Annotated in this window: 48 protein-coding genes (1 of these 48 only partly in view); 27 read left to right on the forward strand and 21 right to left on the reverse strand. The window is 75.4% G+C overall.

Translation table 11 applies throughout. The features are described 5' to 3' along the window. Positions 1–28: 28 nt before the first annotated feature. A complete protein-coding gene (locus D459_RS37330) occupies positions 29–2,182 on the reverse strand; it encodes a transglycosylase domain-containing protein (RefSeq protein ID WP_017592143.1) in 2,154 nt (717 codons plus the stop codon). Positions 2,183–2,332: 150 nt separating this feature from the next. Here D459_RS37330 and D459_RS0106270 point away from each other — a divergent pair, with 150 nt between their 5' ends. The 6 genes from D459_RS0106270 (at position 2,333) to D459_RS0106295 (ending at position 8,709) form a co-directional block, all read left to right on the forward strand. Beyond that, a complete protein-coding gene (locus tag D459_RS0106270) occupies positions 2,333–2,791 on the forward strand; it encodes a flavodoxin family protein (protein ID WP_017592144.1) in 459 nt (152 codons plus the stop codon). A gap of 225 nt (positions 2,792–3,016) precedes the next feature. Beyond that, positions 3,017–3,952: a CPBP family intramembrane glutamic endopeptidase gene (locus D459_RS0106275; RefSeq protein WP_020380071.1), complete on the forward strand. Its 936-nt coding sequence runs from the start codon at positions 3,017–3,019 to the stop codon at positions 3,950–3,952. A gap of 130 nt (positions 3,953–4,082) precedes the next feature. Further along, positions 4,083–5,024 (forward strand): CPBP family glutamic-type intramembrane protease, encoded by a 942-nt coding sequence (locus tag D459_RS0106280; RefSeq protein WP_017592146.1) that lies wholly within the window; start codon positions 4,083–4,085, stop codon positions 5,022–5,024. Between the two features lie 107 nt (positions 5,025–5,131). Then, positions 5,132–7,198, forward strand: coding sequence for an RNA degradosome polyphosphate kinase (locus D459_RS0106285; protein WP_017592147.1), 2,067 nt, complete (start codon positions 5,132–5,134; stop codon positions 7,196–7,198). Further along, the gene (locus tag D459_RS0106290; RefSeq protein WP_017592148.1) at positions 7,191–8,174 is read left to right on the forward strand and encodes an NUDIX hydrolase; all 984 of its coding nucleotides are present in this window, start codon (positions 7,191–7,193) and stop codon (positions 8,172–8,174) included. Before D459_RS0106285 ends, D459_RS0106290 begins: the two co-directional genes overlap by 8 nt. 79 nt (positions 8,175–8,253) lie before the next feature. Next, the gene (locus tag D459_RS0106295; RefSeq protein WP_026120105.1) at positions 8,254–8,709 is read left to right on the forward strand and encodes an SRPBCC family protein; all 456 of its coding nucleotides are present in this window, start codon (positions 8,254–8,256) and stop codon (positions 8,707–8,709) included. A gap of 150 nt (positions 8,710–8,859) precedes the next feature. Here D459_RS0106295 and D459_RS36105 read toward each other — a convergent pair whose 3' ends face one another. From D459_RS36105 to D459_RS0106320, 5 genes are all read right to left on the reverse strand, one after another. Next, positions 8,860–9,144 carry a hypothetical protein gene (locus D459_RS36105; RefSeq protein ID WP_017592150.1) on the reverse strand — a complete coding sequence of 95 codons (285 nt, stop codon included), beginning with the start codon at positions 9,142–9,144 and terminating at the stop codon, positions 8,860–8,862. Positions 9,145–9,323: 179 nt separating this feature from the next. Then, complete coding sequence (locus D459_RS0106305) at positions 9,324–10,448, reverse strand: ABC transporter ATP-binding protein (protein WP_017592151.1); 1,125 nt, start codon at positions 10,446–10,448, stop codon at positions 9,324–9,326. Beyond that, a complete protein-coding gene (locus D459_RS0106310) occupies positions 10,445–11,269 on the reverse strand; it encodes an ABC transporter permease (protein ID WP_017592152.1) in 825 nt (274 codons plus the stop codon). Before D459_RS0106310 ends, D459_RS0106305 begins: the two co-directional genes overlap by 4 nt. Beyond that, positions 11,269–12,051 (reverse strand): molybdate ABC transporter substrate-binding protein, encoded by a 783-nt coding sequence (gene modA, locus D459_RS0106315; protein WP_017592153.1) that lies wholly within the window; start codon positions 12,049–12,051, stop codon positions 11,269–11,271. The genes D459_RS0106310 and modA overlap by 1 nt, the downstream gene beginning before the upstream one ends. Next, the gene (locus tag D459_RS0106320) at positions 12,044–12,451 is read right to left on the reverse strand and encodes a TOBE domain-containing protein (RefSeq protein ID WP_017592154.1); all 408 of its coding nucleotides are present in this window, start codon (positions 12,449–12,451) and stop codon (positions 12,044–12,046) included. The genes modA and D459_RS0106320 overlap by 8 nt, the downstream gene beginning before the upstream one ends. A 322-nt stretch (positions 12,452–12,773) precedes the next feature. Here D459_RS0106320 and D459_RS0106325 point away from each other — a divergent pair, with 322 nt between their 5' ends. The 4 genes from D459_RS0106325 (at position 12,774) to D459_RS0106340 (ending at position 16,802) form a co-directional block, all read left to right on the forward strand. Next, on the forward strand, positions 12,774–14,147 hold the full coding sequence (locus D459_RS0106325; protein WP_026120107.1) for a sensor histidine kinase: 1,374 nt from the start codon (positions 12,774–12,776) through the stop codon (positions 14,145–14,147). 3 nt (positions 14,148–14,150) lie between these two features. Continuing rightward, positions 14,151–14,810, forward strand: a complete 660-nt coding sequence (locus D459_RS0106330; RefSeq protein ID WP_017592156.1) for a response regulator transcription factor — start codon at positions 14,151–14,153, stop codon at positions 14,808–14,810. Between the two features lie 82 nt (positions 14,811–14,892). Next, complete coding sequence (locus D459_RS0106335) at positions 14,893–15,816, forward strand: DUF4097 family beta strand repeat-containing protein (RefSeq protein ID WP_017592157.1); 924 nt, start codon at positions 14,893–14,895, stop codon at positions 15,814–15,816. Positions 15,817–16,073: 257 nt separating this feature from the next. After that, positions 16,074–16,802, forward strand: coding sequence for a M50 family metallopeptidase (locus tag D459_RS0106340; protein ID WP_017592158.1), 729 nt, complete (start codon positions 16,074–16,076; stop codon positions 16,800–16,802). Positions 16,803–16,901: 99 nt separating this feature from the next. On the opposite strand, the gene D459_RS0106345 is transcribed toward D459_RS0106340, so the two are convergent. Continuing rightward, positions 16,902–17,261, reverse strand: coding sequence for an STAS domain-containing protein (locus D459_RS0106345; protein WP_017592159.1), 360 nt, complete (start codon positions 17,259–17,261; stop codon positions 16,902–16,904). A 457-nt stretch (positions 17,262–17,718) separates the two neighbouring features. Here D459_RS0106345 and D459_RS0106350 point away from each other — a divergent pair, with 457 nt between their 5' ends. After that, a complete protein-coding gene (locus tag D459_RS0106350) occupies positions 17,719–18,558 on the forward strand; it encodes a TauD/TfdA dioxygenase family protein (protein ID WP_017592160.1) in 840 nt (279 codons plus the stop codon). A 21-nt stretch (positions 18,559–18,579) separates the two neighbouring features. On the opposite strand, the gene D459_RS0106355 is transcribed toward D459_RS0106350, so the two are convergent. The 3 genes from D459_RS0106355 to D459_RS0106365 all read right to left on the reverse strand — a co-directional run bounded on the left by D459_RS0106355 (position 18,580) and on the right by D459_RS0106365 (position 23,382). Next, positions 18,580–20,928 carry a hypothetical protein gene (locus D459_RS0106355; protein ID WP_017592161.1) on the reverse strand — a complete coding sequence of 783 codons (2,349 nt, stop codon included), beginning with the start codon at positions 20,926–20,928 and terminating at the stop codon, positions 18,580–18,582. A 342-nt stretch (positions 20,929–21,270) separates the two neighbouring features. Beyond that, a complete protein-coding gene (locus D459_RS0106360; RefSeq protein ID WP_017592162.1) occupies positions 21,271–21,909 on the reverse strand; it encodes a TetR/AcrR family transcriptional regulator in 639 nt (212 codons plus the stop codon). An 87-nt stretch (positions 21,910–21,996) separates the two neighbouring features. Next, positions 21,997–23,382 carry a phenylacetate--CoA ligase family protein gene (locus tag D459_RS0106365; RefSeq protein ID WP_017592163.1) on the reverse strand — a complete coding sequence of 462 codons (1,386 nt, stop codon included), beginning with the start codon at positions 23,380–23,382 and terminating at the stop codon, positions 21,997–21,999. Between the two features lie 226 nt (positions 23,383–23,608). Here D459_RS0106365 and paaN point away from each other — a divergent pair, with 226 nt between their 5' ends. From paaN to D459_RS0106400, 7 genes are all read left to right on the forward strand, one after another. Further along, complete coding sequence (gene paaN / locus D459_RS0106370; protein ID WP_017592164.1) at positions 23,609–25,276, forward strand: phenylacetic acid degradation protein PaaN; 1,668 nt, start codon at positions 23,609–23,611, stop codon at positions 25,274–25,276. Positions 25,277–25,375: 99 nt separating this feature from the next. Continuing rightward, complete coding sequence (gene paaA, locus D459_RS0106375; RefSeq protein WP_017592165.1) at positions 25,376–26,350, forward strand: 1,2-phenylacetyl-CoA epoxidase subunit PaaA; 975 nt, start codon at positions 25,376–25,378, stop codon at positions 26,348–26,350. A gap of 14 nt (positions 26,351–26,364) precedes the next feature. Then, a complete protein-coding gene (paaB, locus tag D459_RS0106380) occupies positions 26,365–26,646 on the forward strand; it encodes a 1,2-phenylacetyl-CoA epoxidase subunit PaaB (RefSeq protein WP_017592166.1) in 282 nt (93 codons plus the stop codon). Beyond that, entirely contained in the window at positions 26,643–27,455 is an 813-nt protein-coding gene (gene paaC / locus D459_RS0106385; RefSeq protein WP_017592167.1) for a 1,2-phenylacetyl-CoA epoxidase subunit PaaC, read from the forward strand. The genes paaB and paaC overlap by 4 nt, the downstream gene beginning before the upstream one ends. A gap of 302 nt (positions 27,456–27,757) precedes the next feature. Beyond that, on the forward strand, positions 27,758–28,234 hold the full coding sequence (gene paaD, locus D459_RS36755; protein WP_026120108.1) for a 1,2-phenylacetyl-CoA epoxidase subunit PaaD: 477 nt from the start codon (positions 27,758–27,760) through the stop codon (positions 28,232–28,234). 15 nt (positions 28,235–28,249) lie between these two features. Continuing rightward, positions 28,250–29,359 (forward strand): 1,2-phenylacetyl-CoA epoxidase subunit PaaE, encoded by a 1,110-nt coding sequence (paaE, locus tag D459_RS0106395; protein WP_017592169.1) that lies wholly within the window; start codon positions 28,250–28,252, stop codon positions 29,357–29,359. Positions 29,360–29,416: 57 nt separating this feature from the next. Continuing rightward, entirely contained in the window at positions 29,417–29,644 is a 228-nt protein-coding gene (locus tag D459_RS0106400) for a hypothetical protein (protein WP_017592170.1), read from the forward strand. 162 nt (positions 29,645–29,806) lie between these two features. Here D459_RS0106400 and D459_RS0106405 read toward each other — a convergent pair whose 3' ends face one another. Beyond that, a complete protein-coding gene (locus D459_RS0106405; RefSeq protein WP_017592171.1) occupies positions 29,807–30,583 on the reverse strand; it encodes an alanyl-tRNA editing protein in 777 nt (258 codons plus the stop codon). A 227-nt stretch (positions 30,584–30,810) separates the two neighbouring features. Here D459_RS0106405 and D459_RS0106410 point away from each other — a divergent pair, with 227 nt between their 5' ends. Then, entirely contained in the window at positions 30,811–32,046 is a 1,236-nt protein-coding gene (locus D459_RS0106410; protein WP_017592172.1) for an AGE family epimerase/isomerase, read from the forward strand. A gap of 225 nt (positions 32,047–32,271) precedes the next feature. Here the strand turns inward: D459_RS0106410 and D459_RS0106415 are convergent, their stop codons facing one another. After that, the gene (locus tag D459_RS0106415) at positions 32,272–32,922 is read right to left on the reverse strand and encodes a TetR/AcrR family transcriptional regulator (protein WP_017592173.1); all 651 of its coding nucleotides are present in this window, start codon (positions 32,920–32,922) and stop codon (positions 32,272–32,274) included. Positions 32,923–33,055: 133 nt separating this feature from the next. Between D459_RS0106415 and D459_RS0106420 the strand changes: the two genes are divergently transcribed. Then, positions 33,056–34,738, forward strand: coding sequence for an ABC-F family ATP-binding cassette domain-containing protein (locus D459_RS0106420; RefSeq protein ID WP_081620466.1), 1,683 nt, complete (start codon positions 33,056–33,058; stop codon positions 34,736–34,738). A 169-nt stretch (positions 34,739–34,907) separates the two neighbouring features. On the opposite strand, the gene D459_RS0106425 is transcribed toward D459_RS0106420, so the two are convergent. The 4 genes from D459_RS0106425 to D459_RS0106440 all read right to left on the reverse strand — a co-directional run bounded on the left by D459_RS0106425 (position 34,908) and on the right by D459_RS0106440 (position 40,439). Continuing rightward, entirely contained in the window at positions 34,908–35,846 is a 939-nt protein-coding gene (locus D459_RS0106425) for a beta-ketoacyl-ACP synthase III (RefSeq protein ID WP_017592175.1), read from the reverse strand. A gap of 138 nt (positions 35,847–35,984) precedes the next feature. Next, entirely contained in the window at positions 35,985–36,569 is a 585-nt protein-coding gene (locus D459_RS0106430; protein ID WP_017592176.1) for a DUF6069 family protein, read from the reverse strand. Between the two features lie 145 nt (positions 36,570–36,714). Next, the gene (locus D459_RS30930) at positions 36,715–37,341 is read right to left on the reverse strand and encodes a maleylpyruvate isomerase N-terminal domain-containing protein (protein ID WP_017592177.1); all 627 of its coding nucleotides are present in this window, start codon (positions 37,339–37,341) and stop codon (positions 36,715–36,717) included. 1,781 nt (positions 37,342–39,122) lie between these two features. Further along, positions 39,123–40,439 (reverse strand): aminotransferase class I/II-fold pyridoxal phosphate-dependent enzyme, encoded by a 1,317-nt coding sequence (locus tag D459_RS0106440; RefSeq protein WP_017592178.1) that lies wholly within the window; start codon positions 40,437–40,439, stop codon positions 39,123–39,125. A 415-nt stretch (positions 40,440–40,854) separates the two neighbouring features. On the opposite strand from D459_RS0106440, the gene D459_RS0106445 reads away from it, so the two are divergent. Beyond that, positions 40,855–42,513: a glycine/sarcosine N-methyltransferase gene (locus D459_RS0106445; protein WP_051065333.1), complete on the forward strand. Its 1,659-nt coding sequence runs from the start codon at positions 40,855–40,857 to the stop codon at positions 42,511–42,513. 241 nt (positions 42,514–42,754) lie between these two features. On the opposite strand, the gene D459_RS30935 is transcribed toward D459_RS0106445, so the two are convergent. Then, positions 42,755–43,387, reverse strand: a complete 633-nt coding sequence (locus D459_RS30935; protein ID WP_017592180.1) for a TetR/AcrR family transcriptional regulator — start codon at positions 43,385–43,387, stop codon at positions 42,755–42,757. 89 nt (positions 43,388–43,476) lie between these two features. Here D459_RS30935 and D459_RS0106455 point away from each other — a divergent pair, with 89 nt between their 5' ends. Then, on the forward strand, positions 43,477–44,115 hold the full coding sequence (locus D459_RS0106455) for an NAD(P)-dependent oxidoreductase (RefSeq protein ID WP_017592181.1): 639 nt from the start codon (positions 43,477–43,479) through the stop codon (positions 44,113–44,115). 251 nt (positions 44,116–44,366) lie between these two features. Here D459_RS0106455 and D459_RS0106460 read toward each other — a convergent pair whose 3' ends face one another. Then, positions 44,367–45,383 carry a bifunctional helix-turn-helix transcriptional regulator/GNAT family N-acetyltransferase gene (locus D459_RS0106460; RefSeq protein ID WP_017592182.1) on the reverse strand — a complete coding sequence of 339 codons (1,017 nt, stop codon included), beginning with the start codon at positions 45,381–45,383 and terminating at the stop codon, positions 44,367–44,369. Between the two features lie 187 nt (positions 45,384–45,570). Then, entirely contained in the window at positions 45,571–46,509 is a 939-nt protein-coding gene (locus tag D459_RS0106465) for an HpcH/HpaI aldolase/citrate lyase family protein (protein ID WP_017592183.1), read from the reverse strand. 276 nt (positions 46,510–46,785) lie between these two features. Between D459_RS0106465 and D459_RS0106470 the strand changes: the two genes are divergently transcribed. The 4 genes from D459_RS0106470 to D459_RS0106485 all read left to right on the forward strand — a co-directional run bounded on the left by D459_RS0106470 (position 46,786) and on the right by D459_RS0106485 (position 52,517). Further along, the gene (locus D459_RS0106470) at positions 46,786–49,146 is read left to right on the forward strand and encodes a molybdopterin-dependent oxidoreductase (protein WP_017592184.1); all 2,361 of its coding nucleotides are present in this window, start codon (positions 46,786–46,788) and stop codon (positions 49,144–49,146) included. Between the two features lie 257 nt (positions 49,147–49,403). Continuing rightward, complete coding sequence (locus D459_RS0106475) at positions 49,404–50,516, forward strand: FecCD family ABC transporter permease (protein ID WP_081620473.1); 1,113 nt, start codon at positions 49,404–49,406, stop codon at positions 50,514–50,516. After that, positions 50,513–51,604 carry a FecCD family ABC transporter permease gene (locus tag D459_RS0106480; RefSeq protein WP_017592186.1) on the forward strand — a complete coding sequence of 364 codons (1,092 nt, stop codon included), beginning with the start codon at positions 50,513–50,515 and terminating at the stop codon, positions 51,602–51,604. The genes D459_RS0106475 and D459_RS0106480 overlap by 4 nt, the downstream gene beginning before the upstream one ends. A 40-nt stretch (positions 51,605–51,644) precedes the next feature. Then, the gene (locus D459_RS0106485) at positions 51,645–52,517 is read left to right on the forward strand and encodes an ABC transporter ATP-binding protein (RefSeq protein ID WP_017592187.1); all 873 of its coding nucleotides are present in this window, start codon (positions 51,645–51,647) and stop codon (positions 52,515–52,517) included. Positions 52,518–52,619: 102 nt separating this feature from the next. On the opposite strand, the gene D459_RS0106490 is transcribed toward D459_RS0106485, so the two are convergent. Beyond that, the gene (locus D459_RS0106490) at positions 52,620–53,204 is read right to left on the reverse strand and encodes a dihydrofolate reductase family protein (protein WP_017592188.1); all 585 of its coding nucleotides are present in this window, start codon (positions 53,202–53,204) and stop codon (positions 52,620–52,622) included. A gap of 167 nt (positions 53,205–53,371) precedes the next feature. On the opposite strand from D459_RS0106490, the gene D459_RS0106495 reads away from it, so the two are divergent. After that, positions 53,372–54,190, forward strand: a complete 819-nt coding sequence (locus D459_RS0106495) for a MerR family transcriptional regulator (protein ID WP_017592189.1) — start codon at positions 53,372–53,374, stop codon at positions 54,188–54,190. Between the two features lie 116 nt (positions 54,191–54,306). On the opposite strand, the gene D459_RS0106500 is transcribed toward D459_RS0106495, so the two are convergent. Further along, positions 54,307–56,442 carry the 3' portion of a HelD family protein gene (locus D459_RS0106500; RefSeq protein WP_017592190.1) on the reverse strand. Its footprint extends 42 nt past the window's final position, so only the last 2,136 of its 2,178 coding nucleotides appear in the window; its start codon lies off the right edge, out of view; it ends in the stop codon at positions 54,307–54,309.

Raw genomic sequence — 56,442 nt, forward strand, 5'->3', positions numbered from 1 at the left:
CGGAGCAGGGGCGCACCCCGGCCCCCGGTCAGCCCGTCGCGGACGGGTCCGGCGGGAACGCTCCGGAGCCGGGCTCCTCGCGGGCCGGTGGGGCGGGGGCGCCGCCGAAGGGGCCGAAGGGCCACTCCGCGCCGGGGGCCGACGGGAACGGGGCGGGCTCCTCGCCCCGGAGGAGGTCGCCGGTGAAGGAGGTCCAGGCGTCCGCGGCGGTGGCGGCGGCCGCGGCCGAGTCCGGGGCGATCCGGCCGCCGTCGGCGCGGGCCAGGACGAAGGCGACCGAGTAGCGCGGGGTGGCGCCGACGTACCAGGCGGCGGTGCGGCCGCCGGCGTAGGTCCCCGGCATGCCGGCGACGGTGTGCCCGGCGGTCGGGTCGTCCGGGCCGACCGGCCGCTCGCGCAGGTCGGCCAGGGTCAGCGCGTGCACGGTGCCGGCGGCGGCCCCGGCGCTCACCGCGGCCGTCCCGGAGTCCGGCTCCGCGCCGTCCACCGGCTCGCGCGCCTCGCCGTGCTGGTCGGTCACCCGGGTGATCAGGTGCGCCGGCATCCGCACCCCGCCGTTGGCCAGGGTGGCGTAGCCGCGGGCCTGGTCCAGCGCGGTGACCTGGTAGGTGCCGACCGCGATGCTCGGCTCCAGCTCGGCGGTGTCGAACTGCTCCCCGGCGATCCCGGCGGCCTCCGCCAGCCCGGCCACCTCGGCGGGTCCGGCCTCCCCGGCCAGGCCGGCCAGGAGGCCGTCGTCGGCCTCCCGGTCCGGCCGGAGCAGCCCGCCGCCGGCCTCCGGCTCCCCTCCGTCCGCCGCACCGGCGGCCGCGTCGTCCGGGGCGAGCAGCCGGTCCAGGTCCCCGCCCTGCTCCAGGGCGGCGGCGAGCACGTAGGGCTTGAACGCGGTGCCGGCCTGGGCCCGCTCCACCAGGGACGGGTCGGGCTCGCGCAGGAAGTCCGCGCCGCCGGCGAAGGCGAGGACCTCCCCGGTGCGGGCGTCCATCGCGACCAGCCCGGCGCGGGCGCCCTCCGGGGCGCCGTCCAGCGCCCCGCCGGCCGCCCGCTCGGCCGACTCCATCAGGTCCTCGCGCAGCGAGGTGGCGACCCGGTAGCCGCCGCCGGCGATCTCGGCGTCGGAGAGGCCGTAGCGCTCCCGCAGCTCCCGCTCGACCGCGGCCTTCACGTAGCCCCTGTACCCCTCGAAGCGCCCTTCGGGGTCGCGCTCGGCCACCTCGGGGAAGTCCAGGGCGTCCGCCTCGGCCCGGGAGAGGCCCTGGCCGGGGTCGGCCTCGTGCATCTCCACCATGCCGTCCACCACGTAGGCCCAGCGTTCCTCCAGCAGCCGCTCGGCCTCCGGGTCGGAGCCGTACCGCTCGAAGTTGCCGGGCTGCTGGATGACGGCGCCGATGAACGCGCCCTCGGCCCGGTCCAGCTCGGAGACGTCCTTGCCGAAGTATGCCTGGGCCGCGGCCTGCACCCCGTAGGCGTTGCGGCCGAAGTAGATGGTGTTCAGGTAGGTGGTGAGGATGTCGTCGCGGGACATGGTCCGCCCGACCTTGATCGAGATCAGGATCTCCTTGAGCTTGCGGGCGTAGGTGCGCTCCTGGGAGAGCACGTCGTAGTAGTTCCGCGCCATCTGCTGGGTGATGGTGGAGCCGCCCCCGGAGGAGCCGCCGGAGAGCACCGCGCGGGCCAGGCCGGTGACCGAGACGCCGGGGTCGGTGGCGAAGGTGCGCTGCTCGGCGGCGAGCACCCCGTCCACCACGGTCCGCGGGATCTCCTCGCGCTCGACCGGGATGCGCTGCAGCTCGCCGAAGGTGACGGCCTGCTCGCCGCCGGCGTAGTCGATGCTGGTGCCCTTGAGCTCGGCGGCGGCCTGCGGCTCCAGGTCGGCGGGGTCGGGGGTGTGCCGGTAGGCGACCACCCCGGCGGCGGCCGCCGCCCCGGCGCCGAGCAGGGCGGCGACGGCGGCCGCCTTCCCGGTGAAGGCCAGGGCCCGGCGCAGCCGGGTGCGCCTCGCGGCGGGCCGCCGGCCGCGCCCGCGCCTCCGGCGCCGCCCGTTCCTCCGGTGCGAGCCGGGGGCGCGGGCGGCCGGCTCCTCCCCGGTGCCCTCCGCCCGGCCTCTCGCCTGGTCCCCGGCGCCGCCGGGGCTCCCGAGGCCCTCCGGGCCGCCGTCGCCGTGCTGCTTCCCCGCGTCCATGCGGCTGCTCTCCGTCCCCGTGGCCGCCGTGTCCGGGCAGCACCCTGTCCGGTCGATGTGAGCCGGGTGTGAGCCGGCGGTGAGGGGCGGGTATGCGGCCGGAGGGCCCGGGGCTGCGGGGCGGGGCGCGGCCCGTGCCACCCTGGGGGCATGGCACGCCTGCTGATCGTCCACCACACCCCCTCGCCCGCCACCCAGGAGCTCTTCGAGGCCGTGCGGGCCGGGGCGGCCGACGACGAGATCGAGGGGGTCGAGGTCACCGCGCGGGCGGCGCTCGCCGCGACCGCCTCCGACCTGCTCGCCGCCGACGCCGTGGTGCTGGGGACCCCGGCGAACATCGGCTACATGTCCGGGGCGCTGAAGGTCTTCTTCGACGCGGTGTACTACCCGTGCCTGAACGACACCGCGGGGCTGCCCTACGGCCTCTACGTGCACGGCAACAGCGACACCGCGGGCGCGGTGCGGGCCGTCGAGCAGATCGCGAAGGGGATGGGGTGGACGCGGGTCCGCCCGCCGGTGGAGGCGGTGGGCGCGGTGACCGGTGAGGTCCGTGAGGCCTGCTGGGAACTGGGGGCGGTCACCGCGCTGGCCGCCGCGGGGGAGGTCTGAGCCCGGGCGGCCCCCGCCGCCCGCCCGCGGGCCGGGCCGGGAGCGGCCCGCACCGCCCGCGGGGCGGCGCCCGAGGACCGCCCGGACCGGCCGTTTCCGGAGGACTCCGCCCCTAACGTGACCAGCCGCGCGCTCGCCCGGCTCGCGACATTCCGTGGTCGATACGTCGCAATCCGTTCCTCTCCGGTCAGACTGAGGAGGCGACCGGGACAGAATCGAGTGACAGTGGCGTACAGGTGGGTGCTGTGGGGAGGGGCCGCCGTCGTGGCGGTCCTCGCCGCGATCGTGGTCGTCGCGGCCCTGGCCGGCCGCCCGGAGATGCCGGCGGAGATGCACTGGCTCGGCCTCGGGGCCTTCTGGGGCGTGTGGCTCCCGGTCGCCGTCGGCCTGCTGCTGACCTGGTTCCTGGGCAGCCGGACCGGCCAGGCCGAGCTGCACCGGCGCACCGAGACCGCGCTGATGGGCCACCCGATCGGGGGCGAGCTCGTCGTGCTGCTGGCCTCGCTGGTCGGCTACATCGTCGCAGGCGTCGGGCTCTACCAGCTGTTCACGCTGGTGGCCGGGGGCGTCCCGCCGGGCATGGGGCTGCCGGTGGCGCGGGTCGTCTTCCTCTTCCTGATCCCCGTGCTCCTGGTGGACCGGGGCGGTTTCACGGTCAGCGGGCACAGCACGGCGATGCCGGGGCTGTCGATGCGGATCCGCGAGCCGTGGCGCTGGCTGGGCCTGATCACCGTGGTGGTCTGCGTCGCCCTGGCCTCGCTCGACATCGGGGAGGTCGCCGTGGCCGGGCCCCGGGCGGCGCTGTTCGGCGCGGCCGTCGCGGTGGCGGTCTGCATGATCGAGGAGATCTTCTTCCGCGGCATGGTGCAGACCCGGCTGGAGCTGCTGATGGGGCGGGTGCCCGCGGTGGTCCTGGCCGCGCTGCTGTTCGCCGGGGCGCACGCGGTCAGCGGGCACTTCAACCCGGCCAACCCGCTCAGCTACACCGGGTTCGTGGAGGGGGCGGGCGCCTCCGTGCTCACCTTCGGCCTGCTCGGCCTGCTGCTCGGCTACGTCTGGCTGCGCTACCGCAACATCTGGGTCAACGGGCTGCTCTACACCGGGCTGGTGGTCGCGGGCATGCTCCCGGCGACCTACGCCGACCAGATCCCGTTCTCCTGATCCCGGACGCCCCGGGACGCCCCCGGATCCCGGGCCGGGGTTTCCCCGCTATCGTCATGTATCAGGGCGAAACCGGTAAAATTCCTGCTCGGGTGCTGCCGGGCGCCCGTCCGGGACTCACGGGGGCCAGGTGGCATCGATCGACCTCAGCGGCGGCGGGCCGGCGACCGGTGCGGAGAGCCGGGTCGGCCGGATCATCGGGGGGACGGCGGCCGCGGTGTTCGCCGCCTGCATCCTGGCCCACCTGCTCGGGGGCGGCGCCGGCGAGGGGCGCGCCGCCGCGCTCTTCTGGGCGGGCTCCGCGGCCGGGGTGCTGCTGATCCGCCTGCTGCCGCCGCGCGCCCCCGAGGCGGGGATGCTCGCGCGGGTGCGCGCCCGGGCGGCCGGGCACCCGGTCGCGGCCGAGACCGCCGTGCTGCTCGGCTGCGCGGCCGCCTTCGCCGGCGCCTACACCGTGCTCACCCCGCTGTTCGGAGCGATCGGCCCGGCCGCGGAGCCGCTGGCCTACTACACCGCCAAGATCATCTTCCTGCTGCTCTTCCCGCTCCTGTTCGCCGGCGGATCCGGGCTGATGCGCCGGTCCAGCGGGCCCGACCTGCCCGACCTGGCCCTGCGGGTGCACGAGCCGTGGCGGTGGGCCGGGCTGCCGGTGGCGCTGCTCGCCCCGCTCACCTTCGCCGCCCCCTGGGCGCCCGACGTGGTGCTGCCCGGCGGGCTCCCCGGCGACCACGCGGTCGGCGCGGCGCTGCTGGTGAGCTACATCGGCATCACCGCGGCCGAGGTGCTGTTCTTCGCGGTGCTGCTGCAGACCCGGCTGGAGCTGCTGCTCGGCCGCCGGCCGGCGATCCTGCTCACCGCGCTGCTCTACGCGCTGCTCTCGCTGGTCGGCCGGCCGGTGGCGGGCGGCCCGGACGGCCTTGCCGACGCGGTCGCGCTGCTCGGGGTGGGGGCGGTCCTCTCCGGCTACATGTGGTCGCGGCACCGCAACGCCTGGTCGGTGCTGGCCATGCACGGGCTGCTGACCACCTTCGCCGTGCTTCCGGGCGGTGTCTTCGCGGTGACCACCGGCTGATCATCGCGCGCCGTTCCGGTATCGGTGGGCCGCGCCTCATTCTCCCGGGCCGTCCGATAAGCAAGAATGAGCGCTGTACACGCGTTATGCCCGGAAGAGCGGTGGTCATGGCGGAAGAGGCGGCGGCGCTGCCGGAAGGGCGGTTCCTGGACCGGGAGGAAGGCTGGCTCCGGTTCAACCAGCGGGTCCTCGAACTCGCCGAGGACACGGCCATGCCCCTCCTGGAGCGGGTCCGCTTCCTGGCGATCTTCGCGAGCAACCTGGACGAGTTCTTCATGGTCCGGGTCGCCGGGCTGAAGCGCCGGCTGGCCACCGGGCTGGCCGTGCCCAGCCCCAGCGGCCACCACCCCAAGGAGCTGCTGGAGCGGATCTCCAAGGTCAGCCAGGAGCTCATGCAGCGGCACGCGCGCACCTTCCACGACGCGGTCGCGCCCGCCCTGGCCGACGCGGGCATCCGCATCCTGCGCTGGGAGGAGCTGGGCGACGCCGACCGGGAGCGGATGCACCGGTTCTTCCGCCGCGCCGTCTACCCCGTGCTCACCCCCTTCGCGGTGGACCCGGCGCACCCCTTCCCCTACATCTCCGGGCGCTCGCTCAACCTCGCGGTCACCGTCCGCGACCCGCGCACCGGCCGCACCGCTTTCGCCCGGATCAAGGTGCCCTCGGCGCTGCCCCGGTTCATCCGGATGGAAGGGGACGGCTTCGTCCCGGTCGAGGACGTCATCGCCGCCCACCTGCCCCAGCTGTTCGCCGGGATGGACGTGCTGGAGCACCACGCGTTCCGGGTCACCCGCAACGCCGACCTGGAGGTCGACGAGGACGAGACCGACGACCTGGTGCAGTCGCTGGAGAACGAGCTGCTCCGGCGGAGGTTCGGCCCGCTGGTCCGGCTGGAGGTGGAGGAGACCATCACCCAGGAGGTGCTGGACATCCTCTGCAGCGAGCTGGGCGCCGAGGACGAGGAGGTCTACCGGGTCCCCGGCCCGCTCAACCTGGCCGGCCTGGACCTCATCGCCGACCTGGACCGGCCGGAGCTGAGCTTCTCCCCGATGGTGCCGGTGGAGCCGCCCGGCCTGGACCGCGGCGACCTGTTCGGTGCGATCGACGGGGGCGAGCTGCTGGTGCACCACCCCTACGAGTCGTTCGCCACCACCATCGAGCGGTTCCTCGCCCTGGCCGCCACCGACCCCAGCGTGGTGGCGGTCAAGCAGACCCTCTACCGGACCAGCGGCGACTCGCCCATCGTGCAGTCGCTGATCGAGGCCGCCCGGGCCGGCAAGGAGGTGGTCGTCCTGGTCGAGATCAAGGCCAGGTTCGACGAGCAGAACAACATCGCCTGGGCGCGCAAGCTGGAGGAGGCCGGCGCGCACGTGGTCTACGGCGTGGTCGGCCTCAAGACGCACTGCAAACTGGCGCTGGTGGTGCGGCGGGACGAGGACGGCGCGCTGCGCCGCTACTGCCACGTCGGCACCGGCAACTACAACCCCAGCACCGCCCGGATCTACGAGGACTTCGGGCTGTTCAGCACCGACCCCGAGGTCGGCGAGGACCTCAGCGACCTGTTCAACCGGCTCACCGGGTTCTCCCGCAAGGTCCACTACCGGCGGCTGATGGTCGCCCCGGACGGCCTGCGCACCGGGCTCACCGCGCGGATCGACCGGGAGGTGGCGGCCGCCGCCGAGGGCCGCCCGGCGCGGATCCGGATCAAGGTCAACTCGCTGGTCGACGAGGAGGTCATCGACTCGCTGTACCGGGCCTCCCAGGCCGGCGTCCCGGTGGACCTGTGGGTGCGCGGCAGCTGCGTGCTCCGCCCCGGTCTCCCCGGGGTGTCCGAGCGCATCCGGGTGCGCAGCATCCTCGGCCGGTTCCTGGAGCACTCCCGGGTGTTCGCCTTCGAGAACGGCGGCGACCCCGAGGTGTGGCTGGGCAGCGCCGACCTGATGCCGCGCAACCTGGACCGCCGGGTGGAGGCGCTGATCCGGGTCGCCGACCCCGGGCACCGCCGCCGCCTGGTCGAGCTGCTCGACGCGGCGATGGACGAGCGGACCTCCTCGTGGCACCTGGCCGCGGACGGGGACTGGACCAGACACACGCGCGACGCGGACGGGGCGCCCCTGCGCGACCTGCAGAGCGCCCTCCGCGGCGACCGGCACCTGAGAGCGTTCGATGGCTGACGAGTACCCCTATGACGAAGCCTCCATCACCAGCGCCTGGCCGCCCCGGGACACCGCGCCCGGCGGCTACATGGAGCCGATCCGGGCGGCCGGCGCGGTGCTGTGGCGCGAGGCCCCCGGCGGCGGCCGCGAGGTGGCCCTGGTGCACCGCCCCGACCGCCGGGACTGGACCCTGCCCAAGGGCAAGGTGAAGAACGGCGAGCACGTCCTGGACGCGGCGGTGCGCGAGACCGCCGAGGAGGCCGGCCTGCGCCCGGTCCTCGGCCGCCGCCTGCCCCCGCAGCGGTACCTGCGCGACGGCTGGCCCAAGCTGGTCGACTGGTGGGTGGCCCGCCCCTCCGGGGAGTCCTCGTTCGAGCCCAACGACGAGATCGACGCGGTGGAGTGGTGCGCCCCGGCGGAGGCCAGGGAGCGGCTCACCTACGACCACGACGTGCAGGTGCTGGACAACGTCTTCTCCGGGCCGCTGGAGACCTTCCCGCTGGTGCTGCTCCGGCACACCTCGGCCGGGGAGAAGCGCGACTGGAGCGGCAGCGACCTGCTCCGCCCGCTGGACGAGGGCGGCCGGGACGACGCCTGGGGGCTGGCCCGGGTGCTGGGCGCCTACGGCCTGATGCGGGTGCTCACCTCGGCCGCGGCGCGCTGCACCGAGACCGTGCTGCCCTACGCCGCGGAGCAGGGTGCGGAGGTGCGCACCCTGCCCGCGCTCACCGCGGGCGTGCACGGCGACGCCTCCGCGGTGGACGCCGAGGCCGCGCGCCGGGAGTTCGGCCGGCTGCTCGACGAGGGGCTGCCCACCCTGGTCTGCACGCACGGCGAGCTCGTCGCGCACCTGATGCGGGAGGCGCTGGGCCGGCTGGACGCGCCGGTCACCCAGCAGATCTCGCTGCGCAAGGGGAACTTCTGGGTGCTGCACATCCCGGTGGGCGAGCGCACCCTGGCCGCGGTCGAGCGCCACTCGGCCTCCGGCGGCTGACCCGCCCCCGCCCCTCCCGCGTCATTCCCGGGGGGAGGGGGCGGCGTCGGGGCCCCGGGGAGGTTGAGAGGATTCCGGCATGGGACAGCTCAGAGTGGCGCGCAGCGCCGTCGTCGACGCACCGGCGTCGCTGATCTTCGACATCATCGCCTCGCCCGCCCGGCACGCCGAGTTCGACGGCTCCGGCACCGTCCAGGAGGCCGCCGACGGCCCGGACCGCCTCGGCCCGGACGTCGAATTCGGCATGGGCATGCGGATGGGCGTGGAGTACCGGATGGGCAACCGGGTGGTGGAGTTCGAGGAGGGGCGGCTGATCGCCTGGCGGCACTCGGGCGCGCACCGCTGGCGCTGGCAGGTGGAGCCGCTGGACGCCGGCACCGCCAGGGTCACCGAGACCTTCGACTACTCCACGGTGCCGGCCCCGGTCGCCTTCCTCTACCAGATGCTCGGGTTCCCGTCCCGCAACGCCCGCTCCATCGAGGCCTCGCTGCTCCGGCTCAAGGCCCTCGCGGAGAAGGAGCACGCGGCCGGCTGAGCCCCGGCCCCCGGCGGACGCCGCGTCCCTGCGGACGCTGCGGCGCCGCGGCCCCCTCGGGGATCAGGGACAGGGCCGCGGCGCGGCGGCCCGCTCGGGCGGACCGCCGCCCCGTCCGCCCGGCGGCGGTCGGGGCGCGTTCGGCGGGCGCTACTCCTCGCTGGTGTAGGTGTACTCGTTGCCGTGCTCGTCGTAGCCGTGCTCGATGTTGATGCCGTGGTCGGAGTCGACGTCGAAGCCGTCCCGGTCGATCGTGACGACCCCGTTCTCCTCGACCCAGCGCCAGAGGTCCTCCCAGAAGCCGCCGGACCGGTGCTGGACGGAGTCGTGGCGGACCTCCGAGTCGCTCGCGAAGGCGGGGCCGGCGGTGGCCGCGAGAGCGGCGCCGGCGGCGGCGGTGACCGCGGCGGTGGCAAGGAAACGGTGCAGAGACACGGATCATCCCTCCATAAGGTGGTCGTTCGACCACGGACGGTGACAAGCCTAGGAAGGTTCGGGCGACACGCCGGGAAGCGGGGCGGGGCGTGTCCGGGATCTCCCGAACGCGTCGATCCCGGCGCCGCCGCCGTCCCGACGCCGGCCGAGGCGGCGACGGCGCCGGGATCGGCGCCGGGTCAGGCCGGGTAGCACTCCACCTCGGTGGCCTTCACCGACGCCCACACCTCGGCCCCGGGGGACGGGGACAGCTCGGCCAGCGCCGCCGGGGTGATGTCGGCGCTCAGCGGCAGCTCCCCGCCGAGCCGCACCCGCACCTGGTCGCCGAAGCGCTCGACGCCCTCCACCCGCAGCCGCCACACGTTGCGCGGGGTGCCCACCGGCTCCTCGCGGTAGAGCGCGACCGCGCGCGGCGGGAACGCCGCGAACACCCGGCCGCCGCCCGGCGAGGCCGCCTCGATCCGGGCGCCGCCCGCAGCGCCCCCCTCACCCGGATCCACCTCGATCGACGTGCCGTGCCGCACCCCCCGGTAGAGGTTGAGCCCGACCAGCCGGGCCACGTAGTCGGTGCGCGGGAAGCGGGCCACCTCGGCCGGCGGGCCCTCCTGGACCACGCCCCCGCCCTCCAGCACGGTGACCCGGTCGGCGAGCACCATCGCCTCCAGCGGGTCGTGCGTGACCAGCACCGCGGCGCCGCCGAAGTCGTGCAGCCGGCGGCCGAGCCCGGCGCGCACCTCCACCCTGGTGTGCGCGTCCAGGGCGGCCAGTGGCTCGTCCAGCAGGAGCAGCCGCGGGCGGACCGCGAGCGCGCGGGCCAGCGCCACCCGCTGGGCCTGCCCCCCGGACAGCCGCCGCGGCCGGGTGTGCGCGTACGCCTCCAGCCCCATGTCCGCCAGCAGCGCGGCGGCGGCCGCGCGCGCCTCGGCCCGGCCCGCGCCCCGGCAGCGCGGCCCGAACGCCACGTTCTCCAGCGCGCTCATGTGCCCGAACAGCAGGTAGTCCTGGAAGACCACGCCGATCGGGCGGCGCTCCACCGGGTCGGCGGTGATGTCCCGCCCCTCCAGCAGCACCCGCCCGGCGGAGAGCGGCTGCAGCCCGGCCAGGGCGCGCAGCGCGGTGGACTTGCCCGCGCCGTTCGGCCCGAGCAGCGCCACCACCTCGCCGGGCCCGGCGGTGATCCGGGCGTCCAGCCGGAACCGGCCCCGGTCGACGGCGATCCGGGCGTCCAGCGCCGGCTCCGCGGCCTCCGCCCCGGAGGCCCCCTCCGGCGCGCCCCGGCGGGCGCCGCCCCCCTCGGTGCTCATGGCGTCCCCACCCATCGGTCGCGCAGCGCGACGAGCACCGCCAGCGAGACCAGCAGCAGGACGAGGCTGAGCACCACCGCCTGCTCCGGGCTCTCCTGCATGGCCAGGTACACCGCGAGCGGCATGGTCTGCGTCGTGCCGGGGAAGTTCCCGGCGAAGGTGATGGTGGCGCCGAACTCGCCGAGCGCCCGCGCCCAGGCGAGCACCGCCCCGGCCACCACCCCGGGCGCCGCCATCGGCAGGGTGACCCGGCGGAACGCGGTCCACCGCGAGGCGCCCAGGGTCGCCGCGGCCTCCTCGTAGCGGCGGTCCGCGCCGCGCAGCGCCCCCTCCACGCTGATCACCAGGAACGGCATGGCCACGAACACCTGGGCGACGACGACCGCGGCGGTGGTGAACGGCAGGGAGAACCCGGTCCACTCGTACAGGTGCCGGCCGAGCAGTCCGCTGCGGCCCAGCACCAGCAGCAGCGCCACCCCGCCCACCACCGGCGGGATCACCAGCGGGACGGTGACCAGGGCGCGCACCGCCCGCCGGCCGGGGAACTCGGTGCGCGCGATCAGCCAGGCCAGCGGCACCCCGAAGAGCAGCGAGACGGCGGTGGCGGCGGTGGCGGTGCCCAGCGAGAGCCACAGCGCCCCGCGGACCTCCGCGGAGGAGAGCAGCGGCAGCAGGTCGCCCCACGGGGTGCGGATCAGCAGCCCGGCGAACGGCAGCACCAGGAAGGCCAGCCCGATCAGCGCGGGGACCAGCAGCGCCCACGGAGTGCGGCCGCGCCGGACCGCGGCGGCGGTCCGGCGGCCCGGCGCGCCGGCGGCCATCACGGCTCCGAGGCGGGGCGGAACCCGGCGTCGGTCAGGGCCCCGGCGCCCTCCTCGGAGAGGACGAAGTCGACCCACTCCCGGGCGAGCCCGGGGTCGCCGGAGGAGGCCAGCGGGACGATCGGGTAGTCGTTGGCGGCCTCCTCGGCCCCTTCGATCCCGATGCCCTCCACGTCGCCGTCGGCGGAGCGCACGTCGGTCTCGTAGACCAGGGCGGCGTCGACCTCGCCCAGCCGGACCCTGGTCAGCGCCGCCTTGACGTCCTCCTCCTGCGAGGCGGCGCCGATCCGCACCCCGGTGGCCTCCATCAGCTCCTCGGCCGCGGCGCCGCACGGCACCTCCGGCGCGCACACCGCGACGGTGACCCCGTCCCCGGCCAGGTCGGCGAAGTCCTCGACGCCGGCCGGGTTGCCCGGCGGCACGGCGATCCGCAGCACGTTGCGGGCGAAGACCTCCGGGTCGCCGTCGGCGAACCCGCCCTCGGCGACCTCGTCCATGGTGGGCGCGTCGGCGGAGGCGAACACGTCGGCCGGGGCGCCGTCGGCGATCTGCCGGGCCAGGTCGGAGCTGCCCGCGAAGGAGAACTCCACGGTGGAGCCGGTCTCCTCCTCGAACCGCTCGCCGAGGCCGGTGAAGACCTCGGTCAGCGAGGCCGCGGCGAACACGGTCAGTGAGCCGCCCCGCGCGCCGTCGCCGCCGGGGGCGCCCCCGCATCCGGCCAGAGCGGCCAGGAGCAGGGCGGACGCGGCGGCGGTACCCGCCCTCAGGCGGCCGTCAGTCATGCCGGACCCCTCTTTCGGTGTCGCTCTCCACGATGACGTTGGTGGACTTCACCACCGCGGTGACGGCGGAGCCCGGTTCGAGCCCGAGCTCGTCGGCGGCCTCCCTGCTCATCAGGGAGACCAGCCGGTGCGGGCCGGCCTGGATCTCCACCTGGGCCATCACCCCGTCCCGGAGCACCGCGGTGACCAGGCCGCCCAGCCGGTTCCGGGCGGAGGTGCGGTGCCGGGCCGGGTCGTCGCGGTCGCTGCGCAGGAACGCGGCCAGGGCGGCGCCTTCGACGAGGCGGTGCCCGTTGGCGTCGCGCTCGGCGGGCAGCCGCCCGGAGTCGACCCAGCGCCGCGCGGTATCGGGGCTCACCCCGGCGAGCGCGGCCACCTCACTGATCCGGAACGTCGGCATGCCCGGAAATCTACCGGTCGCAGATGCGAGAGGGAATAGCGGATCGGCCAGCAGATGCGATGGGAACCCCCGCTTTCCTTGGACGATCCGCCGGACGCCCCGCCCCTGTTCCGATGATCTTGACGCTGCGGCCCTATCAACGCGCATTGATAGGGCCGCAGCGTCAAGATCATCGGGGAGCGGGGAAAGGGGGTGCCTGCACTACCCCCGGCGGCGTGGTGCCGCCATGGAAACCGCGCCGCCGCGGACCGTAGTTTTGGAACCGAGAGACGGGGAGCGGGTCCTGCGGTCGGCGAGGAGGCGGAAGGCGGTGCGGGCGCGGATGGCGAGCGGTGCTGCGGCCCGGGCCGGGAGCCGGTGGCGCGCCCTGTGCGCCGTGCTCCTCGCCCGGCGCGGCTGGAGTGAGCGGACGGTCGCCCTGCTCGGCGTGCTGACCTCGTTCGTGCTCTCCTTCCTCTACCTCCTCCCCGCGGGCATGCTGGTGGTGAGCGCCAGCTCCCTGGCGGTCCCGCTGGTGCAGAACGTGATCGGGGTCCGCTACGATCCGGCCTCGCTGCCCTGGCAGCTCCTGTTCTCCGCCGTGATGCTGGTCGGCGCGCTGCTCGCGGCCCGGCTGTGCTGCAGGATCCAGCGGAGCAGGCTCGGCGACACGCACGGCGTCCGGGAGTCCGCCCTGCCCGACCCGCTCGCCCCCCGGACGCTGCCCGGCCGGGCGCTCACCCTGGTCTTCGGGGCGGAGTCCTGGCACTCCCTGCTCTACGCCTCCCTGGCCGGGGTGCAGGGCCTGCTCGCCGGCGCGTTCGCGCTGGGCATGCTCTTCTACGGCGTCGGCGGCGCGGTGGGCTCCATCATCCTCTTCGTCGCCACCCTGGTCGGCGCGACCGGGCTCTCCCCGCTGGAGGTCCTGCCGCAGCAGCTGCTCAGCCTGGTCGCGGGCACGGCGGGGCTGCTGCTCGGCCTCTGGCTGTCGCCGCTGCTGGTCGGGATGGAGGTGGCGGTGGCCCGCCGGCTGCTCTTCGACGCGCCGGAGATCCGGGTCCGCCGCCGGCTGCTCCAGGTCCAGGACAGCCGCTCCCGGATGGTGGACGCGGCCGAGGCCGAGCGCCGGCGGATCGAGCGCGACCTGCACGACGGCGCCCAGCAGCGGCTGCTCGCCGTCACCATGACGCTCAGCCGGGCGCACGCCCAGTTCGACCGGAACCCGGAGAAGGCCAGGGCGCTGCTGGAGGAGGCGCGGCGCGAGGCCAAGGAGGTCATGGGCGACCTGCGGGACGTCGCCCGCGGCCTGCACCCCAGGGTGCTCACCGACCACGGGCTGGAGGCGGCGCTGCCGGTCGCCGCGGGCCGCGCCCCGATCCCGGTCAAGGTCGAGGCGGACCTGGGCGGGCGGCCGTCGCCGCGCGCCGAGGGGGTCGCCTACTACGTGGCCAGCGAGGCGCTGACCAACATCGCCAAGCACGCCGGCGCGGAGCGGGCCCAGGTCGCGGTGGCCCGGGTGCGCGGAGCCGGGCGCGACGGCGCGGACCTGCTGCGGGTCACCGTCACCGACGACGGCGCGGGCGGCGCCGACCCGTCCCTCGGCTCCGGGCTGTACGGGCTGTGGGACCGGGTCGACGCGGTCGACGGCGAGCTGCGGGTGCACAGCCCCGAAGGTGGGGGCACCGTCCTCACCGCGGACATCCCCTGGGAGGCATGAGGAATGCGGATCATCATCGCCGAGGACTCGGTGCTGCTGCGCAGCGGCATGGTGAAGCTGCTGGAGGACGAGGGCATCGAGATCCTCGCCGCGGTCGGCGACGCCGAGCGGCTGCTGGCGGCGGTCGAGGAACACGGCGACGTCGACCTGTGCCTGGTCGACATCCGCATGCCGCCCGGCTACTCCGAGGAGGGCATGGACGCCGCGATCCGGATCCGCCGCGCGCACCCGGACGTGGCGGTGCTGCTCCTCTCCCAGCACGTGGTCAGCAGGTACGCCGCCGAACTGCTCGGCGGCGGCTCGGCCAAGGTCGGCTACCTGCTCAAGGATCGGGTCGCCGACATCGACGAGTTCCTGGCGGTGCTGCGCCGGGTGGCCGGCGGCGGCGCGGCGATCGACCCCGAGGTCGTCTCCCAGCTGCTCAGCCGGAACTCCGACAGCGCGCTGGACCGGCTCAGCCCGCGCGAGTCGGAGGTGCTGGGCGTGATGGCCGAAGGGCTGAACAACGCGGGCATCGCGGCCCGCCTGGTGATCACCGAGCGGGCGGTGGAGAAGCACATCCGGTCCATCTTCACCAAGCTCGACCTGGGCCAGGACGACCACGACCACCGCCGGGTGCGGGCCGTGCTGGAGTACCTGCGCGGCACCGGCGGACAGGACTGACCGGCACCGGCCGGCGCGGCCCCGGGCGGGGCCGCGGGGACAGCAGGGGAGGAGCGATCCGAACCCCGGGAAGGAAGCGGAGATGACGTTCCAGGCACGAGGGCTGTACGCCTCGTCGAGCAAGGAGCCGCGCAGGCGGCGGTTCCGCTGGCTGTGGGTGGGCGCGGTGGTCGCGCTGCTGGCGCTGCTGGGCGGCGCGGCCGGCGCGCTGGGCGCCGTCCCGGTCGGCACGGAAGGGGACTCCCGGTCGTTCGACGGGGCCGAGGGGCTGGTGGTGGAGAACCGCACCGGCGGCCCGGTCACGGTCACCGAGGGCGGCGGCGAGAGCCTCCGGATCGAGTCCGAGCTGCGGAACACCCTGCTGAACAAGGCCGAGTCCGAGCTGGACCAGGACGGCGACGGGGTGGTGCGGGCCGTGGCCGAGTGCGAGGGGGCGTTCGGCGCCGCCTGCTCGGTGGAGTACGAGATCACCGTGCCGGCCGGGACCGAGGTCACCGTGGAGACGGTGAGCGGAGAGGTCGAACTGGCCGGGCTCACCGGGCCGGTGCAGGTCGACACCACCTCCGGGGAGATCGAGGCGAGCGACCTGAGCGGCAGTGCGGACCTGAGGAGCACTTCCGGCGAGATCGACGTCTCCGGTGCCACCGGGGACGCGCTGCGCGCCGCGACCACCTCGGGCGAGGTGGACCTGGAGGGCGTCGACACCGCAGAGCTGGAGGCGGAGAGCGTCTCCGGCGGCATCGGCGTCGAGGGCGGCTTCGACGCGGCCCGGCTGAGCACCACCTCCGGCTCGGTCGAGGTGGAGGCCGAGCGGCCGTTCGAGCGGCTGACCGCCGAGACGGTCTCCGGCGGGGTGGAGCTGCGGGTGCCCGAGGGCCGCACCTACGACGTGCGCACCGACACCACCAGCGGCTCCGCCGAGGTCGGCGTGGACACCGCCGAGGACGCGGAGAGCCTGATCGACGCCTCCACCACCAGCGGCTCGGTGGAGATCACCGGCGGCTGAACGGGGTGTGCCGGGCCCGGGGGAGAGGCTCCCCGCGGGCCCGGCTCCTCGTCCGGGCCCCGCGGCCGCCCGCGGCCGCCGCCGTACCGGCGCCCGCCGGCCCCGGTGCCCCGGCGCGGCCGGGGCGAGCAGCGGTTCCGCGGGGCGGGGAGGGCCGCCTCCCGTCGTGCAGGGTGCCCCGGATCGCCTAGTGTTCCTGGGGCACGGGTCCTGCCCGTGCCCTGGGAACGCCGAGCCGATCGAGACGGGAAGCCGCCATGGAGGGCACATCGTTCGAGCAGGTCGTGGACGAGGTCTTCTCGACCCAGTCCGCGCCGCAGTGGTGGCTGGTCCTGGCGACCGGGATCATCGCCCTGGCGCTGGTCTCCACCGGCGGCCCGTGGCGGGTGGCCCGCAACGTCGTCACCATCGCGCACGAGGGCGGGCACGCCCTGGTCGCGCTGGCCAGTGGGCGGCAGCTGACCGCGATCCGGCTGCACTCCGACACCTCCGGGGTGACCGTCTCACGCGGCCGGCCGGACGGCATCGGGATGATCCTCACCGTGTTCGCGGGCTACATCGCCCCCTCGGTGGTGGGCCTGTTCGGGGTGCTGTTCCTGCTGAACGGCCGGATCACCGCGCTGCTGTGGATCTCCATCGTCCTGCTGGCGGCGATGCTGCTGCTGATCCGGAACTTCTACGGGGTGCTGTCGGTGGTGGGCACCGGCGCGCTGGTCTTCGGGATCTCCTGGTTCACCCCGGAGGAGGTGCAGGCGGTGTTCGCCTACTTCTTCACCTGGTTCATGCTGGTCGCCGGGGTGCGGCCGGTGTTCGAGCTGCAGGCGCAGCGGCGCCGCCAGCCCTCGCCGCACTCCGACGCCGACCAGCTGCACCGGCTGACCGGGGTCTCCGGGACCGCCTGGGTGATGGTGTTCGGCGCGGTGAACCTGGGCGCGCTGGCGCTGGGCGTGTGGCTGCTGTGGAACTCGGCGGCGCCGGTGGTGTGAGCCGCGGGGCGGTGCCGCCGTGCGGCGCCGCGGACGCGGGGCGATGAGAAAGAACACCCGGCCGGATCCGGCCGGGTGTTCTTTCTCATCGGGTGCCGGTCAGCCGCCGATGCTCAGCGGCGCGGCGAGCGCGGAGGGCACGTCGGGCAGCACCGGGATCCGGGTGTCGATCGCGGTGACGTGCAGGATCTGCGCGACGCGCTCGTTGGGCGCGGCGAGCAGCACGGTGGCGTAGTGCTCCTTGGCGAGCTTGTGCGCCTGGATCAGCACCCGCAGCCCGCTGGAGTCGATGAAGTCGAGCCGGGTGCAGTCCAGCACCACCCGGCCGTGCGGGCGGGACTCGACGGCCTCCCGCGCGGCCTGGTGGAACCGCTTCTCGGTGGCCATGTCGATCTCGCCGTCGAGCACCAGGACGAGGCCGTCGTCGTGGGCGCGGCTGGTGATCCTCAGGGCGGGCATGTTCGCTCCGGGAGCTCCGGGAAGGGACGCGGAGACAGCGGGCCGGCCTGCGGCCGCATGCTGGTCGTGGCGGAACTGCTGTCTCATCGTGTGGCTACCCCTCATGCCGGGATACTGCCTACCGGCACCTGCGTGGTCATCGTCGTGCGCGAATGCTTCGACGTCGGGGCGGGCAGCCGGGTCGCGGTCGGCCGGGCCGGGAGCGGCCTTCGGGGGCGACGCGTGTGCGCTGGCTCGTGATGGTCGGCGCCCGCTCGTTGCTAAGGAGCTTAAAACAAGCATCCGACAGGGACGATACCACACGGCCGTGGCCTATTCGTGACATGGGCGAAGCGGGAGTGTGTTCGGGGTCGGGCACGGACGGTGCCGGCGCCGGCGCCGGGTCTGGGGGAGCGGGCCGCCGGATGCTAGCCTCAGAAACCAAGCATGTGCTTGTTCGACAAGGAGGCGTCTCGGCATGGCCATCGAATTCAGCAGAGCCACGGCGCGCGTCGGTGCCTACGTCACCGGTGCGGACCTCCGCAAGGAGCTCTCCGCCGAGGAGGTCGGCACCATCTACGCCGGGCTGCTCGAGCACGGCGTGCTCTTCTTCCGAGACCAGCACATCACCGACGAGGAGCACCTCCGCTTCGCGCTGCGCTTCGGCACGCTGAGCATCCCGCCGATGAAGATCCGCAAGGACACCGGCGACCCGGTGGCCGACGCGGTGCACGTGCTCAACCAGACCAGCCCCAAGGGCGAGGGCGGCGACAACTGGCACGCCGACAACACCTTCATGCCGAACCCGCCGCTCGGCTCGATCCTGCGCGCCGTGGTGCTCCCTTCGGTCGGCGGCGACACCCTGTGGGCCAGCGCCTACTCCGCCTACGAGGCGCTCTCCCCGCAGCTCCGCGCGCTGGCCGAGAACCTCGTCGGCGTGCACGACATCACCCCCGGGGTGACCAAGGCCAAGGCCAAGGGCCACCCGCTGGACCTGGAGCGGCTGCAGCGCGAGTGGCCGCCGACCGAGCACCCGGTGGTCCGGGTCCACCCCGAGACCGGCCGGAGGCTGCTCTACGTCAACCGCAGCTCGGTCACCCGGCTCAAGGGCCTCACCGAGTGGGAGAACGAGGCGCTGCTGCCGCTGCTCTGCGACCAGATCCGGCACCCCGAGTTCCAGGTCCGGCTGAAGTGGGAGCCGGGCACCATCGCGTTCTGGGACAACCGCGCGGTGCAGCACTACGCCGTCCCCGACTACACCGAGCGCCGCGAGATGCACCGGGTCACGGTGGACTTCCCCAAGGGGTTCGCCGACTGAGCCGGGCCGGCGCCGCCCGGCTCAGCGGCCCACGGTCTCCCCGCCGCCGGACGGGACCCCGTCCCGGGCGCCGTCCGGCCCGGCGGGGCCCTCCGGCTCGGCCGCCCCGTCCGCCTGCGGGCCCTCGCGCTGCATCACCCAGACGGCGGCGGAGAGGGTCAGCGGCACCGCCACGGTCAGCGCCAGCGCCGGGATGGCGATCCCCGAGTCGTTCGCGGCGAACCCGACCAGCGCGGTGACCAGCGAACCGGTCAGCCCGGCGCGCAGCGTCGGGGCGTACTCGTAGGTGCGCTGCAGCGCCCCCATCCGCCAGTTGGTCGGCTTGTTCAGCACCGCGAACAGGAACAGCAGGGCGCACGCGGCGAGCAGGGTCAGCTGCCAGTTGCCCAGGGTGCCCAGCATCGCGCCGAGCTTGCGCGCGACCACCGGGCCCGCCTCGCCGCGCAGCACCTGCTCGGCGAAGAGCCCGAAGTGGCTCCGCTCCGCGGGCGGGCCCAGATAGTCCCAGTAGGACACCGCGGCGAGCAGCACCGCGCCCGCGGCGCACACCAGCGCCATCCGCCCGACCGTCACCCGGCGGCCGGCGATCATCAGCACCGTCACCGCCAGCCCCGGCAGGATCGCGATCAGCCCGCCGAAGTCGGTGCCCAGCCCGGGCGTCCCGATCACCACCATGGTGGCCAGCCCGATGGCCGCGGCCGCGGCCACCGCCGCGCGCCGCCGCCCGCGCTCGATCAGGAAGTGCGCGACCCCCGCCACCAGCATCAGCATGCCGGTGGCGAAGGTGGCGAAGGCGATGTTGCCCAGCCCGTAGAACCGGCCCGCGACGATCGGGGTGTACCCGGTCGGCGAGTTCATCTGCAGGTTGGAGCCGGTGCACATGTCCACGAAGAGCACCGCCGTGGTGATCCCGGCGACCACCGTCATCGGGCCCAGCACGGTGCGCCGCCACGGCCCGGCCACCGCCGCGAGCACCACCAGCGCGGCGCAGGCCAGCACGCACACCGGCAGCGCGACCTGCGGCACCGAGGAGGACCACCACGGCACCAGGTTGGCCAGGTAGCTGGAGACCGGCACGGCCGCACCGCCCAGCGCCACCAGCCGGGTCACCGCCAGCACCTGGGCCCGCTTGGTGCGGTTCCGCTCGCCGTACCGGTGCACCGCGTAGGCCGCGGCCGCGTAGATCAGCAGCTGGATCGCGACCAGCAGGCTGAAGAAGCCCGCCATCAGCGCCTGCACCACGTCGGCGGCGGTGGCGAAGGCGGTGAGGTCGCCCACGGACCGCTCGGTCCCCTCCGGGCGCTCCACCGCGGACCAGGTCCGGCCCACCATCGCCCGGGTCGGCTCGGTGCCCATCGACCGGACCAGGGTCATGGTGGCGTCGGTCAGGGTGACCAGGCCGTCCCGCCGGGTGGACTCCGAGCGCAGGTGGCCGCCGCCGTAGCCGGCCGCCTCCGGGCCGGGGCCGTGCAGCAGCGCCGCGTTCAGCCGGGACGCCCCGGCCTCCACCGACACCCCGGCGACCATCAGCGTCGCACCCTCCGGCAGCTCGTCCAGGACCCGGCCGAGCTCGGCGTCGGCGTCGGCCAGCGCCTCCCGCCGCTGCCGCTCCTGCACCGGGCCGGGCTCCGGCTCGGGCTCCTCCTCGCTGTTGGCGGTGGACTCCTTTTCGTCCGGGGTGGCCTCCGGGTCCTCGGGCGGGTTCAGGTAGAGGTCGGCCAGCGGGTCCACGGCGACCACGGTGAGCCAGGCCGACTCCATGTCCTCGCGGCGCAGCGCCTCGGTGCCGGACAGGTAGTCGTCCACCCGGCCGTCCTCGTCGGCGGCGGCCAGCGCGGCCCCCGGGCCGACGGCCAGGGTGGTGCCGCCCATCTCGTGCACCGACCGGCCGAGCAGCCCGACCTCGGCGCCGTACGGGGAGCCGGCGTTCACCTCGACGTGGTCGTCGAAGTCGGGCACCACGGCGCCGCCGTCCGACCGCTCCGGCGGCACCGGCAGCTCGCAGATGGAGTACTGCTGCCGCAGGCTGAACGCCCGCTGCCCGGCCGAGACGGTCAGCCACCCGTCCACCGGGCAGGTGCGCGAGGTGGCGGTGCGGATCGACATGTTGCCGATCGCGCTCCCGCCGGCCAGCTCCCACAGCACCGGCATGGTGCCGGGGCCGACCTCCTCCCAGCGCAGCCCGGGGACCCCGACCAGCACGGCGGGGCCGCCGGGGGGTCCGCCCCCGGCCGCCACCGCGTCGGAGGCCTGCGCGTGCGCGGCGGACGCGGGCGGCCCGCCCTGGGCCGGCGGCGCGGACGCAGCGCCCCCGGCGGCCAGCGCCGCGCCCACCGCGACGACGCGCAACAGCAGACCCGCCAGCGCCACGGCGCCCCCTCGATCCGAACCGGAAAGCCCTGCCCGTGCCGCTCACGGTAGTGCTCCGGCCACGGAGATCAAGGCCGTGCCACGCACCCCGCCCCATCCCGCCCGGAATGCCCATGGGACGCGCCTGCCTTGTCGAGCCCAGGGCCGCCGCTCTCCCCAGGTCCCCGGCCCCGCGCCCGCCTTGTCGAGCCCAGGGCTGTTGCTTTTTCCCGGCCCTGAACACGCGTCCCGCGCGGGACCGCAAGGCGGTGGCCGGGCAAAAGCAACAGGCCGGGGCTCAACACCGTCGTGGTCCGCGATGACGTCGAGCTCGACGAGGTGGGCGCGGGGCGGCCTGCCGGGTCAGTGCCGGCGGAGGCCGGTGAAGGCGGTGGCGGCGACCTGGTCGGCGAGGGCGTCGGCGTCCAGGCCGCGGCCCGGGCGGTACCACTCGACCAGGGAGTTGACCATGCCGAAGATGAGCCGGGCCGCCACCTCGGGGTCGGCGTCGGGGCGGATCGCGCCGTCGGCCACGCCCTCGCGGACCAGGTCGGCGACGAAGTGGTCGAACTCGCGGCGCCGCTTCAGCGCGCGGCGCTCCACCTGGGTGTTGCCCCGCACCCGGAGCAGCAGGGTGACGTGCGGCAGCTCCGCGACCAGCACCCGGACGCTGCCGCGCAGCACGTACTCCAGCCGGTCGATGGCCGGCCCGGCGGTGGCGCCCGGTTCCCGGGTGACCGCGAACAGGGCGTCCATCGCCCGGTCCAGGGAGCGGCGGAGCAGCTCGGCCTTGCCGGAGTAGTGGTGGTAGATGGCCGACTTGGTCACGCCCAGGGCGCGCGCCAGGTCCTCCATGCTGGTGCCGTCGTAGCCGCGCTCGTTGAACACGCGCACCGCGGTGCGCAGCACCGATTCGGCGTCGTGGCCGGGGCGCCCGGCGCGGCGCCGGGCGGGGGCGGAGCGGCCGGAGGGGGCGCGCTCGGGCGCGGTCGAGTGCGGCATAGAGGGTGAATCTACCCGCGCGGCCGCGGCCCCGGAGCCCCGACCGGCGCCGTCCGGCTCAACCGTGCCCAACGCCACAGCCCCCGCTCACCGGGGCCGCTGGTCGCTGATCCGGCGGACCTTGCCGACCGACCGCTCCAGCGCCTCCGGGTCCAGCACCTCCACGGCCGCACCGACCCCGGTGTGCTCGCGGACCGCCTCGGCCAGCGCGGCGCCCGCGCGCCGCCGCTCCTCCCCGCCGGTGCCGGGCCGGCACTCCACCCGCACCGTCATCTCGTCCAGCCGCCCGGGGCGGCGCAGCACCAGCTGGAAGTGGGGGGAGAGCGCGGGGATCCGCAGCACCTGCTCCTCGATCTGGGTGGGGAACAGGTTCACCCCGCGCAGCACGATCATGTCGTCGCTGCGCCCGGTGATCCGGGACATCCGCCGGAACGCCGGCCGCGCCGTGCCGGGCAGCAGCCGGGACAGGTCGCGGGTGCGGTACCGGACCACCGGCATCGCCTCCTTGGTGAGCGTGGTGAACACCAGCTCGCCCTCGCCGCCGTCGGGCACCGGCGTGCCGTCCACCGGGTCCACGGTCTCCGGCAGGAAGTGGTCCTCGAAGACGTGCGGGCCGTCCTTGGTCTCCACGCACTCGTTGGCCACCCCCGGCCCCATCACCTCGGACAGGCCGTAGATGTCCACCGCGTCCAGGTCGAAGACCTCCTCGATCTCGGCGCGCATGTCCTCGGTCCACGGCTCGGCGCCGCAGATCGCGGTCCGCAGCGACGAGGCGCGCGGGTCCAGGCCCCGGGCGCGGAACGCGTCGGCGATGGTCAGCAGGTAGGAGGGGGTGACCATGATGACCTCGGGGCGCAGGTCCTCGATCAGCCGCACCTGCCGCTCGGTCTGCCCGCCGGACACCGGGATCACCGTGCAGCCCAGCCGCTCGGCCCCGTAGTGCGCGCCCAGGCCGCCGGTGAACAGCCCGTACCCGTAGGCGACGTGCACCTTCTGCCCGGGGCGGCCGCCGGAGGCGCGGATGCACCTGGCCACCAGGTCGGCCCAGACGTCCAGGTCGCCGCGGGTGTACCCGGCCACCGTGGCCTGCCCCGTGGTGCCGCTGGAGGCGTGCAGCCGCAGCACCCGGTCCATCGGGGCGGCGAGCGCGCCGAACGGGTAGGCGTCCCGGAGGTCCTGCTTGGTGGTGAAGGGGAAGCGGGAGAGGTCGGAGAGCGATCCCAGGTCGTCCGGGTGCACCCCGGCGGCGTCGCACTTGCGCCGGTAGAACGCCTGGTGCTCGTAGGCGCGGCCGAGCGTCCAGCGCAGCCGGGACAGCTGGTGCTCCTCCAGCATGTCCCGGGAGGCCCGCTCCATCGGGTCGAGCGCGGCGGGCTCCGGCGGCAGGCCGAGCCGGCGCGGTGCGGAGCCCCCGCGGGGGCGGGGCGGCGCGGCCGGGCGGGATCCGGCCGCCTGGCGGGGTGCTTCGGTCACGGCGACGTCCTCTCGGCGGGGGCGCCCCGGCGGCGGGCACGGGCGCGCGCGAAGGCGGAGCGGGGGCCTGCGGCCGCGCCGCGCCCCCTTGCGGCCTGAACGAACGGTCGGTTAGTAATACGGCATAGACAAGCACCACCGGCCGGGGAGCTGTCAAGAGGCGGCCGGTCCCCGGGAACCCGAAGGCGACCAGAGCACCCGAAGACGACGTGTTGGGAGAACCGGCATGGCCCCCTCCGAGCTGTACGAGCGGCACCGCGCGACCCTGGAATCGGCGGTCGAGGCGATCCGCGGCCGCCACTACTGGTCCCCCTACCCCGAGTCGCCCAGCCCCAAGGTGTACGGGGAGGGCGCGGCCGCCGCCGGCGAGGCGGCCTTCCAGGGGTACCTGGGCAAGGACTTCCCGCTGGACCAGGTGGGCTCCGACGACCGGGTCATCACCGAGCGCTCGCCCTACGGGCTGCCGCTGGGGGTGGGGTACCCGCGGGCCGGCGCCGACGCGCTGATCGCCGCCTCCGCGGCGGCCGCCCGCTCCTGGGCGCGCACCGACCCCGACGAGCGCGCCGGGGTCTGCCTGGAGATCCTGAGCCGGATCAACGCGCGCAGCTTCGAGATGGCGCACGCGGTGCAGCACACCAGCGGCCAGGCGTTCGTGATGGCGTTCCAGGCCGGCGGCCCGCACGCCCAGGAGCGCGGCCTGGAGGCGGTCGCCTACGCGCACGACATGATCACCGGCTACGGGCGGACCGTGCGCTGGGAGAAGCCGCAGCGCCGCGGCGAGCCGCTGGTGATGGAGAAGCGGTTCCGCGCCGTGCCGCGCGGCATCGGCCTGGTCATCGGCTGCAACACCTTCCCCACCTGGAACGCCTACCCGGCGATCTTCGCCGACCTGGCCACCGGCAACACCGTGATCGTCAAGCCGCACCCGGGCGCGGTGCTGCCGCTGGCGATCACCGTGGCCGTCGCCCGCGAGGTGCTCGCCGAGAACGGGCACGACCCGGACGCCGTGCTGCTGGCCGCCGAGCGCGCCGAGGACCGGATCGCCGCCGACCTGGCGCTCCGCCCCGAGGTGCGGATCGTCGACTTCACCGGCTCCACCGAGTTCGGCGACTGGCTGGAGGAGAACGCCCGGCAGGCCGCGGTCTTCACCGAGAAGGCCGGGGTGAACGCGGTGGTCGTCGACTCCACCGACGCCTACCGGGCGATGCTGGGCAACCTGGCGTTCTCGCTCTCGCTGTACAGCGGGCAGATGTGCACCACCCCGCAGAACATCTTCGTGCCGCGCGAGGGCGTCGACACCGACGAGGGCCGGAAGAGCGCCGAGGAGTTCGGCGCCGACCTGGCCGGCGCGGTCACCCGGCTGCTCTCCGACCCGGCCAAGGCCACCGGCTTCCTCGGCGCGATCGCCAACCAGGGGGTGCTGGACCGGCTCTCCGGGGCCGGCGCGCTCGGCGAGCCGGTGCTGGAGTCGGCCGAGGTGGTCCACCCCGACTACGCGGAGGCGGTGGTGCGCACCCCGGCCGTGGTCCGGCTGGACGCGGACCGGCGCGACGTCTACGGGCGCGAGCACTTCGGCCCGGTGTCGTTCCTGATCGGCACCGCCGGCACCGAGGAGTCGCTGCGGCTGCTCCGGGAGACCGTCGCCGAGCGCGGCGCGCTGACCGCCTCGGTCTACTCCACCTCCCCGGAGGTGCTGGAGGCCGCCGAGGACGCGGCCGCCGACGCCGGGGTGAACCTGTCCGAGAACCTCACCGGCCAGGTCTTCGTCAACCAGTCCGCCGCGTTCAGCGACTACCACGGCACCGGCGCCAACCCGGCGGCCACGTCCTCGCTGACCGACCCGGCGTTCATCGCCGGCCGGTTCTCCTTCATCCAGTCCCGGCGGCACGCCTGACCGGGCCCGCGGGGAGGGCGGGGCGTTGACCGGCCCTCCTCCGCGGGGTAATTTCCAACTGAACGTTCGGTCGGTAATGCCGACGGGAGAGGACCAGCGATGACGACGGAAGCGCCCGCCGCCCCCGGGGCGCACGACGCCCAGCGGCGCTTCGACGGGATGATCGCCGCGGACGAGCGGATCGAGCCCCGCGACTGGATGCCGGACGGCTACCGCCGCACCCTGATCCGGCAGATCGCCCAGCACGCCCACTCCGAGATCATCGGCATGCAGCCGGAGGGCAACTGGATCACCCGCGCCCCCTCGCTCAAGCGCAAGGCGGTGCTCATCGCCAAGGTCCAGGACGAGGCCGGGCACGGCCTCTACCTGTACAGCGCCGCCGAGACGCTCGGCGTCTCCCGCGAGGAACTGCTCGACCTGCTGCACGAGGGCCGCCAGCGGTACTCCTCGATCTTCAACTACCCCACCCTGACCTGGGCCGACGTCGGCGCCATCGGGTGGCTGGTGGACGGCGCGGCGATCACCAACCAGGTGCCGCTGTGCCGCTGCTCCTACGGCCCCTACGCCCGCGCCATGGTGCGCATCTGCAAGGAGGAGAGCTTCCACCAGCGGCAGGGCTTCGACTCGCTGTACGTGCTGGCCCGCGGCACCGGGGCGCAGCGCCGGATGGCCCAGGACGCGGTGGACCGCTGGTACTGGCCCTCGCTGATGATGTTCGGCCCGCCCGACGCCGAGTCGGCCCACTCCGAGCAGTCCATGGCCTGGAACATCAAGCGGTTCACCAACGACGAGCTGCGCCAGCGCTTCGTCGACATCATCGTGCCGCAGGCCGAGGCGCTCGGGCTCACCCTGCCCGACCCGGACATCGCCTGGAACGCCGAGCGCGGCCACTACGACTTCGGCACCCCCGACTGGGACGAGTTCAAGCAGGTCCTCAAGGGCGGCGGGCCGTGCAACCGGCAGCGGCTGGAGCACCGGCGCCGGGCGCACGCCGACGGCGCCTGGGTGCGCGAGGCGGCCCGGGCGCACGCCGCCAAGCGGGCCGCGCGCGACACGGCCGGGGAAGCGGCCTGAGGGAGGGAGGCGACATGACCGACTGGCCCCTGTGGGAGGTCTTCGTCCGGGCGCGGCGCGGGCTGTCGCACGTGCACGTGGGAAGCCTGCACGCAGCCGACGCCGAGCACGCCCTGCGCAACGCGCGCGACCTGTACACCCGCCGGCAGGAGGGGGTGAGCGTGTGGGTGGTCCCCGCCGAGCGGATCACCGCGTCCGCCCCGGAGGACCGCGGGTCCTTCTACGACCCGGCCGAGGACAAGGTGTACCGGCACCCCACCTTCTACCCGGTCCCGGACGGGGTGGAGCACCTGTGAGCGGAAACGAGAACGGCGCGCCGCAGGCCGAGGTGGACACCGCCACCGCCGCCTACGTGCTCCGCCTCGGCGACGACGCGCTGATCGCCTCCCAGCGCCTGGCCGAGCTGGCCGCGCGCGGCCCCCAGCTGGAGGAGGACGTCGCCCTCGCCAACATCGCCCTGGACCTGCTCGGCCAGGCGCGCGTCCTGCTCGACTACGCGGGCCGGCTGGAGGAGCAGCTCACCGGGGTGCTGCGCACCGAGGACGACCTGGCGTTCCTCCGCGACGAGCGGCAGTTCTGCAACGCCCGGCTGGTGGAGCTGCCCAACACCGACTTCGCGCACACCGTCGCCCGCCAGCTGCTCTTCTCCGGCTACGCCCTGGAGCTGTACACCGCGCTGCAGGGGTCGGCGGACGAGACCGTCGCCGGGGTCGCGGGCAAGGCGGTCAAGGAGGTCGCCTACCACCGCGACCACGCCGCGCGGTGGGCGGTCCGGCTCGGCGACGGCACCGAGGAGAGCAGCGAGCGGATGGCCGCCGCGCTGGAGGCCTGCTGGCCCTACACCGGCGAGCTGTTCACCCCGGACGAGGTCACCCGCACCGTGGCCGCGGCCGGCGTCGGCGCCGACCCCGCCGGGCTCCGGCCCGGCTGGGACGCGTTCATCGACGGCGTCCTCGCCGAGGCCGGGCTGCACCGGCCGGAGACCGCCCAGATCACCGGCCCGGCCGGCCTCGGCGGCCGCCAGGGCGTGCACACCGAGCACCTGGGCTACCTGCTCGCCGAGATGCAGCACATCCACCGCTCCCACCCGGGGGCGACATGGTGACCGGCCCCCGCCCTCCCGCCGGCGCGCCGACCGCGGAGCCGCGGGCCGTGCCCCCGCCCCCCGGCCCGCCGGAACCCGCCGCCGCCCCGGCCGGCGGGGAGCGCCGTCCGGCCGCGCCCGACCTGCCCGCGGCGGTCGGCGCCCCGGCCGCCGAGCCGGGCCCCTACCGGGTCCGGGAGCAGGGCGGGCCCGGGGACCGCGACCGGCGCGGCGCCGCGCCGGCCGCGCCGCCGGCCCCGCCGGAGGCGGGGCGGAGCGGGCCCGGAGCGGAGTCCGGAGCGGAGCCCGGGGGCGCGGCGGAGCTGGCCGAGATCGAGCGGATCGCCGCCTCGGTGCCCGACCCGGAGATGCCCATGCTCACCCTGGAGGACCTGGGCATCCTGCGCGCCGTCCGGCGCGGCGGGGACGGCCGGCCGGTCGTGGAGGTCACCCCGACCTACTCCGGCTGCCCGGCGATGGACGCCATCCGGGAGGACGTCCGCGGCCGGCTCGCCGCGCACGGCCACACCGGCGCCGAGGTACGCACGGTCCTCTCTCCGCCGTGGTCCACCGACCTGATCACCGAGGAGGGCCGGCGCAAGCTCGCCGAGCACGGGATCGCGCCGCCGACCGGGCGGGCCCCCGCCGCCGGCGCGGTCATGGTGCCGCTCTCGGTGCGCTGCCCCCGCTGCGGCTCCACGCGGACCCGCGAACTCAGCCGGTTCGGCTCCACCGCGTGCAGGGCCCTGCGGGTCTGCGACGCCTGCCGCGAACCGTTCGACCACGTCAAGCCGCTCTAGCCGGAACAGGGAGCCATGACCGCAGCAACGCACGAGCGGGGCGCCGCGCCCGCCCGCCGCAGGGGCGTCTTCCACCCGCTGACCGTCGCCGCGGTGGAGCGGCTGACCGACGACGCCGTCGCCGTCACCTTCGACGTCCCGCCCGAGCTGGCCGAGGAGTTCCGCTTCGAGCAGGGCCAGCACATCACGGTCCGCCGGGTGTTCGGCGGCGAGGAGGTGCGGCGGAACTACTCGATCTGCTCGCCCGCCCCGGACGGGCCGCTGCGCATCGGGGTGAAGCGGCTGGAGGGCGGCGCGTTCTCCGAGTTCGCCAACGACGGGCTGGCCCCCGGCGACACCGTGGACGTGATGCCGCCGCTGGGCCGGTTCAACGTCCCGCTCCGCCCGGAGGAGGCGCGCACCCACGTCGCGATCGCCGCGGGCAGCGGCATCACCCCGGTCCTCTCCCTCATCGCCACCACCCTGCGGGACGAGCCGGAGAGCACCTTCACCCTGGTCTACGCCAACCGCACCGCCCGGGACGTGATGTTCCTGGAGGAGCTGAGCGACCTGAAGGACGTCCACCCGGCCCGGTTCCAGCTGCTCAACGTGCTCAGCCGGGAGCAGGGCGAGGCCCCGCTGACCAGCGGCCGCGTCGACGGGGAGAAGCTGGGCGCGCTGCTCACCGCCATCGGCCCGGCCTCCGGCGTCGCGCACTGGTACCTGTGCGGCCCGTTCGAGCTGGTGGACGCGGTCCGCACCGACCTCGCCGGGCGCGGCGTCCCCGCCGAGCGGATCCACTTCGAGCTCTTCCACGTCGAGGAGGACGCCCCGCCCCCGCGCCGCCGCGGGGCGGACGGGCCCACCGCGTCCACCCGGCTCGCCTTCACCCTGGACGGCCGCACCACCACCGTTGACACCGACCCGGACGAACCCCTGCTCACCGCCGCGCTCCGGGTCCGCGCGGACGCCCCTTACGCCTGCCGCGGCGGCGTCTGCGGCACCTGCCGCGCCCGGCTCTGCGAGGGCACCGTCGACATGCCCCGCAACTACGCCCTGGAGCCGGCGGAACTGGCGGCCGGCTATATCCTCACCTGCCAGTCCCGCCCGACGTCGGAGGCGGTGACGGTGGACTACGACGCCTGACGCCCCCGGAAGGGACCGGAGGGCCCGGGGCGCGGCCCCCTACCGAAGGAGGCGCCGGTGGAGCGGGACGGCCACCAGGACATCCGGCCGGAGCAGGCGGCCGCCATGGCCGGGAAGAGGCGCGCGGTCGAGCGGACCCGGGCTGCGCACGCGGGGGAGTCCTGCGCCGAGGTCCGCCGCGCCCTCATCGCGGCGCTGCGCGAGGAGGGGGTCGAGTGGATCGTGCCGCAGGCCCTCGACGAGGTGGCGGAGCGGATCTCCGCCGAGAGGCGGCCCACCCGCTGACCGCTGCGCCCGGCAGGCCGCCCCGCGCCCCGGGGCCTTCCGGACGGCGGGCGGGACAGCCCGGGGCCGCCGGCCGGCGCCCGCAGGAAGCGGGCAGGCGATCGGCGCGGGCGGAGGCCGGGCGGACGCACCGCCTCCGGCGCCTGACCCGGCCCGGCCAGGTCACTCCGCGGTCGGCGGGTCGCGGAGTTCGATCCGGATGCGCTTGTTGCTCTTTCCCTTGGACGAGGTGCCGGTGACGGCCACCCGGCCGACCTCGGCGGTGTCGGCGACGTGGGTGCCGCCGTCGGCCTGCTTGTCCAGGCCGACGATGTCGATCACCCGCAGCGGGTCGATCTCCCGGGGGATCAGGCCGGCCGCGGTGCGGATCAGCGCCGGGTCGAGGTCGGCCTCGGAGCGGTCCAGGAAGTCGACCAGCACCTCGCGGGCCCGGTCGACCTCCTCGTTGATCCGGCGCTCCACCCGCCGCCCGAGCCCGGTGTCGATGTGCTCGAGCGGGAAGTCCAGCCGTCCGCGGCCCGGCTCCATGTTGCCGCCGGTGACGGCGATCCGGTACTCCGACCAGATCACCCCGCACAGGATGTGCAGGGCGGTGTGCGTGCGCATCAGCGCGTGCCGGCGCTCCCAGTCGAGCTCGCCGAAGACCTCGGTGGAGGCGGGCGGGGGCTCCTCGGCGTCCAGCCAGTGCCAGATCCGCCCGGCGTCCCGCTTCACCCTGGTCACCCGGGCCGATCCGCCGTCCCAGCGCAGCGTCCCCACATCGTGCGGCTGGCCCCCGCCGCCCGGGTAGAACGCGGTGCGGGCCAGCGCCACCCGGTTCTGCTCGCGGTCGACTTCGAGCACGGTGCCGTCGAACGACCTGCGGTAGGCGTCGACGGCGAACAGCTCGCTCTTCTCGATCTCCGGGGGAGGCGTCCCCCTCGCCCCTGGAACTCCCATGGCGGACCTCCGCTCCGGCCCGATCGGCTCCGGCCGCCCGGCCTCTTCGCACGCTAGCACCGGGACCCGGCGGAACGGGGCCGCCCGGCCGGGCCGGGCGCGGCCGCCGCGGGGCGGTGGACGGGGCGGGCGGGGCGGCGGGACGATGCCGGTCGGGCGCGCCGCACCGGACCCGCTGCGCACCCCGCTGCACCCTCTGCACCTTCGGACGGAACGAGGTCGAACGGATGGACTCCAGATGGGCCGAGCTGGCCGGGCACCGGGCCTGGCTGCGGCGCGAGGAGCTGCGGCTGCTGGACTTCGGCGCCGCCGCCGCGCTGCCGGGCGGCGGATTCGGGGCGCTCGACGCCCGGGGGCGGCCCGGCCCCGGGCCCGCCGAGACCTGGATCACCGGGCGGATGGCGCACGTCTACTCCCTGGCCCACCTGCGCGGGGTCCCCGGGGCGGGCGCGCTGGCCGACCACGCTCTGGACGGGCTGCGCGGCGTGCTGCGCGATGCCGGGCACGGCGGCTGGTACGCGCAGGCCGCGCCGGACGGCGGGGTCCCCGAGGACGCGACGAAGAGCGCCTACGTGAACGCCTTCGTGGTGCTGGGCGCCGCCTCGGCCACCGCCGCCGGCCGCCCCGGTGCCGAAGAACTGCTCGCGGAGGCGCTGTCGGTGGTCGAGACCCGGTTCCTCGACCCGGAGACCGGGCTGGGCCGGGAGAGCTTCGACCGCACCTGGACCGCCTGCGAGGACTACCGGGGCGCCAACTCCGGGATGCACCTGGTCGAGGCGTTCCTCGCGGCCGCCGGCAGCACCGGCGACACCCGGTGGCGGGACCGCGCGCTGCGCATCGCCGAGTTCCTGGTGCACACCGCCGCGGCCGGCAATGGGTGGCGGCTGCCCGAGCACTTCACCGCCGACTGGCGGGTGCTCCCCGAGTACAACGCCGACGCGCCCGGCGACCGGTTCCGCCCCTACGGCACCACGGTGGGCCACTGGCTGGAGTGGGCCCGGCTGCTGGTGGAGCTGGAGGCGGCGCTGGGCGACGGCGCCCCGGAGTGGCTGCTCGCCGACGCGCGGCGCCTGTTCGACCTGGCGGTCGAGCACGGCTGGGCGGTGGACGGCGCGGACGGCTTCGTCTACACCCTGGACTGGCAGGACCGGCCGGTGGTGCGGGAGCGGATGCACTGGGTCGCCGCCGAGGCGGTGCTGGCCGCGGCCGCGCTGGGCCGGCGCACCGGCGAGCCGCACTACGAGCGGTGGTACCGCACCTGGTGGGACTACATCCGGCTGCACCTGGTCGATTCGGAGCGGGGCGGCTGGCACCACGAGCTGGACCCGGCCAACGCTCCGTCCTCGACGGTCTGGGAGGGGAAGCCCGACCTGTACCACGCCTACCAGGCGGTGGTCCTGCCCACCCTGCCCCCCGGCCCGGCCGCCGCCCACCTGCGCGACCACCCGGAGACCGCCGCCTGACGCGGGGCCCGCCGCCGCCCCGCCGGGGCGTGCTCCGGCCCCCGCCCGCTCCGTGCGGGGGCCGGGGCCGGGGGGCGTCCGCAGGCCCGGCGGCCCGTTCGCGCGGGGCGGGACGGGGCGCGCTCCCCGGGGCGGGCCCGGCGGCCGCTTCCGTCGGCGGGGTCGGACGGTGCGGGCTCAGGGCCGCCGAGGGGTGATCCGCGGCCGCGCCGGCGGAGGCCCCGGTCAGCCGCGGTCCGTGCCGGCGAAGGCGCCGGAGCGGGCCGAGTCGGCGGCGGCGTGCGCGTAGCGGGCCGCGTCCTCGGCGGAGACCGGCTCGCGGCCGATGAAGAGCCGGTAGTAGACCGGGGCGATCGCGGCGCGGACCACGTCGGCGCCGTCGGTTCCGGGCGGGACCTCGCCCCGGGACTCGGCGGCGCCGACCACCGCGGCGCAGCGGGCCAGCCGGTCGGCGAGGAAGGCGTGCAGGGCGTCGGCGGCCGCGGCCGACTGGAACGAGGCGGCGATGCAGGCGCTCGCGATCGCCGCCCCCTCGCCGCCGCCGGTGAAGCCCTCGGCGACCTCGCGGGCGAGCTCGGCCAGGTCGCCGCGGAGCGAACCGGTCTCCGGCGGCCGCCAGTCGTCGTCGGCGGAGTACTCCAGGGCCGCGGCGAGCAGGCCGTCCACGCCGCCCCAGCGGCGGTAGACCGTCGCCTTGTGCACCCCGGAGCGGGACGCGACGCGGTCCACGCTCAGTCCGGCGTAGCCGTGTTCCCCCAGCTCGGAGAGGGTGGCGTCGAGTACGGCCGAGGTGTTGCGGGCGGTGCGGCCGCCGGGGCGGCGGCTCTTCTCCGCGGTGGCGGGTCCGGTGGCGGTGCCGGCGGGTTCGGAAATCATAGTGCGACTCTAGTTGCATTTGCGGGGAGGGCGTGTCATCATCCTTATCGCGACAACGGTCGCACTAACGTCTTCTCGAAGGGGTGATCACCGTGGGCCTGCCGATCAGGGCGGACCGCCGTCCGAACGCCGCATGCACCGTTCCGCTCATCCCCGAGGAGGCCCCCGCTTGTCCAATGCGCCCACGCACGCCCCGCACGCCGCGGTCCTGACCGGAGTCGGCTACGCCTGGCCGGACGGCACCGCCGTCTTCGACCGGCTCGACGCCGTCTTCGAGGCCGGCCGCACCGGCCTGATCGGCCGGAACGGGTCCGGCAAGTCCACGCTGCTCAAACTGGTCTCCGGCGAGCTGCGCCCGGAGTCCGGCGCGGTCTCGGCCCCGGAGCGGACCGGGCTGCTCGACCAGTCCCTGCCGCTGGACACCGGCCGCACCGTCGCCGAACTCCTCGGCATCGCCCCGGCCCTGGCCGGGCTGCGCGCCATCGAGGCGGGCGACGCCTCGGAGGCGAACTTCACCGCGGTCGGCGACGACTGGGACATCGAGGAGCGCGCCCTCGCCCAGCTGGCCCGGTTCGGCATCGCCCTCGACGGGCCGGACCCGCTGGGCCGCACCGTCGGCACGCTCTCCGGCGGCGAGGCGGTGCTGGCCGGGATCGCCGGGCTCGTCCTGCGCCGGCCCGCGCTCACCCTGCTCGACGAGCCCACCAACAACCTGGACCGCCGCGCCCGCGGGCTGCTCTACGAGGCGGTCGACGCCTGGCCGGGCGCGCTCGTGGTGGTCAGCCACGACCGCGAACTGCTGGACCGGATGGACCGGACCGCCGAACTGCGCGGCGGCCGGATCCGGATGTGGGGCGGAAACCACACCCACTACACCGAGCGGCTGGCCGAGGAGCAGGAGGCCGCCCGGCGCGCGGTCCGGGTCGCCGAGGCCGGAGTGCGAAAGGAGAAGCGCCAGCTCGCGGAGGCCCGGATCAAGCTGGACCGGCGGGTCCGGTACGGCAACAAGATGTACGCGACCAAGCGCGAGCCCAAGGTGGTGATGAAGCAGCGCAAGCGGGACGCCCAGGTCGCGGCGGGCAAGCACCGGATCATGCAGGAGGCCCGGCTGGACGGGGCCCGCGAGGAGCTCACCGCGGCCGAGGACGCGGTCCGCGACGACGACGCCATCCGGATCGCCCTCCCCGGCACCGAGGTGCCCGCGGGGCAGGACGTCCTGGTCCTGGCGGCCGGCGAGCGCAGGCTGCACCTGCGCGGACCGGAGCGGATCGCGCTGACCGGCGGCAACGGGGCGGGCAAGACCACCCTGCTGCGCGCGGTCGTCGCCGCGGCCCGGGGAGAGGAGCCCCCGGTCCGCCCGGCCGGGACGGAGGTCGCCCGGGTGACCGCCCGGGTCGGCTACCTCCCGCAGCGCCTCGACCTGCTGGACGACCGGCTCAGCGTGCTGGAGAACGTGCGCGCCGCGGCGCCCTCGGCCGCCCCGCAGGCGATCCGGGCCGGCCTGGCCCGGTTCCTCATCCGCGGCGACCGGGCCGACCTGCCGGCGGGGGCGCTCTCCGGCGGCGAGCGCTTCCGGGTCGCCCTGGCCCGGGTGCTCCTCGCGGACACCGCCCCGCGGCTGCTGATCCTGGACGAGCCCACCAACGACCTCGACCTGGACAGCGCGGCCCGGCTCACCGAGGCGCTCTCCGCCTACCGGGGCGCGCTCCTCGTCGCCTCGCACGACGAGGCGTTCCTCCGCGACATCGGCACCACCCGCCGCTGGCGCGCCCGCCGGGGCCTCCCCCCGGAGGACTCCGCCCCCGGAACCGGCTGACGCGAAGGGGGCGGCCTGCGGCGCACCCCCTCCCCGCAGGCCGCCCCCGCACCGCCCTCAGCCGAGGAGCACCGCCCCCTTCCCGGAATCGGCCGCAGGCCCGCCCCTCCTGGGAGAGGAGGACCGGCGCGGCGCCGATCGGCCGGGCGGTCCGGCGATCGGTGAAGGCTCAGGGGCAGCGGACGATCTGGCCGGCGTAGGAGAGGTTGCCGCCGAAGCCGAAGAGGAGGGCGGGGGAGCCGGTTTCGAGTTCGCCGCGCTCCAGGAGCTTGGAGAAGGCCAGCGGGATGGAGGCCGCCGAGGTGTTGCCGGAGTCGGCGACGTCGCGGGCGACGACCGCGCGGGCGGCGCCCAGGGAGCGGGCGATGGACTCGACGATGCGCAGGTTGGCCTGGTGCAGGATGACCGCGCCGAGGTCCTCGGGGGCGACGCCGGAGCGCTCGCAGACGGCGCGGGCCAGCTCGGGCAGCCGGGTGGTGGTCCACCGGTAGACGGTCTGGCCCTCCTGGACGAACCGGGTCGGGGTGCCGCCGATCCGGACGGCCTCGCCCAGCTCGGGGAAGGATCCCCAGAGCACCGGGCCGACCTCCGGCTCCTCCGCCGCGGTGAGCAGGGCGGCGCCGGCGCCGTCGCCGACCAGCACCGAGGTGGAGCGCTCCTCCCACGCCACCACGTCGGTCATCTTGTCCGAGCCGATCACCAGGGCGGTCCGGGCGGCGCCGGCCCGGATCGCGTGGTCGGCGGTGGCCAGGGCGTGCGGGAAGCCGGAGCAGACCACGTTGACGTCGAGCACCGCGGGGGAGGGGGAGCCCAGCCGGGCCGCGACCCGGGCCGCCATGTTCGGGCTGCGGTCCACCGCGGTGGAGGTGGCGACCACGATCATGTCCACCTCGCCCGGCTCCAGCCCGGCGTTGGCCAGCGCCTTGGCGCCGGCGTGCGCGGCCATCTCGTCCACCGTCTCCTCGGGGGCGGCGACGTGCCGGGTGCGGATGCCGACCCGGCTGCGGATCCACTGGTCGCTGGTGTCGGTGAGGCGGGCGACGTCGTCGTTGGTGAGCACCCTGGTGGGTTGGTAATGGCCCAGCGCGCTGATCCGCGACCCGGTCATCCGTCTATCCCCCGCTTTTTTCGGCCTTGTGAGCGACGCCAGTCTCAGTGTTACCGGTCAGTCGCACAAGCGGCGGCGGGAAGAAAACCGCACTTCGGAAGGATCAGGTGATCCCGGGGCGCGGGGGAGCGGACCGGTTCAGTCCCGGTCCGGCCGGATCGGTGCGCCGGGGTCGTAGGCGCGGTGCCGCCCCCCGTACCGGCGGCGCGGCCGGTCGGAGACGGCGTCCCGGTAGCCGCTGCGGTAGGCCTCCTCCTCGGCGGCGGCCCGGGCGGCGGGGCCCGCAGGGGCCGGGCGGAGCGCACCCGCCCCCACCCTGGCCAGCAGGAAGACGACGGCGGCCCCGGTGACCGCGTTGACCGCGGCGGCGGCGACCTGCGCCGGGAGCGGCCCGGACAGGGCGAACGGGACCAGCGCCGCGGCCGCCGCACCGGCCCCGGCGATCCAGCGGAACAGGGCGGTCGGCCGAGGGGCGGAGGCGAGCAGCAGGTGGAGCAGGGCGGTGGCGGCCAGCGCGGCCGCGGCCGCCAGCGCCGCGTGCAGCGCGGTGCCGAGGTCGCCGAACTCGCCCGCCTGCCCGCGGGCGAGCGCCGGAACGCCCAGCACACCGCGCACGGCGAGGGTCGCGACCAGGATCGACAGGGCGGCGACCATCGCGGTGGCGATCCCCCCGGACCACAGCCGGGAGGCGTCGACGGCGCGGGCGCCCCGGTAACCGCTCATGCCGTACCCCCCGATACGGAGCCGAATCCGGTCACCCGGCCCATACCCCGGGTCAACGCCGATAACCGCCGGTGGCGGGGGTGCGGAGGGGGCCGGGTCCGTTAAGGGACCGCGGAAGGGGAGGGAAACGGACGGCGGCGCCGGGTCAGGGGCCCTCGCCCCGCCAGCGCCAGGCGCCGTCCACGGCCGCGCGGCCGGGCAGGGTGCCGCGCCCGGTGCACCAGAGCAGCTCCGCCCACGGGTCGCCGGTGCCCGGCGCCTGCGGGAAGAGGCGGCCCAGGGCGCGCGCCACCGGCTCCTCGGGCGGGGTGAACTCCAGCCCCAGCCCGGCGGCGATGTCGTGGGTGTGCAGCAGCGCCTCGACCATGCCCATCGCGGCGAACCCGATCGGCCCGGCGTCGCCGTAGGAGTGCCAGGCGCGCACCTCGGGCGGGGTGGTGCGGACGGCCGCGGCCAGCACGCCGGCAGAGGCCTCCAGCCCCTGCACCAGCTGCTCGGGGGTGGCGTCGTCGTCCGCGACGACCTCGAAGGCGACGTAGCCGCGGGTGCGCCGGCCGGTCAGCTGGGTGGCGTAGCCGAACATGTCGTCCCAGACGTGCACCGCGGTCGCGGTGCAGGTCCAGTCGAGGCCGCCGGCGGGGACGCTCCAGTCCGCGTCCGCCCCGCGGCGCAGCGCGGCCGCGCAGGCGGCCACCGACCGCTCCAGCAGTGCGGCCCACTCCTCCCGGGGATCGTCGGAGGAGGCGGCGGAGAAAGAAGTGTGATCGGGCATGCGCGGAACCCTAAGCCTCCGAACCCGCCGGCGCCTACGGCTTTTCCCGGACGCACCGGACTCCACGGGTCGGGGCAAGCGGGCAGCGACGGCAGGGAGGGGGACCGGCCGACCGGTCGGGCGCGGTGCATCGCGGAGTGCAGGTTCAAGCGGGCGGCGACGGCGGAGGAAGGGGCGGGGCGGGGTGGTCGCCCGGGTGTCGGGCCCCACGGGGTCGGGGTTCAGGCGGGCAGCGAAGGCGGCGGTGGGCACCGGCCGGTCGGTCCGGCACGGCGCCCCACGGGGTGACGGCTCAGACCAGCGGCGACGGCAGAGGCAGGGGCGGGGCGGAGGCGGTCGCCCGGGCGCGGCGCCTCACGGGGTCGGGGTTCAGGCGGGCGGCGACGGCGGGGAAGGGGACCGGCCGGTCGGTCCGGCACGGCGCCCCACGGGGTGACGGCTCAGACCGGCGGCGACGGCAGAGGCAGGGGCGGGGCGCAGGCGGTCGCCCGGGCGCGGCGTCTCGCGGCGCGGGGGTTCAAGCGGGCAGCGAGGGCGGGAGGGCGTGCCGGCCGGTCGGTCCGGCACGGCGCCCCGCAGAGCGAAGGCTCAGACCGGCGGCGACGGCAGCGGTAGGGGCGGGGCGGAGGCGGCCGCCCGGGCGCGGTGCCTCACGGGGTGGCGGTTCAGGCTGGCGGCGAGGGCGGGCAGGGGCACCGGCTGGTCGGTCGGGTGCGGCGGAGCAGGGTGGGGCGGTCGGGGTGAGCCGGGGTGGCGGGGTGGCCGTTCCCGCGTCGCCCGGGCGCCGTTGCCGGCCGCCTCTGAAACCGCTGCACCTCCCTGACCTGGGTGAATACGCAGGGTGATGGCGGGGTGGGGTGCCCTGCGCACCGCGAGAGCACCCCGGTGATTCCCGGGCGCGCATCCCGGGCCGGATCGGCCCTCTGAGGGCCCGAATCGCCCCGATCGGGCCGTTGATCAGGGATTCGAGCCGTCCGCAAGGCCGCAAACCAGGGGGCCGGAACCCGGGAAGGGCAGGGGTGGGGGCGAGATGTCGCTTTTGCCCTCCCGGGAGGCCCCGCTTTGGCCACTCTGGGTGATCAGGGAGGGGGTGGTGGGGGCTTCAGAGCCCGCTACTCGCTGGTAGATGTAATCGGGGTGCTCTCGCGGTGCGCAAGGCGCCCCCGCGCCCGCCCGATCCCCGCCGCAAACCCGGCATACGGGATATGACCACCCTCGGCGGGGGCGCGTGCCGGGCCGGGCCGGTGAACGCGGCGCCCCGCCCCCTCCCGCCCTCGCCGCCTGCCTGAACCCCCGCCCCGCGAGGCGCCGCACCCGGGTGAGGCGCCCGACCCCGCCCCTACCGCTGCCGTCGCCGCCGGTTTGAGCCGCCACCCCGTGGGGTGCCGCACCGGACCGACCGGCCGGCACGCCCTCCCGCCGTCGCCGCCTGTCTGAACCTTCACTCCGCGAGACGCCGCGCCCGGCTGGGACGCCCGGCCCCGCCCCTACCTTTGCCGTCGCCGCCCGTTTGGACCTTCGCTCCGTGGGGCGCCGCGCCGGACCGACCGGCCGGCACGCCCTCCCGCCTTCGCCGCCTGCTTGAACCCTCGCCCCGCGAGGCGCCGCACCCGGGTGAGGCGCTCGCCTCGGCCCTACCCTTGCCGTCGCCGCTGGCTTGAACCCTCACCCCGTGGGGCGCCGCACCCGACCGACCAGCCGGTTCCCCACCGCTGCCCTCGCCGCCCGTCTGAACCTTCACCCCGCGAGGCGCCGCGCCCGGGTGCGGTGGTGCGGAGGGGTCAGACCGCCGGGCCCGGTTGGCGGACCGAGGCGGCCACGGCGCGGGCCAGTTCCGGCATGTCCGCGACGTCCAGGGCGGAGACGGTGATCCGCAGCGCCGGGCCGGTGGAGGCGCGGAAGCGGTGGCCCGGGGTGACCGCCCAGCCGCGGGCGAGCAGGCCCGCCGTGGCCGCGGCCTCGTCCGGCACCGACACCCACACGTTCAGGCCGGACCGGCCCCGGGCGGACAGCCCGTGCTCGGCCAGCGCCGCGATGAGGGCGTCCCGGCGGGCGGCGTAGGAGCGGTCGGCCTCCCGGGCGCCGATCCGCGGGCGCCGCAGCAGCTCCACGAAGGCCTCCTGGAGCACGTGGCTCACCCACCCCGGGCCGGTCTGCATCAGCGCGCGCACCCGGTCCACCGTCACCAGGTCCCCCGCCAGCATCGCCAGCCGCAGGTCCGGCCCGTAGGCCTTGGCGACCGAGCGGATCACCGCCCACCGCCGGGTGGCCCCGAAGACGCCGTGGAAGGGCAGGTCGACCAGGTCGAACCCGTGGTCGTCCTCGATCGTGAGCACCTGCGGGTGCCCGGCCAGCACCGCGCGGAGCGCGGCCGCGCGCTCCGCGCCGATCGCCGCCCCGGTCGGGTTCTGCGCCCGGTTGGTCAGCACCACGGCGCGCGCCCCCGAGCGGAGCGCCGCCGCCAGCTCCTCGGGCAGCGGCCCGTCGTCGTCCACCGCCATCGGGACGCTCTTCAGGCCGGTCGCGGCGAGCAGGTCGTACTCGCTGGGCCAGCCCGGGTCCTCCAGGGCGACGGTGTCGCCCGCGCGCAGCGCGGAGCGGAGCACCCGGTCGATCCCGTCGAGCGCGCCGGAGGTCACGGTGAGCGCGTCGGTGGGCACGCCGTCCGGGGCGAGCAGGGAGCGGGCCGCCTCCTCCATGGCGGGCAGCACCGGGGGGTCGCCGTACAGGGTCGGGGCGCGGCCGGCGCGGTTCCGGGCGACCTCGGCGAGGACCTCGGCCAGGTCGGGCAGGAGCCGCGGGTCGGGGTTGCCGGTGGCGGCGTCGCGGGCGCCCGGCGGGACCGCGCCGGGGCCGGCCTCCCTCGGGGCGGCCGCGGGCCGGGGCCGGACCCGGGTCCCCCGTCGGCCGCCGGTCTCGACCAGGCCGCGCTCCCGGAGCAGCCGGTAGGCGGCGGCCACGGTGTTCGGGTTGACGCCGAGGTCGCCCGCGAGGTCCCGGATGGGGGGCAGGACCGTGCCCGCCTCCAGGGCACCGCCGGCGATCTCCCGTTCCACGCTGTCGGCGATCTCGTGCGAACCCCGTCCGGTGATGACCATGCCCGCATTATCCAGCAGTTCGGCACCGGGGGCGTACCCGGTGGGCGGCCGCCGCCCGCCGGGGACCGCCCGGGCCCCTCGGCGTCCGGGCGCGCATTATAGCCGGACGGGGATTCCCGGATATTCTCCGGGTATTTCCGGTGAATGAATCAGTGATGTCGGTACAAAGTGTTGCGCGGTGCGATTCCCTGTTGCGCTCTGGTGAACCCGCGGTGCCGCGGGCGCGGATCACCCGGCGTTGTCCGGGTGTCGATCCCGCTGTGCAGCAGGATGATTTTATCCGTCCTGACCTGCCCGTTAACCGCTTCTTGTCGGGAGACCCCTTGAATTAGGGGGTGGTTCGTGCTTTTCAATATATATACGCGAAGTTTCACCCTCGGGGCAGTGTGCCGCGCGCGCCTCGGGGTGTTCTAGTGTGAGGAGTCGACCTATCAAAGGGCAGGATCAGCAGCGTTTTGGAGACGACCCGCTAGCCGTTCGCGACACCGACCACTACAAAGCCGAATACGTGACCGGGTTCGTCGACAAGTGGGACGAGCTCATCGACTGGAAGCGCCGCTATGAGAGCGAGGGCCGCTTCTTCATCGATCAGCTCAAAGAGCGGGGTGTGCGCGAGGTCCTCGACGTGGCGACCGGCACCGGGTTCCACTCGGTGCGCCTGGTCGAGGAGGGCTTCGAGACCGTCAGCGCGGACGGCAGCCCCGAGATGCTGGCCAAGGCCTTCTCCAACGGGCAGAGCTACGGCGGCCACATCCTCCGGGTGGTCCAGGCGGACTGGCGCTGGCTCAACCGGGACGTGCACGGCACCTACGACGCGATCATCTGCCTGGGGAACTCGTTCACCCACCTGTTCTCCGAGCGGGACCGGCGCAAGGCGCTGGCCGAGTTCTACGCGATGCTCAAGCACGACGGCGTGCTCATCATCGACCAGCGCAACTACGACGCCCTGCTGGACGGCAAGTACGGCAACAAGCACACCTACTACTACTGCGGGGAGGAGGTCTCCGCGGAGCCCGAGCACGTCGACGAGGGCCTGGCGCGGTTCGTCTACCGCTTCCCCGACGCCTCCACCTACCACCTCAACATGTTCCCGCTGCGCAAGAACTACATGAGGCGGCTGCTGCGCGAGGTCGGCTTCCAGCAGGTGGACACCTACGGCGACTTCCAGGAGACCTACCAGGGCGACGAGCCGGACTTCTTCATCCACATCGCGGAGAAGGCCTACCTGCGCGAGGGCGGCGACCCGGCGGAGCGGTACTCCGCGGCGGTGCGCACCGCGCGGGACTACTACAACTCCTCCGACGCCGACACCTTCTACCACTCGGTGTGGGGCGGGACCGACATCCACATCGGGCTGTACGACTCCGCGGACGGCGACATCGCAGAGGCGAGCCGGCGCACCGTGGAGCGGATGGCGGCCAAGCCGGGGATCGGCCCGGACACCCGGGTCATCGACATCGGCTCCGGCTACGGCGGGTCGGCTCGCTACCTGGCCCGGACCTACGGCTGCCGGGTCACCTGCCTCAACCTCAGCGAGGTGGAGAACGAGCGGAACCGCGAGGCCAACCGGGAGGCCGGACTGGACCACCTGATCGAGGTGGTGGACGGCTCCTTCGAGGACATCCCCTTCCAGGACAACGCCTTCGACGTGGCCTGGTCCCAGGACGCCCTGCTGCACAGCGGCGACCGGCCCCGGGTGCTGGAGGAGGTGGCCCGGGTGCTGCGCGCCGGCGGGCACTTCGTCTTCACCGACCCGATGGCCGCCGACGACGCGCCGCAGCAGGAGCTCCGCCCCATCCTGGAGCGGCTGCACCTGGACACCATGGGCACGCCCGGCTTCTACGACCGGGAGACCGCCCGGCTGGGCATGTCCAAGGTCGGCTTCGACGACCTCAGCGAGCAGCTGCCCCGGCACTACGGGCGGGTGCTGGAGGAGACCGAGGCGCGCGAGGCCGAGCTGACCGGGAAGATCAGCGAGGCCTACCTGACCCGGATGAAGACCGGGCTGCGCAACTGGGTCCGGGGCGGCGAGTCCGGCTCCCTGGCCTGGGGGATCCTGCACTACCGGGCCTGAACCCGGCGGGCCCGCTCCCCCACGGGCCCGCCGCCCGGTCCGGCGCCCGACGCGCCGGACCGGCCCCCGCTCCGGGCGCGCCCCGGCCCGGAGCGGGGGCCTTTCCGCGCTCTGCCTCCGCGATCTGCCCTCTGTTCCGCCCACCGGAGCCGCTGCCGGACTCGGCGCCGGGGCCGGCGGTCCGCGACGGTCTCGACGCTGCGGGGCGACCGGAGCGCTCCGACGGCCCCGCGACGCCGGGTCACCGGTCCTGGAGGGGCCGGCCCTGCCCGGCGGGGTCCGGCAGCAGCGGGTCCAGCAAGGTCGCCACCAGGGCGGGGGCCGGGTCGGCGGCGGGGTCGTCGGCGGCCCGGAGCGCGTCGGTCAGGTGGGAGAAGAACGCCTGCTGGAAGCAGGCCCCCAGGAGCAGCGCGGCCGCGGCGCGGGCGTCGGTCCCGGGGCGCAGCCGGCCCCGGTCCCGCTCGGCGGCGATGTAGGCGGCGAGGCCGTCCACCGGGACGTGCGGGCCGACCCCCCACTCGGAGAGCCGGGCCCGGTAGTCCTGCAGCAGCCGGGCCTCGGAGAACAGCGAGGTGCCCAGCGGCACCGCCCGGGTGTAGAAGCCGATCGCGGTGCGCGCGACCTCCTCCAGCACCTCCCGGACCGGGGCGCCCCCGGCCCGCTGCTCCAGGCGGTCCATCAGCCGGCCGAACTCCGGCGTCTGCCGGGTGAGCACGCTCAGGAACAGCTCGTGCTTGTCGGAGAAGTGCTTGTACAGGGTGGCCTCGGAGTAGCCGGCCTCCTTGGCGATGAGCCTGGTGGTGGCGCGCGCGGCGCCGTGCTCGCGTATCACGCGCTCGGCGGCGCCGAGGATCGCGTCACGGGTTCCCGCCATGCGATGTCCGTTCCCGGTATTGACGTGAGTGGGCGCTCACCACCATAGTCGTGGTGAGTAAGCGCTCACTACCCGAAAGGCGTCCGGGAATGAGGATCACCGTTCTGGGAGCCGGCGGCGGGGTCGGCCGCGAGATGGTCGCCCAGGCCCTGGCGGCGGGCCACGAGGTCACGGCGGTGGTGCGGGACCGCGTCCGCGCCCGGCTGGGCGGGCACGACCGGCTCGATGTGGCCGTGGCCGACGCCCTCGACCCGGCCTCGCTGCTGCCCGCGGTCAAGGGGGCCGACGCGGTGCTCTCCGCACTGGGCGGGCGGGGCGGGCTCTCCGAGCCCACCACCGTCTGCGAGCGGGGCGCCCGCGCCGCGGTCGAGGCGATGCGCACCGCCGAGGTGCGCCGCATCGTCGCGATCAGCGCGGCCACCGTCACCGCCGAGGGGGACGGGCCGTTCACCCGGCTCGTGGTCAAGCCGGTGCTGACCAGGGTGCTGCGGCACCCCCGCGCCGACTCGATCCGGATGGAGGAGGTGCTGGCCGGCAGCGGCCTGGACTGGACGGTGCTGCGCCCGCCGATGCTGCTGGACCGCCCGCGCACCGGCCGGTACCGGATGCGCGACGGCGCCAACGTCCGCGGCGGTCTGCGGATCGGCCGCGCCGACGTGGCCGACGCGGCCCTGGCCGTACTCCCCGACCCGGCCCGGTTCCGCACCGCGGTGGGCGTCGCCTACTGACCCGGCCCTCCCGCGTTGATCTTGACGCCGTCGCCGTCTCGACCGGCCTTGCCACCAAGTGGCCGTTGCAACGAGGAACTCGGAGAGGGGAGAGAGGCGGAAGGGGGACCGGCCGGCACGCCCTCCTGCCCTCCCTGCCCGTTTGAACCTTCGCTCCGTGGGGCGCCGCGCCCGACCGGAATGCCGGATCGCTGAGGGAAGAGGGAAGAAGGGCGGTCGACACCGGGGAAACGCCCCGCGGGGGCGGGTCCTCAGAGATCCCGGTCCCAGACCTCGGAGACCAGGCCGTCGCCGAAGTCCTGGTGCGGGTGGGACTCCCGCAGGGTGAACCCGGCGCGGGCGTAGATGGAGCGGGCGGCGGTCAGGCAGGACTGCGTCCACAGCGTCATCCGGCGGTAGCCGGCCCCGCGGGCGAAGTCCATGCACTCCTCCACCAGCCGCCGCCCCAGCCCGTGTCCCCGGGCGGCCGGTTCGAGCAGCAGCAGGCGCAGCTTGGCGGTCTCGTCGTCGGCCCGGGTGCAGAACACGCTGCCCACCCGCTCCCCGCCGAGCTCGGCGATCCAGCCGCGCTCCCGCTCCGGGTCGTGCCCGGACGCGAACTCGGCGATGATCCTCGCGACCAGCGCCTCGTAGGCGGCGCCCCAGCCGTACTCCTTCGTGTAGAGCGCGCCGTGCCGGTCCAGCACCCAGCCCAGGTCGCCGGGGGCGAGCGGGCGCAGCACCGGGGTCGGGGCGCGGCCGTCCGCCGGCCGATCGCCTTCCGGTCGGCCGCCCTCCGATCGGCCACTCTCCGGCCGGTCGGGGGCGAGCAGCTCCCGCACCGCGGTCAGCGCCTCGGCCAGCCGGGCGCGCTCCTCCGGTGCGAGCGCGGCGAGCAGGCCGCCGATCTTGGTGTCGGCGCGCTCGTCCATCAGCGCGGCGGCGCGGGCGCCGGCCGAGGTCAGCTCGACGGTGTTCCTCCGGCCGTCGGCGGGGGAGGGGGCGCGGACGACCAGCCCGGTCGACTCCAGCCGGGCCAGCACCCGGCTCAGCTGGCCGGCGTCGATGTCCATCGCGCGGCGCAGGTCGGAGGTCTCGGAGCGGCCGCGGTGCAGCAGCTCGTGGAAGGTGCGCACCTCGGTCAGCGACCAGGGCGAGTCGAGATGGCCGGGGTCGAGCGCCCCGACGCGGGCGGTGAGGAAGCGGTTGAAGGCGCGGAGCCGGGCGATGTCGGCGGCGGGGACGGCGGTCCCGGCCGGAACGGACGCGGTGCTCTCCAGGGAATCCATGGCTGCCCCGATCAAAGTCGTTGACTCTGTCAACGATTCTCGCGCGGCGGGCCGCCGAAGGCAAGGCCCCGGGGTCCCGCCCCGCGTTGATCTCGGCGCCTTCGCCGCCTCAAAGCCGGTCGGCCCGGCGGTCGCGCGGAGATCAACGCGAGGGGGAGGGGCGGGCCTGCGGACGGGCCGGCGCGGGTCAGGCCTCCGGGGTGCGGTGCAGGCCGGCAGCGCGGCCCTTGGCCGCGATGACCAGGGCCATCTTCCGGGACGCCTCGTCGAGCATCTCGTCGCCGAGCATCACCGCGCCGCGCCGCTGCACGGTGGTGGCGTGCTCGTAGGCGTCCAGGATCCGCTCGGCGCGGTCGTAGTCGGCCTGGTCCGGGGCGTACACCTCGTTGGCGGCCTCCACCTGGGCCGGGTGCAGCACCCACTTGCCGTCGTAGCCGAGGCCCGCCGTGCGCCCGGCCGAGGCGCGGAACCCCTCGACGTCCCGCACCTGCAGGTAGGGGCCGTCGATGGCCTGGAGGCCGTTGGCGCGGGCGGCGGTGAGGATGCGCAGCAGCACGTAGTGGTAGGCGTCGGCGCCGTAGCCGGGCGGCTGCCCGCCGACGGTCAGCGTGCGCATGTTCATCGACGCCATGTAGTCGGCCGGGCCGTAGACCAGCGTCTCCAGCCGGGGCGAGGAGGCGGCGATGGCGTCCACCGCGGCCACGCCGCGGGCGTCCTCGATCTGCGCCTCGATGCCGATCCGCCCCGGCTCCAGCCCGGTGGCCCGCTCGACCTGGGTGAGCAGCAGGTCCAGCCACTGCACGTGCGCCGCCTCGGTCACCTTCGGCAGCACCAGGCAGTCCAGCTCGGCGCCGGCGCCCTCGACCAGGGCGATCACGTCCCGGTAGGTCCAGGCGGTGCCCAGGTCGTTCACCCGGACGGTGCGGGTCCGCCCGCCCCAGCCGCCCTCGTTGAGCGCGGCCACCGCCGCCTCCCGGGCCCGCTCCTTCTCCGACGGCGCCACCGCGTCCTCCAGGTCCAGGAAGAAGGCGTCGGCGGCGAGGTCGCGCGCCTTCTCGATGAACCGGGGGTTGGACGCGGGGACGGCGAGGACCGACCGACGCGACCTGGACGGAGCCGCAGCCATGTTTCCACTCCTGGGGATCGACCGAACGGGAGGCGCGGCGGTGCCGCGCACGGACATGCTCGCAAACCCGGAGCGGTCCCGGAGCGTCAGCCCTTTCACAAGGCGCCGCATGCGGCGCCACGGTACGGCTCCGCCCGGGGCGGGCGGGCCTGCGGTGCCGCGCGGTGTGCCGGACGCGGCGCCGTACGGGGGTGGGCACACGAAGAAAGGAACAATAGGGTGCATTCCAGGCGCGGGGAGTCCGCCGAGCGTCCGCAGCGCGGGGAGAGGGGACCGATGAGCAACCGGTCGCAGAGCGAGGCCGTCGCATATCCGACCAGTTCGCACTGGGGCAGCTACCAGGTCCTGGTCGAAGGGGACCGGGTGGTCGGCGCCCGGCCCGACCCGGACGATCCCGCCCCCTCGCCGCTGATCGGCAACGCGCCCGGCGCCCAGCACCACGCCACCCGCATCGCCCGGCCGTCGATCCGCCGCCGCTGGCTGGAGCGCGGCCCGGGCCCCGACCCGCGCCGCGGCGCCCCCGGCGAAGAGTTCGTCGAGGTCGACTGGGACACCGCGCTCGACCTGCTCGCCGCCGAGCTGCGCCGGGTGCACACCGAGCACGGCGCCGAGGCGGTCTTCGGCGGCTCCTACGGCTGGGGCAGCGCGGGCCGGTTCCACCACTCGCAGAGCCAGCTGCACCGGTTCCTCAACACCATCGGCGGCTACACCCGCAGCCGCAACACCTACAGCCACGCCGTGGTCGAGGTGCTCTTCCCGCACCTGCTGGGCGCGCCCGCCGCGCACGACCTGCTGGAGCGGCCGCCGTCCTGGAAGGCCATCGCCCGGCACACCGACCTCATCGTGACCTTCGGCGGCCTGCGCGCCTCCAACATGTGGATCTCCTCCGGCGGCCGGGCCGCCGGCACCGCCCTGCCCGCGATGGAGAAGGCCGCCGCCGCGGGCGTGCGCACCGTGTCGGTCAGCCCGCTGCGCGACGACACCATCGACGAGATGGGCGCCGAGTGGCTGCCGGTCTCGCCCGGCACCGACGCCGCCGTGCTGCTGGCGCTCGTCCACGTCCTGTTCGACGAGGGCCTGGCCGACCGGGACTTCCTGGACCGCTACACGGTCGGCGCCGAAGTGGTGCGCCGCTCGGTCATGGGCATGATCGACGGCGTCGTGAAGACCCCGGAGTGGGCCGAGGAGATCAGCGGCCTGCCCGCGCCCCGGATCCGCGCCCTGGCCAGGGAGATGGCGTCCGGCCGCACCCTGGTCAACGTGGGCTGGTCGGTGCAGCGCGCCCGGTACGGCGAGCAGCCGATGTGGGCCGGCCTGGCGCTGGCCGCCTGCCTCGGCCAGATCGGCCTGCCCGGCGGCGGGTTCGCCACCGGCTACGGCTCCACCGGGCGCTACGGCGGCGGCTCCACCCCCGGCGGCCTGCCGCGCTTCCCGCAGGGCGCCAACCCGGTCGACCGGCACATCCCGGTCAACTGCACCGCCGAGATGCTGCTCAACCCCGGCGGCGCCTTCGTCCACGACGGCGAGGAGCTCACCTACCCCGACATCAGACTGGTCGCCTGGTCCGGCGGCAACCCGTTCCACCACCACCAGGACCTGGCCCGGCTGACCGAGGCGTTCGGCCGCCCGGAGACGGTGTGGACGGTGGAGACGCACTGGACCGCCACCGCCCGCCACGCCGACATCGTGCTGCCCTCCACCACCACCCTGGAGCGGGACGACATGGCGGCCAGCCGGGGCGACCTGCGGCTGCGCGCGATGCCCAGGGCGGTCCCGCCGCACGGCGAGGCGCGCGACGAGTACGAGGTCTACCGGGCCCTGGCCGCGCGGCTGGGCCGGGAGGGCGACTTCACCGAGGGGCGCACCGCCGAGGAGTGGCGCCGGCACATGTACGAGGAGTGGCGGAAGCGGCAGAAGGAGGAGTTCTCCGCCGACCTGCCCGACTACGACGCGTTCTGGGAGGCCGGCTCGGTCGACCTGCCCGGCCGGGTCGAGGACGAGGCCCTGCTCGGCGACTTCCGCGCCGACCCGGTGGCCGCGCCGCTGCGGACGCCCAGCGGCCGCATCGAGCTGTTCTCCGCCACCATCGAGGGCTTCGACCTGCCGGACTGCCCCGGCTACCCGGTGTGGCTGCCGGGGGAGGAGCGGCTGGGCTCGCCCCGCTCCCGGCGCTGGCCGCTGCTGCTCCTGGCCAACCAGCCCTCCGGCCGGCTCCACAGCCAGCAGGACATGGGCGCCTACAGCCGCGGCCAGAAGATCGCCGGGCGGGCGCCGATCCGGCTGCACCCCGACGACGCGGCCGCCCGCGGCCTCGCCGACGGCGACGTGGTCCGGGTCTACAACGACCGCGGCAGCCTGCTGGCCGGCGTGCGCGTCTCGGACGACCTGCGCCCCGGCGTCGCCCAGCTCTCCACGGGGGCCTGGTACGACCCGTCCGCGCCCGGCGTCACCTGCGCCCACGGCAACCCGAACGTCCTCACCTCGACCGCCGGCACCTCGGGGCTCTCCCAGGGCTGCACCGGCCAGCACGTCCTCGTCGAGGTCGCCCGCCACCAGGGAGACCTCCCGCCGGTCCGGGCCCTGGACCCGCCGGTGATCATCACCCTGGAGCAGCAGGACGCCGAGGGCTGGGAGTAGCCGGGCGGGGAGCGGCGGCGCGGGGCCGTTCCCCCGCCTCGCGGCCGCCGGGTGAAGGGCGTCACCTGGGACGCCCGCTTTTTCCAGATTGGTGGATAGGTTAGCCTCTACTAAGTCGACCGCCGGGCCCGGGCACGGGTTCCGGTGGTGTGTGGTGTCCGGCGCCGGTCGGACGGCTTGGTGCTCGGGAAGAGCCGGAGGAAGACTGTGTCCTTGGGATGGCGGCTGAGCCGCCCCGCCTGCCGCGGCGGGGCCGGATGAGCTCGGAGCGGACGACGGCCGTCATCGGGGCGTCGGCGGAGAAGGCCCGGGCAGAGGCCGAGCGCGAAGAGGCCGCCGCGGCGCTGGAGGAGCGGACGCGGAGCCATGTCCGGACCCGGGTGGTGCGCGCCGTCGGGCTGCTCGCGGCGCTCGGCGCCCTGGCGGTCTGCGTCGGCCTCAGCGTCTCGGTCGGAGCCAAGCCGATCCCGCTGTCCACCGTGTGGGACGCGCTCTGGAACAACGACGGCTCCTACGACCACAGCGTCATCGTCGAGCTGCGGGTCCCCCGCGCGGTGCTCGGCGTCTTCGTCGGGGCGGCGCTCGGCCTGGCCGGCGCCCTCATGCAGGGCCTGACCCGCAACCCGCTGGCCGAACCCGGCATCCTCGGGGTGAACTCGGGCGCGGCCGCCGCGGTGGTCTTCGCGATCTACATGTTCGGCGTGACCAGCCCCGACGCCTACGTCTGGTTCGCCTTCCTCGGCGCCGCCGTCGCCTCCGTCGCGGTCTACGCGCTCGGCTCGGGCGGCCGCAGCCAGGCGACCCCGGTGCGGCTGGCCCTGGCCGGCACCGCGATCGCCGCCGTGCTCCAGGGCCTGGTGTACACGGTCATCGCCCTCGACGACTTCGTCTTCGACCGGATCCGGTTCTGGCAGGTCGGCTCCCTGGTCGGGCGCGACCTCGAACTGTTCCTGAGGGTCTGGCCGTTCCTGCTGGCCGGCGTGGTGATCGCGCTGGCGCTCGCGCCCGCGCTGAACACCATCGCGCTCGGCGACGACCTGGCCTCGGCGCTCGGCGCCCGGCTCAACCGCACCCGGGCGCTGGCCGCCCTGGCGATCGTGCTGCTGTGCGGCTCGGCCACCGCCACCGCCGGGCCGATCTGGTTCGTCGGGCTCACCGTGCCGCACGTCGCGCGCGCCATCGTCGGTCCGGACCAGCGGTGGCTGCTGCCCTACTCCGCGGTGCTCGCCGCGATCCTGCTCACCGCCGCCGACACCCTCGGCCGGGTGGTGCTGCCCAACGGCGAGCTGGAGGTCGGCATCATCACGGCGCTGGTCGGCGCCCCGGTGTTCATCGCGTTGGTCCGGCGGAAGAGGATGGCCCAGCTGTGACGGCGACCGAGACCCCCACCGAAACCGCGGTGCGGAGCCGCTCCCGCCGGGCCCGCCCGGCCCGGATCCTCCGGTTCGGCGACCGGGTGTCGCTGCGGGTGCGCCCGCGCGGCCTGGCCGTGGGCACCGGGCTCGTCGCCGCGATCACCGCGGTCTTCGCGGTCCTGCTCATGGTGGGCGAGTACGAGATCCCGCTGGACAAGGTGGTGCTGGCGCTGGCCGGCGGCGGCGAGCGGCTGGACCTGTTCTTCGTCCGCGACGTCCGGCTGCCCCGCGCCTGGACCGCGGTGCTGGTCGGCGCCTCCCTCGGGGTGGCCGGGGCGGTGTTCCAGAGCCTGTCCCGCAACCCGCTGGGCAGCCCGGACATCATCGGCTTCACCGGCGGCGCCGCCACCGGCGCGGTCGCCGTCATCCTGCTGTTCGGCGGCACCATGCTCCAGGTCTCGCTGGGCGCGGTGGCCGGCGGCATCGGCACCGCGGCCCTGGTCTACCTGCTCGCGATGAAGCGCGGGGTGCAGGGCTACCGGCTGATCCTGGTCGGCATCGGCATCAGCGCCATGCTGCTGTCGGTCCGCGACTACCTGCTGACCCGGGCCGACCTCACCGAGGCGAAGACCGCGCAGATCTGGATGATCGGCAGCCTCAACGCGCGCGGCTGGACCGAGGTCATCGCGGTCCTGGTGTGCATGGCGCTGCTGCTGCCGGTGATCTTCGCGCTGGCCCCGCGGCTCCGGCTGATGGAGATGGGCGACCAGACCGCGGGCGCGCTCGGCGTCCCGGTGCAGGCCACCCAGGCGGTGGCGCTCATCGCGGCGAGCGCGCTGACCGGCGCCGCGATCGCCGTCGCCGGACCGATCTCGTTCATCGCGCTGGCCGCGCCGCAGCTCGCCCGCCGGCTGCTCCGCTCCACCGGCACCGCCTTCTTCGGGGCGGCCCTGATGGGCGCCCTGCTGCTGATCGCCGCGGACCTGGTGGCCCAGCGCGCGCTGGCGCCGGCGCAGCTCCCGGTCGGCGCGGTCACCGCCGTCATCGGCGGAAGCTACCTGGTCTGGCTGCTCTACCGTGAATGGCGGACCGGCCGTGCCTGACGCAGAACCCCGCCGCACCGCAAACCTTGGAGAGAACGCGATGTCCGAACCGTCCCGGCTGTGGGGAGAGAACCTGACCCTGGCCTACGACCAGAGCGTCATCTCCAGCAACCTGGGGATCAGCATCCCGGACAACTCCTTCACCGTGATCGTCGGTCCGAACGCGTGCGGCAAGTCGACGCTGCTGCGGGCGCTGTCCCGGATGCTCAAGCCCACCAGCGGCGCGGTGCACCTGGACGGCAGGCTCATCTCCTCCTACCCCTCCAAGGAGGTGGCCCGGCGGCTCGGGCTGCTCCCGCAGTCCTCGGTCGCCCCGGACGGCATCACCGTCGCCGACCTGGTGGCGCGCGGCCGCTACCCGCACCAGAAGCTGCTCCGGCAGTGGTCCCGCTCGGACGAGGCGGTGATCGGCGAGGCGATGGACGCCACCGGCGTCTCCGACCTGGCCGAGCGGATGGTCGACGAGCTCTCCGGCGGGCAGCGCCAGCGGGTGTGGCTGGCCATGGTGCTGGCCCAGCAGACCCCGCTGCTGCTGCTCGACGAGCCCACCACCTACCTGGACATCGCGCACCAGATCGACGTCCTCGACCTCTGCGCCGAGCTGCACGCCGACCGCGACTACACGCTGGTCGCGGTGCTGCACGACCTCAACCACGCGTGCCGCTACGCCACCCACCTCATCGTGATGAAGGACGGCGCCGTCGTCGCCGAGGGCGACCCGACCGAGATCGTCACCGACGAGCTGGTGGAGAAGGTCTTCGGGCTGCCGGTGCGGGTGGTGCCCGACCCCGAGACGCGGACCCCGATGATCGTCCCGGTCGACCGCAGGGGCATCGCCGCCCGCCGCGCGGAGAAGAACGGCGCGGCCGGCGCGGCCGCGGAGGCCGCTGTGGAGCAGCCCCGCTCGGCTTGATCGGCCCCCGGCCCCGGCCCCGGCCCTGATGATCTTGACGCTGCGGGGGTGACAGAGCGCTCTGATACCCCCGCAACGCCAAGATCATCGCGGGGAGGGCGGTCAGCCGTCGGCCGGGGCGGTGCCCTTGCGGATCCGGTACCGCATGACCGCAGTCTCCCCGGAGCGCCGGACCCACAGCGGCTCCAGCTCGGTCCGGACCGACCCCGGGCCGCCGAACAGCCGGGTGCCGGCGCCGAGCAGGACCGGCAGCACGTGCACCTGGACCTCGTCGACCAGGTCCGCCGCGATGCACTGCCGGGCGACGTCCGCGCCGGCGACGATGACGTCCTTTCCGCCGGCCGCGGCGAGGGCGCGCCGGACCGCCTCCCGGACGTCGCCGCTGAGGAAGACGGTGTCCGGGTCGTCCTCGGGCGGCCGGTGGGTGAGCACCAGCTCGGCGCCGGACCAGGCGCCGCCGAACGCCTCCCCGCTGGGCTTCCCCGCGTCCCGCCGCGCCACGTCGTAGCCGCGCCGGCCGCCCAGCATCGCCCCGGTCGCCGCCATCACGTCATCGACCTCGCCTTCGCCGGCGGCGTACTCGAAGACCCAGTCCATCGCGTCGTCCGGGCCCGCGATGAACCCGTCCAGCGACATCGAGGTGTGCCAGAGGACGATCCCGCCGCCCTCCCGTGCCGTTCCCGCCATCGTCCGCCCTTCGCTCCGCCGGTTCCGCGCCGCGCCGGGCCCGCCGGGCCCGCGCCGCGCCGTACCGTACAGACCGCGGCGGGGGCGGGAAGTCATCGGCGGCCGCGCCCGGCCGGAGCGGCGGGCTTGACCCTCCCACCGTGTCAGGCCCTTTGATCGGGAGCACCATGTTCGGAATCGGAGACTTCGCCCGGCACGGCCGGGTGTCGGTGCGGATGCTGCGCCACTACGACGCGGTGGGGCTGCTGCGCCCGGCGCGGGTCGACCCGGCCAGCGGGTACCGCTTCTACGAGGCGGCGCAGCTGAGCCGGCTCAACCGGATCATCGCGCTGAAGGAGCTCGGCTTCACCCTGAGCCAGGTGGGTTCCATCCTGGACGAGCAGGTGGGCACCGAGGAGCTGCGCGGCATGCTCCGGCTGCGCCGGGCCGAGCTGGAGGAGGCCCGGTCGGCGGCGGAGGCGCGGCTGGCCCAGGTCGAGGCGCGGCTCCGGGGGATCGAGAGCGAGGGGCTCATGTCCGAGTACGACGTCGTGCTCAAGGCGCTGCCGGCGGTGCGCCTGGCCGAGCTGTCCGGGACCGCCCCGGGGTTCGCCCCGGAGGAGATCGGGCCGGTCATCCGGCCGCTCTACCGGGAGCTGTGCCGGCGGCTGGACGAGGCGGGGGTGGTCCCGGACGGCCCGGGGCTGGCCTACTACCGGGCCGCACCGGAGGGCGGCGGCGCGGTGGTCGTCCACGCCGGGCTGCCGGTCCCCGCGGGCGCCCGGGTCGGCGGCGGGGTGGCGCTGGTGCACCTGCCCGCGGTGGAGCGCGCCGCCACGCTCGTGCACAAGGGGCCGATGGACGACGTGCTGCCCGCGAGCCAGGCCCTGGCGCACTGGATCGAGGAGAGCGGCCGCGAACCGGTCGGCGACTGGCGCGAACTCAACCTGGAGGTCCCCGAGGACCCGGCCGGCTGGGTCACCGAACTCCAGCAGCCGGTGTCCTGAGCGCCCGCGCGGCGGCACCCCCGTTGCGGCGGCACTCCCGCCGATCCCGGCGCCGCGGCCGTCCCAACGCAGGTCGAGACGGCCGCGGCGCCGGGATCGGCGCCCGGCGGGCGGGGTCAGCCCGCCGCGGCCAGTTCGGCCGGGAGCGGGGCGGAGTGCACCACGTGCAGCCGGCTCACCGCGCGGGTGAGGACCACGTAGAGGCGGTTCAGGCCGCGGTGCTCGGCGGCGGCGATGGCGGCCGGTTCGGCCACCACCACGGTGTCGAACTCCAGGCCCTTGGCGAGCGAGGCCGGGACGCAGACGAGGCGGTGCGCCTCCATCGCGTCCGCGCCCTCCTCCCCACCGTCCCCGCCGCCGAGCAGGCCCGGGGCGAGCCCCGCCGCCCGGGCCGCCTCCAGCAGGGCGGGGACTTCGGCGTCCGCGGCGATCAGCGCCACCGACCCCTCGCCGTCCAGGGCGGCGCGGCAGGCCTGCACCGCCGCCTCGCCGACCCGGTCCGCCCCGGTGCCCTGCACGCTCAGCGAGCCCGGCGCGCGGCGCACCGCGACCGGGGCGCCCAGCCCCGGGGCGATCCGCGGGAGGAGCCGGGCGGCGAAGTCGATGATCTGGGCGGGGACCCGATAGCCGCGGTCCAGCACGTGCAGCCGGCCGTCCTCCTTGCCGAGGTGGCGCAGGAGCACCGCCCACTCCTCGGCCGCGGCGGGCGCGGTGCCCTGCGCGATGTCGCCGAGGACGGTCATCGAGCCGCCCTGGGAGCGCCGGCCCAGCGCCCGGCACTGCATCGGGCTGAGGTCCTGCGCCTCGTCCAGCACGATGTGGCCCAGCCCGGAGGGGCGGCGGATCAGGCAGGCGGCCTCGTCGATGAGGGCGAGGTCGGCCTCGGACCAGCGGGCGCTCTTGGGGCCGCGGGGGCGGCCGGGCAGCAGGACGGCCTCCTGCTCTTCGGGGGTGAGCAGGCCCTCGGCGGCGCGGGCCAGCCGGTCGGGGTCGGTGAGCAGGCCGAGGACCAGCTTGACCGGGTCGGCCTTGGGCCAGATCGCGGCCACCGCCGAGCGCACCGCCCGGTTCCGGCGGACCTGGTCGTGGGTGCGGTCGTCGCAGGCCTCCCCGGCGGCCTCGATCAGGGTCAGCACCGCGTGCGCGATGCGGTGCTCCAGCAGCCCGCGGCCGGACTCGTAGGCGACGCCGCGCTCCCGCAGCTCTTCGGTGAGCTCGCGCAGGTCCTCGGGGTGGACCCGCCAGCGGCGCGCGCCGCGCTGCACCACCACCGCCTCCTCCGGTTCGCGGAGCAGCGACCACAGGTCGCGGCGGATCACCTCGGCCATCCGGGCGTCGCCCTTGACCCGGGCCGCCTCGGCGGTGTCGGTGCGCCGCACCGGGACGATGCCCAGCAGCTCGGTGAGGGTGGTCTGCCCCACGTTCACCTCGCCCAGGGCGGGCAGCACGTTGCGGATGTAGGAGAGGAAGGAGCGGTTGGGGCCGACGATGGCCACCCCGGAGCGGGCCAGCCGCTGCCGCTCGGTGTAGAGCAGGTAGGCGATGCGGTGCAGGCCGACGGCGGTCTTGCCGGTGCCGGGGGCGCCCTGGACGCACAGCGTGGTCTCCAGCGGGGCGCGGACCAGGTCGTCCTGCTCGGGCTGGATGGTGGCGACGATGTCGCGCATCGGGCCGGTGCGCGGCCGCTCGATCTCGGCGGCCAGCAGCCCGCCGCCGGGCGCGCCGCCCTCGGCGGTGCCGCTCCCGTCCTCGGCTCCGCCGCCTGGTCCGCCGGCGGTGAGGTCCTCGTCCTCGAAGGCGGTGAGCTCCCCTCCGGCGCCGAACCCGTACCGGCGGCGACCGCGCACCCGCATCGGCGAGGCCGGAACGGCCTGGTAGAACGCCCGGGAGATCGGCGCCCGCCAGTCCAGCACCATGGCGCGGCCGCCCTGGTCGTGCACGTGCCGGCGGCCGATCCGCACCCGGTCGGCGCCGTCCTGCGCGCCGTCGTCCTGTGCATCGCCGTCCTGCGCGTCGCCGTCCTCGAAGACGGTCCCGGGCTCGAAGTCGAGGCGGCCGAAGAAGAGCGGCGCGCCGGGCAGGTCGGCGAGGGCCTCCGCGCGCATCTCCCGGGCCTGGCGGAGCACCTGGGTGGAGACCCAGTCGCCGAACACCTCGGGGGTCTCGGTGGCCAGCACGTCCTCGCGCATCCGGCGCAGCGCGTCGCGGGCGGCGTCCAGCCGGGCGCGCTCGGCGGCGAGCTCGCCGGGGAC

Origin of the sequence: Nocardiopsis potens DSM 45234 (assembly GCF_000341105.1) — a bacterium.
Taxonomy (GTDB): domain Bacteria; phylum Actinomycetota; class Actinomycetes; order Streptosporangiales; family Streptosporangiaceae; genus Nocardiopsis_A; species Nocardiopsis_A potens.

Excerpts from the sequence above, each read along its gene's own strand:
- D459_RS37330 (WP_017592143.1), bottom strand. The coding sequence starts at position 2,182 with ATGGACGCGGGGAAGCAGCACGGCGACGGCGGCCCGGAGGGCCTCGGG.
- D459_RS0106270 (WP_017592144.1), top strand. The coding sequence starts at position 2,333 with ATGGCACGCCTGCTGATCGTCCACCACACCCCCTCGCCCGCCACCCAG.
- D459_RS0106285 (WP_017592147.1), top strand. The coding sequence starts at position 5,132 with ATGGCGGAAGAGGCGGCGGCGCTGCCGGAAGGGCGGTTCCTGGACCGG.
- D459_RS0106290 (WP_017592148.1), top strand. The coding sequence starts at position 7,191 with ATGGCTGACGAGTACCCCTATGACGAAGCCTCCATCACCAGCGCCTGG.
- D459_RS0106295 (WP_026120105.1), top strand. The coding sequence starts at position 8,254 with ATGGGACAGCTCAGAGTGGCGCGCAGCGCCGTCGTCGACGCACCGGCG.
- D459_RS0106305 (WP_017592151.1), bottom strand. The coding sequence starts at position 10,448 with ATGAGCACCGAGGGGGGCGGCGCCCGCCGGGGCGCGCCGGAGGGGGCC.
- D459_RS0106310 (WP_017592152.1), bottom strand. The coding sequence starts at position 11,269 with ATGGCCGCCGGCGCGCCGGGCCGCCGGACCGCCGCCGCGGTCCGGCGC.
- modA (WP_017592153.1), bottom strand. The coding sequence starts at position 12,051 with ATGACTGACGGCCGCCTGAGGGCGGGTACCGCCGCCGCGTCCGCCCTG.
- D459_RS0106320 (WP_017592154.1), bottom strand. The coding sequence starts at position 12,451 with ATGCCGACGTTCCGGATCAGTGAGGTGGCCGCGCTCGCCGGGGTGAGC.
- D459_RS0106325 (WP_026120107.1), top strand. The coding sequence starts at position 12,774 with ATGGCGAGCGGTGCTGCGGCCCGGGCCGGGAGCCGGTGGCGCGCCCTG.
- D459_RS0106330 (WP_017592156.1), top strand. The coding sequence starts at position 14,151 with ATGCGGATCATCATCGCCGAGGACTCGGTGCTGCTGCGCAGCGGCATG.
- D459_RS0106335 (WP_017592157.1), top strand. The coding sequence starts at position 14,893 with ATGACGTTCCAGGCACGAGGGCTGTACGCCTCGTCGAGCAAGGAGCCG.
- D459_RS0106340 (WP_017592158.1), top strand. The coding sequence starts at position 16,074 with ATGGAGGGCACATCGTTCGAGCAGGTCGTGGACGAGGTCTTCTCGACC.
- D459_RS0106345 (WP_017592159.1), bottom strand. The coding sequence starts at position 17,261 with ATGCCCGCCCTGAGGATCACCAGCCGCGCCCACGACGACGGCCTCGTC.
- D459_RS0106350 (WP_017592160.1), top strand. The coding sequence starts at position 17,719 with ATGGCCATCGAATTCAGCAGAGCCACGGCGCGCGTCGGTGCCTACGTC.
- D459_RS0106360 (WP_017592162.1), bottom strand. The coding sequence starts at position 21,909 with ATGCCGCACTCGACCGCGCCCGAGCGCGCCCCCTCCGGCCGCTCCGCC.
- paaN (WP_017592164.1), top strand. The coding sequence starts at position 23,609 with ATGGCCCCCTCCGAGCTGTACGAGCGGCACCGCGCGACCCTGGAATCG.
- paaA (WP_017592165.1), top strand. The coding sequence starts at position 25,376 with ATGACGACGGAAGCGCCCGCCGCCCCCGGGGCGCACGACGCCCAGCGG.
- paaB (WP_017592166.1), top strand. The coding sequence starts at position 26,365 with ATGACCGACTGGCCCCTGTGGGAGGTCTTCGTCCGGGCGCGGCGCGGG.
- paaE (WP_017592169.1), top strand. The coding sequence starts at position 28,250 with ATGACCGCAGCAACGCACGAGCGGGGCGCCGCGCCCGCCCGCCGCAGG.
- D459_RS0106405 (WP_017592171.1), bottom strand. The coding sequence starts at position 30,583 with ATGGGAGTTCCAGGGGCGAGGGGGACGCCTCCCCCGGAGATCGAGAAG.
- D459_RS0106410 (WP_017592172.1), top strand. The coding sequence starts at position 30,811 with ATGGACTCCAGATGGGCCGAGCTGGCCGGGCACCGGGCCTGGCTGCGG.
- D459_RS0106415 (WP_017592173.1), bottom strand. The coding sequence starts at position 32,922 with ATGATTTCCGAACCCGCCGGCACCGCCACCGGACCCGCCACCGCGGAG.
- D459_RS0106420 (WP_081620466.1), top strand. The coding sequence starts at position 33,056 with ATGCACCGTTCCGCTCATCCCCGAGGAGGCCCCCGCTTGTCCAATGCG.
- D459_RS0106425 (WP_017592175.1), bottom strand. The coding sequence starts at position 35,846 with ATGACCGGGTCGCGGATCAGCGCGCTGGGCCATTACCAACCCACCAGG.
- D459_RS0106430 (WP_017592176.1), bottom strand. The coding sequence starts at position 36,569 with ATGAGCGGTTACCGGGGCGCCCGCGCCGTCGACGCCTCCCGGCTGTGG.
- D459_RS30930 (WP_017592177.1), bottom strand. The coding sequence starts at position 37,341 with ATGCCCGATCACACTTCTTTCTCCGCCGCCTCCTCCGACGATCCCCGG.
- D459_RS0106440 (WP_017592178.1), bottom strand. The coding sequence starts at position 40,439 with ATGGTCATCACCGGACGGGGTTCGCACGAGATCGCCGACAGCGTGGAA.
- D459_RS30935 (WP_017592180.1), bottom strand. The coding sequence starts at position 43,387 with ATGGCGGGAACCCGTGACGCGATCCTCGGCGCCGCCGAGCGCGTGATA.
- D459_RS0106455 (WP_017592181.1), top strand. The coding sequence starts at position 43,477 with ATGAGGATCACCGTTCTGGGAGCCGGCGGCGGGGTCGGCCGCGAGATG.
- D459_RS0106460 (WP_017592182.1), bottom strand. The coding sequence starts at position 45,383 with ATGGATTCCCTGGAGAGCACCGCGTCCGTTCCGGCCGGGACCGCCGTC.
- D459_RS0106465 (WP_017592183.1), bottom strand. The coding sequence starts at position 46,509 with ATGGCTGCGGCTCCGTCCAGGTCGCGTCGGTCGGTCCTCGCCGTCCCC.
- D459_RS0106470 (WP_017592184.1), top strand. The coding sequence starts at position 46,786 with ATGAGCAACCGGTCGCAGAGCGAGGCCGTCGCATATCCGACCAGTTCG.
- D459_RS0106475 (WP_081620473.1), top strand. The coding sequence starts at position 49,404 with ATGAGCTCGGAGCGGACGACGGCCGTCATCGGGGCGTCGGCGGAGAAG.
- D459_RS0106485 (WP_017592187.1), top strand. The coding sequence starts at position 51,645 with ATGTCCGAACCGTCCCGGCTGTGGGGAGAGAACCTGACCCTGGCCTAC.
- D459_RS0106490 (WP_017592188.1), bottom strand. The coding sequence starts at position 53,204 with ATGGCGGGAACGGCACGGGAGGGCGGCGGGATCGTCCTCTGGCACACC.
- D459_RS0106495 (WP_017592189.1), top strand. The coding sequence starts at position 53,372 with ATGTTCGGAATCGGAGACTTCGCCCGGCACGGCCGGGTGTCGGTGCGG.